The 54,388-nt window shown below is 58.5% G+C and carries 47 protein-coding genes; 23 read left to right on the forward strand and 24 right to left on the reverse strand.

Going from position 1 to position 54,388, the window contains the following annotated elements:
• Both CP49_RS48090 and CP49_RS32280 read right to left on the reverse strand, forming a co-directional pair.
• The coding region (locus tag CP49_RS48090) for a GDP-mannose 4,6-dehydratase (protein WP_245310970.1) at nt 1-612 on the reverse strand (612 nt) is incomplete at its 3' end.
• Between the two features lie 92 nt (nt 613-704).
• A complete protein-coding gene (locus CP49_RS32280) occupies nt 705-1,379 on the reverse strand; it encodes a Crp/Fnr family transcriptional regulator (protein ID WP_057854171.1) in 675 nt (224 codons plus the stop codon).
• 305 nt (nt 1,380-1,684) lie between these two features.
• Here CP49_RS32280 and CP49_RS32285 point away from each other — a divergent pair, with 305 nt between their 5' ends.
• The 6 genes from CP49_RS32285 (at nt 1,685) to CP49_RS32310 (ending at nt 9,040) form a co-directional block, all read left to right on the forward strand.
• The gene (locus CP49_RS32285) at nt 1,685-2,506 is read left to right on the forward strand and encodes an ABC transporter ATP-binding protein (RefSeq protein WP_057854172.1); all 822 of its coding nucleotides are present in this window, start codon (nt 1,685-1,687) and stop codon (nt 2,504-2,506) included.
• The gene (locus tag CP49_RS32290) at nt 2,503-4,434 is read left to right on the forward strand and encodes a long-chain fatty acid--CoA ligase (RefSeq protein WP_057854173.1); all 1,932 of its coding nucleotides are present in this window, start codon (nt 2,503-2,505) and stop codon (nt 4,432-4,434) included. Before CP49_RS32285 ends, CP49_RS32290 begins: the two co-directional genes overlap by 4 nt.
• A gap of 253 nt (nt 4,435-4,687) precedes the next feature.
• Nucleotides 4,688-5,581, forward strand: coding sequence for a branched-chain amino acid ABC transporter permease (locus CP49_RS32295; RefSeq protein WP_057847915.1), 894 nt, complete (start codon nt 4,688-4,690; stop codon nt 5,579-5,581).
• A gap of 6 nt (nt 5,582-5,587) precedes the next feature.
• On the forward strand, nt 5,588-6,661 hold the full coding sequence (locus tag CP49_RS32300; RefSeq protein WP_057854174.1) for a branched-chain amino acid ABC transporter permease: 1,074 nt from the start codon (nt 5,588-5,590) through the stop codon (nt 6,659-6,661).
• Between the two features lie 58 nt (nt 6,662-6,719).
• Nucleotides 6,720-8,000: an ABC transporter substrate-binding protein gene (locus CP49_RS32305; protein ID WP_057854175.1), complete on the forward strand. Its 1,281-nt coding sequence runs from the start codon at nt 6,720-6,722 to the stop codon at nt 7,998-8,000.
• A gap of 197 nt (nt 8,001-8,197) precedes the next feature.
• Nucleotides 8,198-9,040: an ABC transporter ATP-binding protein gene (locus CP49_RS32310; RefSeq protein ID WP_057854176.1), complete on the forward strand. Its 843-nt coding sequence runs from the start codon at nt 8,198-8,200 to the stop codon at nt 9,038-9,040.
• Between the two features lie 74 nt (nt 9,041-9,114).
• On the opposite strand, the gene CP49_RS32315 is transcribed toward CP49_RS32310, so the two are convergent.
• Nucleotides 9,115-10,275, reverse strand: coding sequence for an AGE family epimerase/isomerase (locus CP49_RS32315; protein WP_057854177.1), 1,161 nt, complete (start codon nt 10,273-10,275; stop codon nt 9,115-9,117).
• 95 nt (nt 10,276-10,370) lie between these two features.
• On the opposite strand from CP49_RS32315, the gene CP49_RS32320 reads away from it, so the two are divergent.
• Complete coding sequence (locus CP49_RS32320) at nt 10,371-11,594, forward strand: phenylacetate--CoA ligase family protein (RefSeq protein WP_057854178.1); 1,224 nt, start codon at nt 10,371-10,373, stop codon at nt 11,592-11,594.
• A 320-nt stretch (nt 11,595-11,914) separates the two neighbouring features.
• Nucleotides 11,915-12,871, forward strand: a complete 957-nt coding sequence (locus tag CP49_RS32325) for an NAD-dependent epimerase/dehydratase family protein (protein WP_338060426.1) — start codon at nt 11,915-11,917, stop codon at nt 12,869-12,871.
• 18 nt (nt 12,872-12,889) lie between these two features.
• Here the strand turns inward: CP49_RS32325 and CP49_RS32330 are convergent, their stop codons facing one another.
• The 13 genes from CP49_RS32330 to CP49_RS32390 form a co-directional block, all read right to left on the reverse strand.
• Nucleotides 12,890-14,068, reverse strand: coding sequence for a glycosyltransferase family 4 protein (locus tag CP49_RS32330; RefSeq protein ID WP_057854179.1), 1,179 nt, complete (start codon nt 14,066-14,068; stop codon nt 12,890-12,892).
• Nucleotides 14,065-14,994 carry an NAD-dependent epimerase/dehydratase family protein gene (locus tag CP49_RS32335; RefSeq protein ID WP_057854180.1) on the reverse strand — a complete coding sequence of 310 codons (930 nt, stop codon included), beginning with the start codon at nt 14,992-14,994 and terminating at the stop codon, nt 14,065-14,067. The genes CP49_RS32330 and CP49_RS32335 overlap by 4 nt, the downstream gene beginning before the upstream one ends.
• Nucleotides 14,991-15,848 carry a class I SAM-dependent methyltransferase gene (locus tag CP49_RS32340; RefSeq protein ID WP_057854181.1) on the reverse strand — a complete coding sequence of 286 codons (858 nt, stop codon included), beginning with the start codon at nt 15,846-15,848 and terminating at the stop codon, nt 14,991-14,993. The genes CP49_RS32335 and CP49_RS32340 overlap by 4 nt, the downstream gene beginning before the upstream one ends.
• Nucleotides 15,838-16,407 (reverse strand): acyltransferase, encoded by a 570-nt coding sequence (locus CP49_RS32345; RefSeq protein WP_057854182.1) that lies wholly within the window; start codon nt 16,405-16,407, stop codon nt 15,838-15,840. The genes CP49_RS32340 and CP49_RS32345 overlap by 11 nt, the downstream gene beginning before the upstream one ends.
• A complete protein-coding gene (locus CP49_RS32350; RefSeq protein WP_082646344.1) occupies nt 16,404-17,243 on the reverse strand; it encodes a methyltransferase domain-containing protein in 840 nt (279 codons plus the stop codon). The genes CP49_RS32345 and CP49_RS32350 overlap by 4 nt, the downstream gene beginning before the upstream one ends.
• 58 nt (nt 17,244-17,301) lie before the next feature.
• Complete coding sequence (locus tag CP49_RS32355; RefSeq protein WP_057854184.1) at nt 17,302-18,390, reverse strand: glycosyltransferase family protein; 1,089 nt, start codon at nt 18,388-18,390, stop codon at nt 17,302-17,304.
• A gap of 144 nt (nt 18,391-18,534) precedes the next feature.
• On the reverse strand, nt 18,535-19,149 hold the full coding sequence (locus CP49_RS32360) for an SGNH/GDSL hydrolase family protein (RefSeq protein WP_156438771.1): 615 nt from the start codon (nt 19,147-19,149) through the stop codon (nt 18,535-18,537).
• 55 nt (nt 19,150-19,204) lie between these two features.
• Nucleotides 19,205-19,945 carry a class I SAM-dependent methyltransferase gene (locus CP49_RS32365; RefSeq protein WP_057854186.1) on the reverse strand — a complete coding sequence of 247 codons (741 nt, stop codon included), beginning with the start codon at nt 19,943-19,945 and terminating at the stop codon, nt 19,205-19,207.
• A gap of 178 nt (nt 19,946-20,123) precedes the next feature.
• Nucleotides 20,124-21,968, reverse strand: coding sequence for an asparagine synthase (glutamine-hydrolyzing) (gene asnB, locus CP49_RS32370; RefSeq protein ID WP_057854187.1), 1,845 nt, complete (start codon nt 21,966-21,968; stop codon nt 20,124-20,126).
• A gap of 2 nt (nt 21,969-21,970) precedes the next feature.
• Nucleotides 21,971-23,524, reverse strand: coding sequence for a lipopolysaccharide biosynthesis protein (locus CP49_RS32375; RefSeq protein ID WP_057854188.1), 1,554 nt, complete (start codon nt 23,522-23,524; stop codon nt 21,971-21,973).
• 5 nt (nt 23,525-23,529) lie between these two features.
• Entirely contained in the window at nt 23,530-24,630 is a 1,101-nt protein-coding gene (locus tag CP49_RS32380; protein WP_057854189.1) for a DegT/DnrJ/EryC1/StrS family aminotransferase, read from the reverse strand.
• Between the two features lie 12 nt (nt 24,631-24,642).
• Nucleotides 24,643-25,107: an acyltransferase gene (locus CP49_RS32385; protein WP_057854190.1), complete on the reverse strand. Its 465-nt coding sequence runs from the start codon at nt 25,105-25,107 to the stop codon at nt 24,643-24,645.
• A complete protein-coding gene (locus CP49_RS32390) occupies nt 25,104-26,165 on the reverse strand; it encodes a Gfo/Idh/MocA family protein (protein ID WP_057854191.1) in 1,062 nt (353 codons plus the stop codon). Before CP49_RS32390 ends, CP49_RS32385 begins: the two co-directional genes overlap by 4 nt.
• Before the next feature lie 271 nt (nt 26,166-26,436).
• Here CP49_RS32390 and CP49_RS32395 point away from each other — a divergent pair, with 271 nt between their 5' ends.
• Nucleotides 26,437-27,828: a hypothetical protein gene (locus tag CP49_RS32395; protein ID WP_156438772.1), complete on the forward strand. Its 1,392-nt coding sequence runs from the start codon at nt 26,437-26,439 to the stop codon at nt 27,826-27,828.
• 10 nt (nt 27,829-27,838) lie between these two features.
• Nucleotides 27,839-28,858: an ABC transporter substrate-binding protein gene (locus CP49_RS32400; RefSeq protein WP_057854193.1), complete on the forward strand. Its 1,020-nt coding sequence runs from the start codon at nt 27,839-27,841 to the stop codon at nt 28,856-28,858.
• 13 nt (nt 28,859-28,871) lie between these two features.
• Here the strand turns inward: CP49_RS32400 and CP49_RS32405 are convergent, their stop codons facing one another.
• Entirely contained in the window at nt 28,872-30,185 is a 1,314-nt protein-coding gene (locus tag CP49_RS32405; RefSeq protein ID WP_057854194.1) for an O-antigen ligase family protein, read from the reverse strand.
• A gap of 690 nt (nt 30,186-30,875) precedes the next feature.
• Between CP49_RS32405 and rfbB the strand changes: the two genes are divergently transcribed.
• The 3 genes from rfbB to rffA are packed head-to-tail and all read left to right on the forward strand — an operon-like array spanning nt 30,876 to nt 34,023.
• On the forward strand, nt 30,876-31,949 hold the full coding sequence (gene rfbB, locus CP49_RS32410; protein WP_057854195.1) for a dTDP-glucose 4,6-dehydratase: 1,074 nt from the start codon (nt 30,876-30,878) through the stop codon (nt 31,947-31,949).
• Nucleotides 31,949-32,842, forward strand: coding sequence for a glucose-1-phosphate thymidylyltransferase RfbA (gene rfbA, locus CP49_RS32415; protein ID WP_057854247.1), 894 nt, complete (start codon nt 31,949-31,951; stop codon nt 32,840-32,842). Before rfbB ends, rfbA begins: the two co-directional genes overlap by 1 nt.
• A gap of 38 nt (nt 32,843-32,880) precedes the next feature.
• Entirely contained in the window at nt 32,881-34,023 is a 1,143-nt protein-coding gene (rffA, locus tag CP49_RS32420) for a dTDP-4-amino-4,6-dideoxygalactose transaminase (RefSeq protein ID WP_082646345.1), read from the forward strand.
• Nucleotides 34,024-34,083: 60 nt separating this feature from the next.
• Here rffA and CP49_RS32425 read toward each other — a convergent pair whose 3' ends face one another.
• A complete protein-coding gene (locus CP49_RS32425; protein ID WP_156438773.1) occupies nt 34,084-35,853 on the reverse strand; it encodes a hypothetical protein in 1,770 nt (589 codons plus the stop codon).
• A gap of 1,253 nt (nt 35,854-37,106) precedes the next feature.
• Here CP49_RS32425 and CP49_RS32430 point away from each other — a divergent pair.
• From CP49_RS32430 to CP49_RS32445, 4 genes are all read left to right on the forward strand, one after another.
• Nucleotides 37,107-37,796 (forward strand): WbqC family protein, encoded by a 690-nt coding sequence (locus CP49_RS32430; protein ID WP_057854197.1) that lies wholly within the window; start codon nt 37,107-37,109, stop codon nt 37,794-37,796.
• Between the two features lie 156 nt (nt 37,797-37,952).
• Nucleotides 37,953-39,614 (forward strand): hypothetical protein, encoded by a 1,662-nt coding sequence (locus tag CP49_RS32435; RefSeq protein ID WP_156438774.1) that lies wholly within the window; start codon nt 37,953-37,955, stop codon nt 39,612-39,614.
• 44 nt (nt 39,615-39,658) lie between these two features.
• Nucleotides 39,659-40,321, forward strand: coding sequence for an acetyltransferase (locus CP49_RS32440; RefSeq protein ID WP_057854199.1), 663 nt, complete (start codon nt 39,659-39,661; stop codon nt 40,319-40,321).
• A gap of 10 nt (nt 40,322-40,331) precedes the next feature.
• Nucleotides 40,332-41,258, forward strand: coding sequence for a glycoside hydrolase family protein (locus CP49_RS32445; protein WP_057854200.1), 927 nt, complete (start codon nt 40,332-40,334; stop codon nt 41,256-41,258).
• Between the two features lie 8 nt (nt 41,259-41,266).
• Here the strand turns inward: CP49_RS32445 and CP49_RS32450 are convergent, their stop codons facing one another.
• The 5 genes from CP49_RS32450 to CP49_RS48770 form a co-directional block, all read right to left on the reverse strand.
• Nucleotides 41,267-41,896, reverse strand: a complete 630-nt coding sequence (locus CP49_RS32450; RefSeq protein WP_057854201.1) for a class I SAM-dependent methyltransferase — start codon at nt 41,894-41,896, stop codon at nt 41,267-41,269.
• A gap of 23 nt (nt 41,897-41,919) precedes the next feature.
• Nucleotides 41,920-42,618 (reverse strand): FkbM family methyltransferase, encoded by a 699-nt coding sequence (locus tag CP49_RS32455; protein WP_057854202.1) that lies wholly within the window; start codon nt 42,616-42,618, stop codon nt 41,920-41,922.
• Entirely contained in the window at nt 42,615-43,385 is a 771-nt protein-coding gene (locus CP49_RS32460) for a hypothetical protein (RefSeq protein ID WP_057854203.1), read from the reverse strand. The genes CP49_RS32455 and CP49_RS32460 overlap by 4 nt, the downstream gene beginning before the upstream one ends.
• An 18-nt stretch (nt 43,386-43,403) precedes the next feature.
• Complete coding sequence (locus CP49_RS32465; RefSeq protein WP_063791811.1) at nt 43,404-44,417, reverse strand: glycosyltransferase family 2 protein; 1,014 nt, start codon at nt 44,415-44,417, stop codon at nt 43,404-43,406.
• A gap of 262 nt (nt 44,418-44,679) precedes the next feature.
• The gene (locus CP49_RS48770; protein ID WP_276326863.1) at nt 44,680-47,829 is read right to left on the reverse strand and encodes a M10 family metallopeptidase C-terminal domain-containing protein; all 3,150 of its coding nucleotides are present in this window, start codon (nt 47,827-47,829) and stop codon (nt 44,680-44,682) included.
• 359 nt (nt 47,830-48,188) lie between these two features.
• Here CP49_RS48770 and CP49_RS32475 point away from each other — a divergent pair, with 359 nt between their 5' ends.
• On the forward strand, nt 48,189-49,382 hold the full coding sequence (locus tag CP49_RS32475; protein ID WP_057854205.1) for a CaiB/BaiF CoA transferase family protein: 1,194 nt from the start codon (nt 48,189-48,191) through the stop codon (nt 49,380-49,382).
• Nucleotides 49,383-49,499: 117 nt separating this feature from the next.
• Here CP49_RS32475 and CP49_RS32480 read toward each other — a convergent pair whose 3' ends face one another.
• On the reverse strand, nt 49,500-50,174 hold the full coding sequence (locus CP49_RS32480) for a GntR family transcriptional regulator (protein WP_057854206.1): 675 nt from the start codon (nt 50,172-50,174) through the stop codon (nt 49,500-49,502).
• A gap of 193 nt (nt 50,175-50,367) precedes the next feature.
• On the opposite strand from CP49_RS32480, the gene CP49_RS32485 reads away from it, so the two are divergent.
• The 5 genes from CP49_RS32485 to CP49_RS46415 form a co-directional block, all read left to right on the forward strand.
• Nucleotides 50,368-51,381, forward strand: coding sequence for a TRAP transporter substrate-binding protein (locus CP49_RS32485; protein WP_057854207.1), 1,014 nt, complete (start codon nt 50,368-50,370; stop codon nt 51,379-51,381).
• A gap of 14 nt (nt 51,382-51,395) precedes the next feature.
• Complete coding sequence (locus tag CP49_RS32490; protein WP_057854249.1) at nt 51,396-51,911, forward strand: TRAP transporter small permease; 516 nt, start codon at nt 51,396-51,398, stop codon at nt 51,909-51,911.
• A gap of 27 nt (nt 51,912-51,938) precedes the next feature.
• Nucleotides 51,939-53,219, forward strand: a complete 1,281-nt coding sequence (locus tag CP49_RS32495) for a TRAP transporter large permease subunit (RefSeq protein ID WP_057854208.1) — start codon at nt 51,939-51,941, stop codon at nt 53,217-53,219.
• Between the two features lie 54 nt (nt 53,220-53,273).
• Nucleotides 53,274-53,750 carry a type II 3-dehydroquinate dehydratase gene (locus CP49_RS32500; RefSeq protein ID WP_057854209.1) on the forward strand — a complete coding sequence of 159 codons (477 nt, stop codon included), beginning with the start codon at nt 53,274-53,276 and terminating at the stop codon, nt 53,748-53,750.
• Between the two features lie 10 nt (nt 53,751-53,760).
• The coding region (locus tag CP49_RS46415) for a hypothetical protein (RefSeq protein WP_063791812.1) at nt 53,761-54,388 on the forward strand (628 nt) is incomplete at its 3' end.

The following is a 54,388-nucleotide window of genomic DNA, read 5'->3' on the forward strand; positions in this document are numbered from 1 at the left end:
CGTCACAAAAGTCTCGCCGCGGATCGGGCTCTCATGGTTGAACAGGATGCCGTTCGAGGCAAACATGCCGTAGGCCTCGCGGTAATTGACCGTGATCCAGTAGCCGTACAGCTTGGCGACGCCGTAAGGCGAGCGCGGGTAGAACGGCGTGGTTTCCCGCTGCGGCACCTCTTGCACGAGGCCGTAGAGTTCGGAGGTCGAGGCCTGATAGAACCGCGTCTCCTTTTCCATGCGGAGGATCCGGATCGCTTCCAAAAGCCGCAGCACGCCGATGCCATCGGCATTGGCGGTATATTCCGGGCTCTCAAAACTTACGCCGACATGGCTCTGGGCGGCGAGGTTATAGATCTCGGTCGGCCTGATCTGCTGCATCAGCCGGATCAGGTTGGTCGAGTCGGTCATGTCGCCGTAGTGCAGCAGGAACGGCACATTGCGGGAATGCGGATCCTGATAGAGGTGATCGATGCGCGCGGTGTTGAACGAGGACGACCGCCGCTTGATGCCGTGGACCTCATAGCCGAGGCCGAGCAGATACTCGGCAAGATAGGCGCCGTCCTGGCCGGTGACGCCGGTGATCAGCGCCACGCGCCGCTGTGAATCCTGAGCCGCCATGTCTTCTCCAAACGCGAAGGTCGCGGAGGCCATAGCATTCGACCCGCGCTAAGTCTATCGCCAAAGCCGTTTGAAATCAGGTCCTTAGGAGCCTAATCGCCATGGTGGCGCAAACGTTCGAGTTCGATGATGGTGACGCCGCCATATTCGAGCCGCAGCAAGCCTTCCTTCTCCAGCCGCTTCAGGCACTGGTTGGCATTCTGCCGCGAAATGCCGGAAAGCGCACCGATTTCTTCCTGCGTGATCTCAAGATGGCGCGTCATGTCCGGATAGAGAATCGGGTTGAACAGCGAGGAGATGGAACGCGCGACGCGGCTGGTCGCGTCGAGCGTGCGGCCATGTTCCACCGCGCCGATGAACTGGCCGAGCCGCTCGTTGAGCTGCCGGACCAGAAAGCGGTTGAACGCGACGCTGTTCTCGAACATCCAGAAGAAGGTGTTGCGGTCCATCAGCGCCAGTCTTGTATCCCGCAACGCCACCACGTCGTAACGGCGCGGCTCGCTCTTCAGCACCGAGCCCTCGCCAAACCAGGCGCCCGCCGTGAGGCCGGCAAAAGTCGCAGCCTTGCCGCCGCTCGATACCGTACTCATACGGGCAAGACCGGTGACGATGCCGGTCCAGTAGTCGAAGGCATCGCCACGCATGAAAATATGCTCGTTGGCGCGGTAGGATTTCTCCACGATGCCGGCGCGGGCGACCTCGATTTCCCGTTCGTTCAGTTCGCGCGACCAGGCCGCGATGCGCTTGAGGTAATCCGCAGCAATCATGATCGCATCGACCGTTGCGTCCCCATCCATTCTCGTGCTGCACTGCAACAAGAGTGCCGCCCAGCAAAATTTCCTGACGAATTGTCAGGCAAAAGACATTTCAGACTATCGCATTGCCCTAAGGAGAGCCACCTCGGTGCACGCGGTCTATGGCGCGGTGGCGGGGTGCGACGCTACCACGCGCGACGCGGGGCATCGGCCGGTACCGATAGTCGGATGGCTTGCCCGTCAGCGCCGATGTAGGATCGCGCATTGCAAACGATAGATAAAGAGCGCTGCTCAAGCGCCGTATCTGGAGGGAACGAGTGGCTTACACGTTGGAAGTGCGCGGGGTGTCTCTGCGCTTCGGTGGCGTTCGTGCGCTGACCGAAGTCTCCTTCGGCGTGAACGAGGGCGAATTGTTCTCGATCATCGGCCCGAACGGCGCCGGCAAGACCTCAATCGTCAATTGCATTTCAGGTCGCTACAAGCCGACCGAAGGCCAGCTTTTCTACCGTGGCAAGGACATCACCGGCCTCAATCCCAACGCGCGGCCCGCGCTCGGCATCGGCCGCACCTTCCAGAACCTGGCGCTGTTCCATCATATGAGCGTGCTCGACAACATCATGGTCGGGCGGCACCACCTCCTGAAGAACAACTTCATCACGGGCTCGCTGTACTGGCTGACCGGCGCAAGGCGCGAGGAACTCGAGCACCGCCGCAAGGTGGAGGAGATCATCGACTTCCTCGACCTGCAGTCGGTGCGCAAGGCCACCGCCGGCACCCTGCCCTACGGCCTGCGCAAGCGCGTCGAACTCGCCCGCGCCATGGCGCTGGAGCCGCAACTGATCCTGCTCGACGAGCCGATGGCCGGCATGAACTTCGAGGAAAAGGAGGACATGGCGCGCTACATCGTCGATCTCAACGAAGAGTTCGGCATGACCGTCATGATGATCGAGCACGACATGGGCGTGGTGATGGACATCTCCCACCGCGTCATGGTGCTGGATTTCGGCCGCAAGATCGCCGAGGGCGACCCGGCTTCGGTTCTCGCCGATCCCCACGTGAAACGCGCCTATCTCGGCGAAGAGGACGAGGTCCTGGTCGATCCCGACGATACGCCGGCACCTCGGGAGAGCGCGGCATGATGGATTACGCCGGACGCGCCGCCCAGGCCGATACCTTCCCGAAGCTGCTGCGCCTCAATGCGAAAGAGCATGGCGACGAGATCGCGCTGCGCGAAAAGGATCTCGGGCTGTGGCGCGTCTTCACCTGGAACGACTACCAGACCCGTGTGCACGATTTCGCGCTCGGGCTGGTCGAACTCGGTCTTGGGCGCGGAGACGTCATCGGCATCATCGGCGACAATCGTCCGGACTGGGTGGCGGCGGAAATCGCAACGCATGCCATCGGCGCCATGAGCCTCGGCCTTTATCGCGACGTGCTGGACGAGGAAGCCGCCTATCTGCTCAGCTACGGCGAGGCAAAACTGGTATTCGCCGAGGACGAGGAGCAGGTCGACAAGCTGCTGGCGCTCGCCGATCGCGCGCCCAACCTCAAGTACATCGTCTATTCCGATCCGCGCGGCATGCGGAAATACGACGATCCCCGTCTGATGGAAGCCGAGAAGCTGGCCACGATGGGACGCGACCGCGCCACGCGTGAGCCGGGCGTTTACGACCGGCTGGTCGACGCCACCCGCGGTGAGGATGTCGCGATCCTCTGCACGACATCGGGCACCACGGCCAATCCCAAGCTCGCGATGCTGGCGGCCGGGCGCGTCCTCAAGCATTGCGCGACCTATCTAGCCTTCGATCCGAAGGGACCGGACGACGAATACGTCTCGGTGCTGCCGCTGCCCTGGATCATGGAGCAGGTCTATGCGCTCGGCAAAGGGCTGCTGTGCCGGATGAAGGTCAACTTCGTCGAAGAGCCCGAGACCATGATGCACGATTTCCGCGAGATCGCGCCGACTTTCGTGCTGTTCGCACCGCGGCTCTGGGAATCGATTGCCGCCGATGTCCGCGCCGGCGTGATGGATTCCTCCCCGCTGAAGCAAAAGCTGTTCGATATCGGCATGAAGGCAGGGCTTTCGGCGCTCACGCAGGGCAAGCATTCGATGTTCGCCGATCAGCTCCTGTTCCGCGCACTACGCGACCGGCTCGGCTTCACGCGGCTGCGCTCGGCCGCGACCGGCGGCGCGGCGCTCGGGCCGGATACGTTCAAGTTCTTCCAGGCCATGGGTGTGCCGCTGCGCACGCTCTACGGCCAGACCGAATTGCTGGGGGCCTACACGCTGCATCCCTTTGGCAAGGTCGATCCTGATACCACCGGCGTGCCGATGGCAGCCGACATCGAGATCCGCGTCGATAACCCTGATGTCAACGGCGTCGGCGAGATTGTCGTGCGCCACCCCAACATGTTCCTCGGCTACTACAAAAATCCGGAAGCCTCGGCCGCCGACATGAAGGAGGGCTGGATGCACTCCGGCGACGCCGGCTATTTCAACGATCACGGCCAGCTCGTGGTCATCGATCGCATCAAGGATCTCGCCGAGACCTCCCGCGGCGAGCGCTTCTCGCCGCAATACCTGGAAAACAAGCTGAAGTTCTCTCCCTATATCGCTGAGACGGTCGTACTCGGCGCCGGCCGCGATACGCTGGCAGCGATGATCTGCATCCGCTACTCGATCATCTCGAAATGGGCGGAGAAGAACCGCATCTCGTTCACGACCTATACCGACCTCTCCTCGCGCCCCGAAGTCTATGCGCTGCTCCGCAAGGAAGTCGAAGGCGTCAACGCCACGCTGCCGCCGGCGCAGCGCATCTCGCGCTTCCTGTTGCTCTACAAGGAGCTCGACGCCGATGACGGCGAGTTGACCCGTACCCGAAAGGTCCGCCGCAGCGTCATCAACGAGAAATACGCTGATATCATCGACGCGATTTACGGCGGCAAGAGCGATATTCCGGTTGATACCATGATCCGCTTCCAGGACGGCACCACCCAGCGCATTCGCACTACCCTCCGCGTGGTCGATCTCGGCCATGAAGCGCCGATGGCGGAGGCCGCGGAATGATGACGCGGGAGAAATTCATTGCGCTGCCAGTTAATGAGCCCTCTCCCCTTGTGGGAGAGGGCATCGCCGCGGGTCGACGCGAACTCGGTTGGGTGAGAGGTTTCTCTCCACATGCGCGAACGCGGAGACAACCCCTCACCCGTCTTCGCGGAGCTTGTCATCGGGCGGCGCTTCGCGCCGACCCGTTGGCGAAGCCACACTCTCCCACAAGGGGAGAGGGAAACGGCAGCGCAATCCAACGGCATCAAGCAGCATGAACACCCAGCTCCTGATCCAGCTTCTGGTTAACGGCCTCGTGGTCGGCACGCTCTATGGCGTGGTCGCGATGTCATTCGTGCTGATCTACAAGGCGACGCAGGTCGTGAACTTCGCGCAGGGCGAATTGCTGCTGGTCGGCGCCTGGGTGTGCTGGTGGCTGCTCACCAAATATCAGGTGCCGTTCTACCTGGGCATGCCGATCACGCTGGTGTTCATGTTCCTGTTCGGCATCGCCATCCAGATCGTGATCCTGCGCCCGATGATCGGCGAGCCGATCATTTCCGTGATCATGGTGACGATCGCGCTGTCGACGGTGTTTTCCGCGCTGATGAAATGGATGTTCGGCGTTAACCTGCAGCCGTTCCCGCGCATCTTCCAGACCCAGAACGTCAATATCCTCGGACTTCAGGTGCAGACCGTCTATCTGATGAGCCTAGCGGTCTCGGTGGCGATGATGGTCGGAATGGCATGGTTCTTCCGCCTCTCCAAATATGGTCTGGCGATGCGCGCCACCGCCTTCAATCAGCAGGTGGCGCAATCGCTCGGCATTTCCGTGAAAAGCGTGTTCGCGATGGCCTGGGCGATCTCGGCGACCGTTTCCGCCGTCGCGGGCGTGGTGGTAGCCGTCGTCAACGGCGTCTCGGCTGGCTTGTCTGCCTATGGCGTCAAGGTGTTTCCGGCGGCGATCCTCGGCGGTCTCGACAGCGTCGGCGGCGCGGTGCTCGGCGGCATCATCATCGGGCTTCTGGAGAACGTCGCGCACTTTCTCGACAGCGAATATCTGCACTGGGGCAATCTCTACGAGATCGCGCCGTTCTATGCGCTCATCATCATCCTGATGATCAAGCCATACGGTCTGTTCGGCACCAAAGACATCGAGCGGGTGTAATCAATCATGGCAGGCCAGACCCTCATTCCCGCCGGCGATTTCCGCACCAGCTATGCGGCGGATACCACCGTGTTTCCGACCACGACCAGCCGCAACGCGATGATCGCAGGCATCGTGCTGGTCTGCTTTGCGCCCCACGTCGTCAACGAATATATTCTCAGCCTGCTGATCCAGATCGGCATTTTCGGCATCGCCGCGCTCGGCCTCAACATCGTCGTCGGCTTCACCGGCCAGATCTCGATCGGCCACGCCGCCTTCTTCGGCTTCGGCGCCTTCACCTCGGCCTATCTCTCGAACCGGTTCGGCATTCCCGTCTTCTTCTGCATTCCGCTCGCGGGCGTCGTGACGGCCGCCGTCGGCCTGGTCTTCGGCCTGCCAGCCGCACGGCTAAAGGGGCTCTATCTCGCGATCGCGACGCTGGCGGCGCAGTACATCCTGCTCGACTTCTTTGCGCGGGCCGAATGGTTCACCGGCGGCAGTGTTCCCGCCAGCGCCGAGCCGTTCTCGATCTTCGGCTACATGCTGCGCGGCGATAAGCAGTATTTCTATGTCGTGCTGGCCTACGTCATCGTCTGCTATCTGCTGGTCACCAACCTGATCCGTTCGCGCGACGGGCGCGCGCTGGTCGCGGTGCGCGACCATTATCTTTCCGCCGAGATCATGGGCATCAACCTGACCAAATACCGGACGCTGTCGTTCGGTCTCGCCGCCTTCTTTGCCGGCGTCGGCGGCGCGCTCTACGCGCATTACAATCAGGTGGTCTCCAACGAAGGCTTTGGTATCGATCGCTCGATCATCTTCCTTGCGATGATCATCATCGGCGGGCTCGGCTCGATCATGGGCACGCTGATGGGCACGGCGTTCATGGTGCTGCTGCCGGAATCAATGGAATGGCTCAGCGTCGCGCTGCGCGACAGCCCGATCGACCAATTTCTGGGACTAAAGAACAACATCGCTTTCTTGCGTGAGATGGCCATCGGCGTGATCATCATCGTGTTTCTGGTATTCGAGCCGGATGGACTTGCGCATCGATGGCGGCAGATCAAGGCGTACTGGAAACTCTACCCGTTCTCGCATTGAGGTCGGAACGGGACGGACAACGAGAAGACCTCGAGAAGTAACCGGGAGGACTATGTCTATGACGACGAAGACTCTGTTGAGCACAGCCTCGCTCGCTTTGCTTTTGGGTAGTACCGCAGCATCAGCCCAGGCGCCGATCTCGCTGGGGCATCTCGCCGACTATTCGGGTCCGACCTCGGATGTCGGAACACCGTTCGGACAGGGTGTCGCGGACACCTATGCGTGGATCAACAAGAGCGGCGGCATCAACGGCGCCAAGGTCAATGTCGATACCGTCGATTACGGCTATCAGGTGCCGCGCGCCATCGCCCAGTACAAGAAATGGTCGGGCGCCGACAAGGTCGCCGCCATTCTCGGCTGGGGCACGGCCGACACCGAAGCGCTGACAGGATTCCTGGCCCAGGACAAGATCCCCGATATTTCGGCATCCTATGCCGCAGCGCTCTCCGATCCGACCGGCGCCGGCGGCAAGGCCAAGCCTGCGCCCTACAACTTCTTCTATGGCCCGAGCTATTCGGACGCGGTTCGCGGCATGCTGACCTGGGCAGCCGAGGACTGGAAAGCCAAGGGCAAGCCCGGCAAGCCGAAGTTCGTTCATATGGGCGCCAACCATCCCTATCCGAACGCGCCGAAAGCGGCGGGTGAAGCCATCGCCGCCGAACTCGGCTTCGAGCTGCTGCCGCCGATCGTCTTCGCGTTGACCCCCGGCGATTACAGCGCGCAGTGCCTGACCCTGAAGAGCTCGGGCGCCAACTACGCCTATCTCGGCAATACCGCAGGCTCGAACATCTCCGTGCTCAACGCCTGCAAGGCAGCCGGAGTCGATGTGCAGTTCCTCGGCAACGTCTGGGGCATGGACGAGAACGCCGCCAAGGCCGCAGGCGCCGCCGCCGACGGCGTGGTGTTCCCGCTCCGCACCGCGGTGGCATGGGGCGGCAGCGCGCCCGGCATGACGACTTTCATGGAAATCTCCAAGATGTCGGACGCGGCCGGCACCGCCTACCGTCCCGTGCACTACGTCGCCGGCGTCTGCACCGCGCTCTACATGAAGGAAGCCGTCGAATGGGCTGCCAAGAACGGCGGCGCCACCGGCGAGAACGTCAAGAAGGGCTTCTATCAGAAGAAAGATTGGGTGCCCGCAGGTGGCGAAGGCATCTGCAACCCCTCAACCTTCACCGAGAAGGATCACCGCGGCACGCTCAAGGTCGATCTCTATCGCATGAAGGTCGCAGGTGCGACCGACGCCCCGCTCGGCGATCTCGTCAAGAACGGCGGCATCAAGATGGAGAAAGTGAAGACGATCGACCTGCCGCGCAAGCCCGAGTGGCTCGGCTGGTAAGCTAGGCGCGCCTGCAGGCGCCTCTAGTCGCCTCAACACTCACCTGTCATCCCCGCGAAAGCGGGGATCCAGTACGCCGCGGCTTCTCGATTGATCGCAGGCGCCTCTGGAATACTGGATCACCCGCATACGCGGGTGATGACGGCGATGGGAGGAGCGGAAGACCCGCTCCCCTAACAACGCCAGGATCAAGAAACATGACCGAAGCAACCGAAATCGACCGCCCTCCGAAGGCCACGGCCCCTACCGCCGCGCCGCTGCTCAGCGTCCGCAACATCGAGGTGGTCTACGACAAGGTCATCCTGGTGCTGCGCGGCCTCAGCCTCGAGGTGCCAAAGGGCGCGATCGTGGCGCTGCTCGGCGCCAACGGCGCCGGCAAGTCGACGACGCTGAAGGCGATCTCCGGTCTGCTCAAGACCGAGGACGGCGAAGTCATTCGCGGCGAGATCCTGTTCGACGGCGAGCGCATCAACGGCATCGATCCCGACAAGATCGTCCGCCGCGGCATCTTCCAGGTGATGGAAGGCCGCCGCATCATTGCGGACATGACGTCGATCGAAAATCTCAAGCTCGGCGCCTTCACCCGCACCGACAATGAGATCGCCGCCGACATCGACATGGTCTTCAGATATTTCCCGCGGCTCAAGGAACGGACCGGGCTCGCCGGCTATCTCTCCGGCGGCGAACAGCAGATGCTGGCGATCGGCCGCGCGCTGATGGCCCGCCCGAAGATGATCCTGATGGACGAGCCGTCGATGGGTCTGTCGCCGCTTCTGGTCAAAGAAGTGTTCTCCATCATCAAGGAGATCAACCGCGACCTTGGCGTCACTATCCTGCTGGTGGAGCAGAACGCGCGCGCGGCGCTGTCGGTCGCAAGCCACGGCTACATCATGGAACAGGGCAAGGTGGTGCTCGATGGCACAGCCGATGAGTTGCGCGACAATGAGGACGTCAAGGAATTCTACCTTGGCGGCGCCGGCGACCAACGCAAGAGTTTCAAGAACCTGAAAAGCTTCAAGCGGCGGAAGCGGTGGCTGTGAGCGAAGCATAGCGTTTTCGAGCGAAGTGGAGACCGGTTCGCGTGAAGAAAGCGCGTCAAAACAAGAATCAAGCGCTAGCCGAGCACCTGCTCCGCTTCCGTGACCGCGCAAAGAACATGATAGAACGAAGACGCAGGGATCGTGGCGACCAGCGAATTGCCGTCGCGATCGAATTGGTCGTGCCAGCCGCCCGCGACGGAATGGCTGAGATAATGCCGTTCGAGCCGCGCCAGCGCCGCGCGCGCTTCATCCGCGGCTCCTGCCTCGCCCGCTTCTGCCTGCGCGATCCACGCCTTGGCGATTTCAGTTTGCGGCCACAGCCGGCGCGTATGCCGCCTGATATTGCCGTTGGCGTCGCCCTCATCGACCAGGCAGCCGGTCGCCTCGTCGCGATAGCGCAGCGCGGTCGCCAGCAATTCGCCGCGGTAGCGCCCCGTCGGGCAGCCGGTGATGCGTTCAAAGCCCTTCAGCAGCCAAGCCCACTCCGCCTGATGTCCCGGCTCGACGCTGACGGGCTCGATCTTCGACCAGTCCTCCTCGAAATACTCGCCAAGCACCTGCCGCTGCTTGTCATAGAGGTTGGCCAGAAACAGACTGAAGAAATTCCCGGCCTGGTTCTGGAACACCGTGTCGTGCGTCGCGTCGAAGGCCGCGATCATCGCTTCGAACAGATGCATCTGCGGGTTCTGTCGCCGCGGCATCGATACCGGCAGTCCTTCGTGAACCCCGCCATGCGGCGAGCGCAGTTGCGTATCGATGAAATGACACATCGCGTCGATCTCAGCGCGGATCTGAGCATCGCGATCGAGTCCGTAGACGGTCGCAAGGGCCAGCAGGACAAAGGCGTGGTCGTAGGAATCGCGCAGCGGGTCCAGCACGGCGCCGTCCGGCGTCAGCGTGTGGACGAAGCCCGGTCTGCCGTCGGGGGCTTTCGCCTTGGCCAGCAGATGCTCCAGCCCCTTCAGCGCGATCGCGCGGCCCTCGGGATACCAGCCCATTTGCGCGGCCTTGGCATAGCAATAGATCTGCCGCGCCTGCACGAACACCCGACGCGGTGCCAGGCGGTCTGCACGGCCGTCGCGGTCGAGCTGATCGATAAAGCCGCCCGCCTTGTCGTCCCAGCCTTCGGCCGACCACAGCGGCAAGCAGTGGTCGATCATGCGAAGCTTCAGCCTCGCGACGATATAGGCCGAAGCGGCACCGTCTCCTGCCGCAGCGGTATGTCCTTCAGCCATTGCGTCCTCTGGAACACGAGCAACACCGGTAGCCGCCGCCTGATAGCACGCCGGCGGCGGCACGCAATCGGCCCTAATCTGCGGGATCATCAGCCATGACCGATCACTATGACGCCCTTGAAACCCGTGAGCCGGCCACGCGCGAGGCAGAGCTGTTCTCTCGCCTGCCGGACGTCCTGCGCAAGGCGCTGGCCGCGCCGGCCTATGCCGAGCGCCTGAAGGGCACAGATCCCGCTTCCGTGACCAGCCGGGCCGCGCTGGCGCGCCTGCCGGTGCTACGCAAATCGGAACTCCCTGCCCTGCATAAGGCCGTGCCGCCGTTCGGTGGGTTCGTGGCCGGGCCTTTGGGGTCGTTCGGGCGGCTGTTCACCTCGCCGGGGCCGATCTTCGAGCCCGAGCCCGTTCGCGCCGACCCTTGGCGCGGCGCGCGGGCGCTGTTTGCGGCGGGCTTTCGACCCGGCGACGTCGTGCTCAACACCTTCAGCTACCATCTGACGCCCGGCGGCTTCATTTTCGACGCCTCAGCGCGGGCGCTGGGTTGCGCGGTGATCCCGGCCGGGCCCGGCAATGCCGAGCAGCAGTTCGAGCTGATCGAGGCCTACCGGCCGGTCGGCTATAGCGGCACGCCCGACTTCCTCAAGATCCTGCTCGACGCCGCCGCGAATGCCAGGCGCGACATTTCCTCGATCAAGCGTGCGCTGGTTTCGGGCGCGGCCTTTCCGAAATCATTGCAGGACGAAGTCAAGTCGCGGGGCATCGATGCCTATCAGGCGTTCGGCACCGCCGACCTCGGTCTGGTCGCCTTCGAGACGGCGGCGCGCGACGGCATGGTCGTCAACGAGGACCTGATCATGGAGATCGTGCGCCCCGGCACCGGCGATCCCGTGGCGCCCGGCGACGTCGGCGAAATCGTCGTCACCTCGCTCGACCCGCAGCATCCGTGGATCCGCCTCGCGCTCGGCGATCTCACTGCCGCTCTGCCCGGGACAAGCCCATGCGGACGCACGAATATGCGCATCAAAGGCTGGATGGGCCGCGCCGACCAGACCACCAAGGTCAAGGGCATGTTCGTCCGCCCCGAGCAGATCGCCGAGATCGGCAAGCGCCATCCCGAACTCGGACGGCTGCGCCTCGTCGTCACGCGGTCCGGCGAGAGCGACATGATGACGCTGAGGGCGGAAACGGCGGCGCCGAGCGAGGGCCTTCAAGGCGAACTCGCCGCGAGCCTGCGCGGGGTGACGAAGCTCGGCGGCAATGTCGAACTGGTCGGGGCCGGCGCGCTGCCGAATGACGGCAAGGTGATTGCCGACGAGCGATAAATAAACGTCACCATTCGGTAATGCCTAACGCGAAGACTTCAGAAGCATTCAACAGACCTTTTTCCTGCTAACAGGGAAGAAAACAGGCACGCGTGTCACCACGTCAAAATGGCCAAGAGACCGGGGAAAACGATCTTGCAAATCCAGCAGGGAATTCCAAATTGAAAGATCAGGGGAAACCGTCGTGCGCTGTCCGAGAGACGGCTCGGAGCGGAGCGTCCGGTCGTTTGTTGCGCCCTTAAACGCCTTTGGTGATGGACGGGTGCAAATAGCAGATGATGGCACGCCAGTGTGCACACGCTCTTTCAGAAAGAGGCGATATGAGAATGGAGGATAATCGACGCGTTGTCCTGTTAACGGGTGCGAATGGCTTCGTCGGCCAAAACGTTGCGCCAGCATTAGAAGCTAACGGCATGATCGTTAGACAAGCCACGCGAAAGGTCTCGCCCAACGGCAACACGGTAACGATAGGTACTATCGGCGCTCACACTGATTGGACCGAAGCGCTCGTCGGTGTCGATACGGTCGTGCATCTGGCCGCCCGAGTCCACCATCCACGCGAAGAACATGCTGCCGACATTTACCGATCTATAAATACCGATGGAACGTTGCAACTTGCCCGGTGCGCCGCCAAGGCGGGCGTTAGCCATTTTGTTTACGTGAGCACAGTCCTTGTTCATGGGAGCAGCACTGACGGTCGCCCTCCTCTTCGCGAGAATGACCTTTTGATGCCTCGTGGAGTATACGGAGCTTCGAAGGCTGCGGCAGAGGTGGGCCTTGAAGCCATGGTGAAGGACACAAGCATGAATATGACCGTGATTCGCCCGCCTCTAATTTATGGTGGCGGCGCGCGCGGTAATTTTAGATTGCTGACTGCGGCGATAAACCGAGGGATTCCACTACCGTTCGGTTGTATCCACAATCGGCGGGCCTTTCTAAGTGTCGCGAACTTGGTGTCGTTCATAGTGTACCGACTTACCCATCAGCCCGGCAAGTTCGACATCTTTCTGGTCGCCGATGAGGAGCAAGTCTCAACACCAGAATTCGTTCGTCGGATCGAAAAAGTGCTGGCCAAGAAATCGCGTATGGTACCTCTTCCGCTATTTGCGCTGAAGGCGTTGCTCAAAATAAGCGGCCGTTCTGAAGCATACGATAGTGTAGCCGGATCCCTGGAGATTGACATGTCCAAAGCTCTGAAGACCGGCTGGCGGCCACCGCTCACCCTTGACGAAGGCCTTCGGAATGCTCTTACGCTACCTCAGTTTCAAGCGCGATGATCTCCTGCGGGGTAGCGACTAAGTCGCCGCGCCATGGTGTTGTTTTGCGCGTTGGACTGTTTTTACGAATTCCGAGGCAAACGCAGCCACCCGAGTATTAACATCCGGCAGCAGATTTCTGATCAATGCAGGTTCAGAATTCTGCAATACTTTGGCGAGATGATTGGCCAGGGATGAAGGGTCATTGACATCGAAATAGACTGCATTGCTATCTGCCTGTTCGCGATGCACGTCGATGTCCGACAAAACCATTGGCACGCCAAACGACTTCGCCTCCTCTACTGTAGTGCTCCAGCCTTCAAATCGGGATGGGTTGATCAGAGCCGCGCTGGTCCGAAGGAGCGCATAGACCTCAGCCAACGGAATCATTCCTACGTACCTGAATGCTCGATCAAGGCCACGCTCGACCACTTGTTTCATAATCTTGTCAACATATTGGGGCTCGTTTGGATTGGGAGCTCCGGACGCCACTACAACGGTCCGCTTCCCGCTTTCCAAGAGAAGCGCAAGAGCATCAATGACCACCTGATGATTCTTATGACGCCAGAACTGATTTGGAAGGTAGAAATAATTTGGCGGCAGAGCATATTTGCGGGCAACCTCAGCCGGATCTGCTCGCAAGAGCTCGGGAGCAGGCTCGCTCGCGAACTTCACAACGGCGGTTCTTCCTTTTGCATTTGGATAGCTTTTTAGGCAATCTCGCTCTGCGCTCTCGCTGCTGAGCATGATCGTCCGGCCTGAGATAATCTGCAACCGAAAGCCAATGTCCCGGCGCCACCGAGCGCGCGCGGAAAACAGATGTGGAAGTGCCAGATGCTGCATGTCCGGAATCCACGCGATGCTCGGGTAATTGGTAGACCAGCCAAAGAAGCGTGCCGACTCGAAAACCGCATCAATTTGTTTCCGTCGAAATGCCGATGCCGCCGCAAAGTCCTGCCCAAAGCATATCGGCGCGATAGACCGGAATGCTCCTCGATCGAATGCACTTGATTGCAGGATTTCGACGTCTGGAATTCGCCCAAGCGCTTCGAGATCAGAGAAGTCGTCGCGCTCACCGGCGAACACTACTGGCGTGATCGCCCCCGGACAGTGCTGGCGCAGGGCGGCAAATAGATTGCGCTGATAGTTATATCCTCCGGCCCAGCTTTGGCGGGAAATCATGGTGAAGGCGAGACGAATTGGGCTCCCCTTGCTCAACGAGTGTCTTCCTTAAACCAATGGACGTAATCGGCGATGCCTCGCGGCAGCGGAATTTCCCACGTAAAAGGCAAAGCTCGAACCTTCCCACCATCTGCAACGAGGCTGAACGGATCGCCGGGACGAACCACACCGGAGAAACGTACGCTCGCCTGCCCACCCCAGCTTTTTGTCAGGATATCAGCAATCTCCGCGACCGTTGTACCCGCACCGCAACCCCCGTTGATCACCTGGAACTTTTCTCCTTGCTGCCGTTCAGCTAGATTCGCGAGTAGCTTCACGACGTCGCGGATGTCGACCCAATCGCGCACCTCGCCGCCAGTTCCGCCCAATACAAGCTCGCGTTCGCCTCTCTGCAGCCGCAAGCACATATCCCACAGCAGCTGCTTTCGAAGGAACGCCCCATAGACCGAAAAGAGGCGAACCACCGTGGTGTGCAGTCCGAAACCAACGGCATAGCTTCTACAGAGCTGCTCCATCATCAGCTTATGGTGGCCGTAGGGCGAAACGGGCCGTGGTTCGGCTTCTTCGGGTATGCTTCCGGAATAGCTCGCACCGTAGATGGCCGCGCTCGAGGCGACAATCAACCGGCAATTTGGAGCGGAGCGGCGTACCCACTCAAGCAGACGCGCCGTACTGTTGACGGTGCGCGAAAAATCCTCGTACGGCTGCTGGATCGACAGGCCGACCGACGATCCGCCGGCCAGATGAAGAATCGTCGACGGCAGTCCACCGCGCTCTGCAAGCGCGCTGAGGTTCGACGCGTCAATCTCTCCGTTGATCCATTCGGCCAATTTGAGTTGCCGCCGCTCCGCCTCATCGATAGCTCCATGACCGAGGCCATGGACGGAACGCCCCCTATCTGCAAGCAGGCGAACTAGATTGCGGCCAATGAAGCCGTTGCCACCTGTAACCCAGAAGGTCATATGCGTGCCTTATGACAAACAAAGGAATAGAGCCGACCAGCCCGATTATCGAAGGGCTCAGCAACGGAGAGCAACGACTGGAAAATGTGCCTTGAACTGAACATGAATCTCCAAAAGGGGCCCGCGGGAATCCGCCGCGAAAGCTTTTCCACGAGAGCGACGCGCAGGGTCTCTGTGGTGTACGGAAACAAGTTGATCGGGCTCTTCAGCGGAGAGAGCACGTCAACGGTTGAAAAACCCGCGCCCTTGAGCGCATCGATATAGCGCTGAAGGAGAAACGCGTGCTCGCCGCCGTACAGGCGATGCAGAGGGTGCTGGTCCAGAAAGCGCGCGAGGTCAGCTTCTTTGCTGATAACATGCTCACGCAACCCAATGAAGATTCCGCCCGGTCTCAGGACACGACACATTTCGCGGCAGGCATCATCGAGGTTACGGGTATGGTGCAGCACGGCGCGCGCAAATACGACATCAAATGTAGCGTCGGCAAACGGCAGCCGCTCGGAAAAATCCTCGACCACATTGATCGGCAGCGCCGCCTCCATCGCCAGCGCCCGGATCGCCGCGGCTCCCACGATAGGGCTGGGGTCGGGCTCGAGCGCGGTCACGGTGAAGCTTTCCCGAGCAAGCGCGAAGCTAGCGATCCCCCGCCCAGCGCCGATGTCGAGCGCCGTCCCGCTGCGGCCCAAAAGGAGCTTCGAGACCTCCTGCCATTCGCTGCTGGCGAAGTAGCGCTCGGCCGCGGCGATGAGCGGATCGTCATAGAAGGCGTCGATTACGAGTTGACGTTGATCCGGCTGCCGGCGCAACCAGCTTACGGCGTCTTCCCAGGTTGCAAGCTCAGGCCTATCTGACATCGGGAGGCAATTCTTTGATAAGGACGGCGGGATTCCCAGCGACGATCGAAAACGGCGGGACATCCTTGGTAACGACGGCTCCTGCCGCAACTACGCCGCCTTCCCCGATCGTGACGCCCCGCAAGACCATGGCGTTTGCACCTACCCAGGCATCATTGCAAATCCTGACCGGACTTTCATCAAGGGAGATCTGGTAGGGGTGGCCCGTCTTGAAGATCTGCTTGATTTGCTCGTGACGGGCTTTCGCCCCCAATGGATGGGTCAGGCTATCGAAGATATTGGCGGAGTGCGAAATGAGCACGCGATCGCCGATGATAATGGATGCGGCGGACCAGATTCGAGTGCCCTCCCCCACATAGCACCAGGAACCGATCTGAATCTGACCGCCGTGCCCGAAGGTCAAAAGTTCACCCATGATATGGGAGTGGCGCCCGATCTGAATCCTGTCCGTGTCGCCATAGATGTTCCGTATCCGAGCGCTCGGGGCGAGCGCTGCGCCTTCCTCGAGCCGGCATGTGGCGCGCCCGATGAGGCGCTGAATGAGATAGTCGATGTTCATGCGTTCAACTGCAGACACGCGATGGCGCGCGATGACGCGGCGAGATCATCGCTCCATCCCGTCCCGGTATGCACGTCATAAACGGTCGCTTCCGACAAGGAAGTAGCGGACCCGCAAGACCAGCCATTCTTCGAATATCCAAAATAATCGATCTGATACGAAGTGGGCGCGAAGGCCTCCACAATCGCTTCGATCTTGGCGAGGTCGAAGACCTGGTACCAACCGAGATTGTTCCGCTTTCCAAATGGCACCGAGATGAAGCAAGTTCCTCCCGGTTTGAGGATCCGCTTAAATTCCTTGACCGCCGGCACGAAACCGTTCTCATCCGATTCCGCGTCGTTGGGGTCGGCCGTGTAGAGCATCGTATTGTCGAGCCCGATGTGCTCGATCGTCGAGATGCTTGCGACTGTGTCGAATGACCCATCCGCAAAAAGCGTCTTCCTCAGGTCGCCGAAGACGTAGGAATACCCCTCGTACCAGTAACAACGTTTCTCTGGCGCCAAAGTCATGATGGTAAGATCGGCGCCCTTCAAGGGAGACCGCTGAAGAAGGAAGTCATGATTGAATGTGGACCCGGCATCGAGCATTTTGCCGACTTTGCCCAACCGACCGAACAGCCAGGGATACTCCACCACGCGCTCGTCCATCGCGATCCCATACCCAAGCGGTAGCTCCAGCTTGTTCCGCAGGACGCCGCTATCAATCGCGGATGCGATAAGCTGACGCTTGGCCGCCTGATAGCCGGGACCGAAGGGTCGAGGCCGGGCCTTGAAGAGGGGTACTGCAGCTCCATCCAGCCATGATTTTACCGCGTGGGCTAATCCGTCTGTGCGCATCAACGATACCTAGATGATCCGCTTCCGCGGCTTTCCGTGAGGGCGAAGTTTAGCATGGCTACTGGCGCTCGACGATACCGAGAAAATCGCGCCATTGCCGGGATTTACTATATATCTCCGACAATTGCGCTCGCCCCTGAGCCGCGATCCCAGCTGAATGCGGCCAATGCTCAAGACAATGAGAGATCACTTCGACCGCGTGCTGCGGTGAAGCGTAGGTCTTCATAGTGGTATCAGCCTTCATTCCTTCTGGATAGTCGCCTGCGTCGGAGACTAGAAGGGCGCCGCATCCCATGGCCTCGAAACAGCGCATATTGCCCCTACCCGAGCCCGCCATGTCGATCGCCCCATTGAGCACGATTTTTGATTTGCCGATCAGTTCGTAGAATTGTTTTCCGAATATGGGCGGCTTAGCGATCCTGGAAATGGCGCTCGGGCGTTTATGCTTGCCTAGTGGAACAAGACTGCCGAGCCACGACTCGGCTAGCAACGTCAGTCGCGAAGAGTCCAGGTGAAAAGCAACCTCGTGGGTGCCCGCCAACTTTGCGACCTCCTCCAGGGTTTTTGCCCGCTCCGAATGATGCCGCGAGTAACCGCCGACAAAGAGCACGTCGATTGGCCGGTCGCCGTGACCGAATTCCAACATGTCCGGATCGAGAGCGGGAAAGAAAAGCTCGGCGCGGCAACCTTTGCTGCGCCAGGATTCCAGGATCGAAGGAAAATTTCCCAGCACCGCGCCATAGGCAGTTAAATCGGCGTTTCCCGAGGGAGCCGCCCTCCAGCACAGCGTCTTGCGGACGCAACCAGGAAGCTTGCGCACGAACGAGCTTGGATAGCGCACAGGATCCAGATTATAGAATACTTCCGTTTGATGATGCTCGATCTGTGCGAGCAGGATGCTTTCCAGCGACGGCTTACCCCGCATACCGTTCTTGCGCGCCCAAGACCGCTGCAAGACCTCGTCATCGCCGTTGGTGAAGAACGCTTCGGCATCGCCGTCCAGAACCGGCTGCAGAAAATGCAAAGCACCGAACCGGTCGGCCAGGAAAATGCGAAGTCTCTCCTCGAAAGAACATGCATCGCAAGCAAGCCGGTCCAGGCGAGCCAGATAGGTGGGGTAGAGACCGCTGTTTTGAAACAACCGCATCGCTTACGCTTACCTTGCCAGTGAGGGAATTGCTCCAGCATTCCGCCCGAGATTGCGGCTTCAAACCGGACCGCCTGGTCGACAGACTTGAAGCACGATCAGCAACTACAAGCGCGGATGCCAGAGCTCCGCCAATTCTTCTTTTCAATTTGCCGTATCCAGCGATCGCTCGATTGCTGAAATGAGGGCTGGTCGCCAAATCTCGTATCCAGTCCTACTAAAATGAACCCCGTCAATGGACATACCCGCCATCAGTTCTAGATTTTCGTTCGTCATAGCTCCAGCGAGGTCGAAGAAGTCCGCGCCGTTCCTCTTGGCCGAAGAAGCGATCTCATCGTTGAACCTGCAAATAAGATCTCCGTCATAGTATCGAGGTCCTAGAGGTTTCCCATTCTCAACCGGAGGGATGGATGTGAGTAGAATTTTTCTGGCATTTTGGGCAAGTTTCCTGATCGCCGCTTCTATGTTACTTCTAAACTCAGAAACGCTGTTTGTTGTACGGTTTTCTATTTTCGCGTCATTTACACCGGCAGACAGAACCAAGAGATGAAGTTTGTAATCTCCGATTATCATGGGCACTTCGCTGCCAATGAGAGAAATGGTCGCGCCGCCAATTCCAGCGTTAACAAGCGGCACTCCTGCGACACTTGATGGCAAAAGCGCCGCCTCTACGCGGCTGTCTCCGCAGACGACGATCGATTCAGCGCCCGCCTGTTCAAGGTGGTACCCGATCATTTGTCGTCGAATATCAACGTGCAAGTGACCTCGCCACCCGATCGATCTTAGCTTTCTGATGAGTTCTTGGTGCAACGCCTTACCCACTTGAGTTTGTTGGCTGCGATGGCACGCAGCGAACCGTCAACAAATAAGACAAGACCCAGGACGCAACGTTAGGAGCGATTTTCAACGCGCTCCGTCTCACGGCGCTTTTGATCGTTCCTTTTAGGTTTCCGTACAGATGCCTCTCATACGCCGCTGACGAGGTCGTGATCATGTGCTCGACAGGTTCGATTCCCGCCGTGCGCAGCAAATAGAGAAACCCGGGCACCGTATAGTGATTTAAGTGTCCGTACTTGGCGGTTTCCCTAATACTTTTTGAAAGCGTTAGTCCGCCTTCAAGGGGGACCTCGATCACAATTTCCTTTGCAACTCTGGCAAGCTCTCGGAGAAAAATTCGCTCATGCTCAACATGCTCCAAGACGTGGATGCAAATCGCCAGTTCGAAAAACTTGTCAGGATACGGTATGGTATAGCCATCGAACACGCGCGCCTCTTTGAGCCGCGATAAGCCCAATTCACGAATCGAGCTGACTCCACTTTCTGATATCTCGACAGCATAAAGTTCATCCGCCAGCCCAACACTGTCTAGCTTGGCAAGAACCGAGCCGTTTCCTGCACCCACATCCAATAGGCTCTTCCATTTGCGGGACTTTGTTACGGCTTTGATGTGCTCTACCGTCGCATCAGCCGAGAGATTGCGCTTGTGTTCAAGCGAACTGTCCGGGCGATAGTAGTCAGAATATAGCTTCTTATATTCCTCATCGAGAAGTGACATTAATAACCTCCGATCCTCTTGTGATGTTGCGCTGATCTTAAAGGCCCAAGCAAGCGCCCATCTCAGCACTCATCGTTGACCTGTGGGCCGCCAGTTTCGGGCCGTGCGTATCCCGTGGGGCTGATCATTGATCATAACGACAAATACAGCGCAATGTTGGGCACTATCTCCTCGCAAACTAGGCTATAGCACGTTGGCCCAACAGCCATTTCATGTGCAGGTAAGGCCATATCCGCTGCGCGGATCCCCAGTCCCACTTCTTTGAAGCTGTCAGTTGCTTGACCGTCTCTCGCAACGCAACCTCATTCACGAGTTCGGTAAAGACCGGGACCTTCTTCTCGAGCAACTCGGCCGTCCAACCGGAGAGAGGCCCGTTCAGCCATTGCGGCATCGGCGAACCGAAGCCAATCTTCCGTCGGCCCATGCGGATCGACTCGGGCATGTGATTGGCCATGGCCCGCCGCGCGATCATTTTAGTGTAGCCGTCCGAGGATTTGCTCGCATCCGGAAGGGCCATTGTATAAGTGACTAGGCGCCAATCCATGAAGGGCATTCTTACCTCGATGCCGTGGGCCATCGACAGGCGGTCGAAATTTCGCAGGATGGTTGGCAAGATGGTGCTATGGAACATCCGGTAGAGGCGCTTGTTCAAGGTACCCCATTCCTTGGGTAGAACGTCTCCTTCGCCAACCAGTGGAAGGGGGGCAGGAATGCCGCGAAGCCCTCCGCGCAGGAAATACTGACCCTGGTAGTTGATGATCAATGTGCGCAGCCAATCCACGCCGCGTCCGCCGACGGTCGAATTCGAAGCAATCCCTGCAAGCGCATTCCTCATGTGGAAGGTGGCGGATTGGCCTTCCTTGCGGTAGGCTCCCATCAGCTCGTCGGCGCCGTGGCCATCAAGCGACACAGTCACGTTTTGTCTGCTCAGCTCCCGATAGGTCTGCCACACCGCACTCTCCAGCCCGATATAGACATCGTCATTGTCGTCGAGGATGCGGTCAAGGTCTGTCAGCGCGTCATTCTGGCCGATGTCCACGAAAGTCGGATTGACCTCTGCCCATCGCGCTGCCTCCTCCGCCATTGGACGCTCGTCAAACCACACGCCTGGAAAGCTCGCAACAAAGGCGTGCCGCCATGCCGTGCTGTCCCTCGGACCCATCCCGGCTTTTTCGTGCGCCGCCATGGTACAGATCACTGCGGTTGAATCAAATCCTCCCGACAAGCAAGTTCCGATTGGCACATCGCTGCGCATGCGCAACGCGACGGAATCCTGGAAGAGCTCATAGAAGCGCTCCACGCGCTCGGCTTCGGTCTTGGGCAACGCCGGCAGATGATCGATCGTACGCCACCACCGACGGATTTCCTGGCGTCCATGGCGGAGCCATATGAAATGCCCGCCCTGCAAACGCCGGACGCTTTGCCACAGCGTGCGCTCGCTTCCCTCTACCCCGAACGGGTCGAGCATGAGGCGCCTGGCGACCTCCACGTCGAGGGGGGCGTCCATCAGACCGCTTCGCACCAGCGCGCGCTGCTCGGAAGCGAACACGAACCGCTCAGGCGAGACCGCATACAGCATCGGCTTGATGCCGAAGCGGTCGCGCGCCAGAAACAATTCTTTTGTGAGCGTATCAAAGATGGCCAGCGCCCACATGCCGTTAAAGCGCGGCAACATCTCTTCCCGCCAGGCCCGCCACGCTGCAAGGATGACTTCCGTGTCGGATTGCGTACGGAACACCTCTCCCTGCTCCTCGAGTTCGCGGCGAAGCTCGAGGAAATTGTAGATCTCGCCGTTGAAGACGATCACATAGCGCCCGTCAGCGGACAACATTGGCTGATAGCCGCCCGCCCCGGGATCGATAATGGCGAGCCGCCGGTGACCGAACGCCACGTCACGTTCCACGTTGAACCAGATTCCCGCGCCACTCGGGCCGCGGTGCGCCACGAGATTGGTTAAACGCTCAATCTCAGCCGGCTCGACCGCGTTGCCGCGGATGTTCACGATGCCTGCAATACCGCACATGTTTATGCAACCTTCACCGGCAGGAAACGACTTGCGATCAGGCGCAAGTCGCGCCTGCACGTCGCACCGTGTGGCCCTGCTCCCGAAACAGCTACAACGACCACAAAGATGATTCCGGCGGCCAGACCATACGAACCCCCGACATACCACCAGTACGGGAACAACTCAGAAAGGAACCCGGCAATACAATATCGCAAGCCAAGCGCGGTCATGATCCCCGCACCCAAGGGTAGCAGCACAAAGTGAGCCAGCCGCGACCACATCCCGGCGAGGCCGAAGCTTTGCCGCAGCAGTTTCATGGTTACGATGATCTGAGCGATCATGCCAATGCAGGAACTCCAGCCCGCAGCCTGCCAACCGAAATATGGCAATGCCAGTGCGCTCGTCGCCAATGTGAATGCGGCCGTAACCATCGCAATCAGCGCATTGGAACGGGACGCGCCGATCGCCAGCAGATAGAACGCAAACACGTTCGCGCTACATCCCAGGACGCCGGCAATTGAGAGCACGACCAGCACTTGCTCAGCCTGAACAGCCACCTCCGCCCCCGTCCATAGATGGAGCAGCGGCCCAGCAATTGGAATAATCCCACCTAGGACGCTCGCGGCCAACAAGTTCAACACCCAGGATGACCGAAATAGCAAATCGGCCTTGCGGCTGGACGTTTCGTTTTGCAGCACGCTGAAGAACGGGAACAGGATTTCGCCGACTTTCAGGATGCCGATATAGATGGCCTCTTCGAGTCGTTGAGCGATCACATAAAATCCGACGAACTGCGGCGGAAGCAACGCACCAAGCAGGTAGCGGTCCGCCTGTCCCGCAATGAGCGCGCCGCCCTGCGCCATGAATTGCCAAACGCCGAACCTCACGAGCTGGCCAACAGGTGCACGATGGAACGCCGGAACTCCGAGCCACCCGTCCAACAGCCGGCGTGAGAGAACAAACGCAGCAATGAGGGTCGCCATAAATCCCAACGCCTGGCAGGCAAGAAAGGTCGATGCCGTTGGCCAAATCGGAATCAAAATCAATATAGCCACAGTCGCAACGATCGTGCCAAAAACGGTGATTGACGAAAGCCGCGCGTAGTCCTGGCGCGCGGTGAACAGGGAAAGGAGAACTGCCGAAAGGCACTGGCAAAACCAGCCCGCCGACCCGAACGCAAAGGCTAGATCGAGATCCCGCGCTGTCTCGCCGGTGAAATTGAACGCAAGGCGCGCAAGCGGCGGGCCGGCCAAAGCCAGGACCGAGACGATAAAGCCGCCGATCACGAGCGCCAGTATCATGGCCGAGGCAAAGAAGTGTCGCGCGTCGTTACGCTGCTCCGCCGATAAGCGCTGGGCAAGCTCCCGCGAGGCCGACAGCCCGAGCGCGTTGCTGAAAATCAGACCGGGGGCAACGCAGGCGGTGACCAGGCCCGACATCCCGAAAGCTGCAACCCCGAGACGGTACACGACGAATGGCAGCACTAACAGATTCAATCCTGCCCCAATCAGAAACGCCGCGGCATTCCAACCGGAGTTTCCGAGGAGACGAGAGCCGGTGCTTGCTGCTGGCATATCAATTACTGGAATTCTCTAATCAGGGCGATGACTTTCGATTGCTGGGCTGTTGTCATTTCAGCAAACATCGGCAGCGATAGGATCCGGCCCTGATCAGCAAAGGCATTCGGAAATTGCTCGGGGCGATGCCTAAGGCGGCCGTAGGCGGGAAGGAACGGCAGCGCGGTGGGATAATTGATTGCACTCTGAACGCCATTTGCCTTCAGGTGCTCCGCCAGCGCGTCTCGCCGCGGGTGCTTTATGGTGTAGAGATGATAAACGTGGGTGCGTCCGGGTGCGACCTCGGGCACGACGACGTCTTCGATCTGGTTGAGAGCAGCATCATAAACTTCTGCTGCTTGCTGGCGCGCTTTGGTCCAAGCCGGCAGATGCGGCAATTTGGCCGACAGGATCGCCGCCTGCATGCCGTCGAGACGGCTGTTGATGCCCTCGATGCGATGCTGATGCTTCACCAGCCCACCGTGGCGCGCCAGCATCGTCATGTGCTCGGCCAGCGCGCTGTCGTTGGTGACGACTGCGCCAGCATCGCCCATCGCGCCAAGATTCTTGCCTGGATAGAACGAATACGTTGCAGCGGCTCCAAACGTGCCGATCTGCTGACCCTTGTAGCGGGCGAGATGCGCCTGCGCGCAATCCTCAATGACCCATAGATTGTGCTTGCGCGCGATGGCCATGATCGCGTCCATATCAGCGGGCTGTCCGTACAAGTGAACCGGAATAATTCCGACAGTCCGCGGCGTGATCGCAGCCTCGATCGCGGCGGGGTCGATCGTGAACGTGGTTCCATCGGTATCCGCGAACACCACCGTCGCTCCGGCATGGGTGATCATGGCCGAGGTACTGATCCATGAATGCGCCGTGGTGACGACCTCATCGCCCGGCTCAACCTTCAGCGCGGCCATGGCGAGGTAGAGCGCATCGGTGCCATTGGCGCAGGACACGCAGTGCTTAACGTCGACGGCCTCGGCGAAATCCCGCTCGAATGCGTCTACATAGGGGCCGCGAATGAACGCGCTGTCGCGAATGACTGCCGCGATCGCGCCGTCGATCTCGCTCTTGATGGTTTGGTATTGTAGCTGCAAATCGGCAAACGGTACCGGCATTGATTGTCTTCCTCATCTTCGCTCAAGCCGGCGCGCTGGATTGCCGGCATAGGTCCCCGCCACGGCAATATCCTTGGTCACCACCGAACCGGCTCCGATTACGACATCATCTGCAATGCGCACCGGCATGATCGTTGCGTTCGAACCGATCGAAACCCGACTGCCGATCTTCGTCTCGCGCCACAATTCCCTGCGTCCGCGGGCGGGACCACCGGTTGTGAAGGTATCATTGATGAACATCACACCATGCCCGATAAAGCAATCATCTCCGATCGTCACCAATTCGCAGACAAACGCATGTGACTGCACGCGGGTGCGAGCGCCGATGCGGGCGCCCTTCTGGATCTCGGTAAAGGGACCAATAAAGCAATCGTCGGCGATGCGGCATCCATAGAGATTGCAGGGCTCGACGATCTTGACCCGAGCGCCGAATTCGACGTCGCGGACGCCAGCCTGATACCGGTCCGGCTGGTTCACGATGCGATGCCAAGCCGGCTCAGGCGCGGCGTGAACCGCAGCGCCACCTCCTGACCTGTTTCGATCGATTCATAAAGTGCCGAAATCAGCTCCAGACTCTTCCGCCCTTCCAATCCGTCCACGAGCGCCGCGCGTTGATTGGTCAGGCAATCGACCACATGCTGATAGTAGGCCTGGTGACCAAAGCCATACACGTTCGGCGGATTAACCGAAAACCTTTCGATCACGTCCCTATCCGAAGGAAGCTCCTCGGCAAACCGCCAGTGCCTGATCTGGTTGACGGCGAAGCCCGCGATCTCAACGGTGCCCCTCTCGCCCAGGATGGAAAGCGAACCTTCGAGGTCCGTCGGGCGCGCCGCCGTCGTTGCCTCGATGACCCCAAGCGCGCCGTTTCGGAATTTCAGCGTCGCCACGGCGGTGTCCTCCGTTTCGATTTTCGCCAGCGCGGTGACCGCGCGTGCATGCGCGCTGACGACATCGCCGAAGAACCACTCCAGCATATCAATGTGATGGCTAGCCTGATTGGTCAGCACGCCGCCGTCATAGGCCCACGTGCCCCGCCAGCCGTCCTGGTCATAATAGGCCTGGTCTCGACACCAACGAACGCGCACGGTCCCCAGAACAAGCCTTCCGAACCGGCCGGCGTCCAGCGCCTCGCGCGCCTTGACGACGGGGACGTTGAAGCGGTTTTGCTTAACCACGAACAGCTTAATGCCGGCTTCGTCACAGGCCCGGATCATGTCATCGGCGTCCTGCAGGCGGAGCGCCATCGGCTTCTCGACAACGACATGTTTTCCCGCTCTTGCGCAGGCGATCGCGTGCTGTGGGTGTAACCCGCTGGGCGTCAGCACCGCGACGGCATCGATATCTTTCCGCGCAAGAAAATCGTCGATATCGTAGTGCGCCGGAACGCCGAATTTCGACGCGACCGCGTCGGCACGCGCGCGGACGGGATCACAAACCGCCGCGAGACAGGCGCGGTCGATATGGTTGCCGCCCAAGAGGTCGGAATGACGCTTGGCGATGCGTCCGCAACCGAGCAAGCCAAATCTAATCATGAGAGCTATCCTATGAGCCCAAAGGCCTGCCCCTTGGACGCCGCGCGCATCCGGCCGAGTTCCTAGTTTCGGCAATCTGCAATACTAGGAAAAGCCCAAAACAATCAAGAGGGGTTGAGTTCCCGCGACGTGTATCGGAAACTGCACTCCTCAAGGGAGCCAGCACGTCTCATGAAAAACCCCATGTGCCAGCGCCCGAATCGGGCGGATTTTAGGTGCGGCAATTGCAGCGACCTTTCGGATCGGCACCGTGGCAAGATGACTTCAACTGTTGGAACTTCCAGCCTCACCACAACCTGCGGCTTTTGATTCCATGATTGCGGCCACCTTCCTATTGGCCACCTCGTCCATGTTCGGCGCCGCCTTATATCTCTTTTATAAGTGCCGCGGCCGCATCTCGGCCGCCTCAATGCTGCTCAGTTTCCTGCTGGTGCTTTATGGTCCAGCGTACCTCGTTTACATGCTCTATTACAATCAAAGCTCCCTCATCTATCGAGAGCTGATGCAAGCACCTTATTTTGATGACGCCGTAATATCTCTGAACCTTGCGGTCACGATTTTATATCTGTGCTGCATCTTTGGGATCGAAGTGATCGATCGCTTGGCAGGGCGGAGAACAAAGAAGCTGACCGAAGCACTGGACAACTGGACCGCTCGTCCACCTCGGAGCGCATTCGGGTTTAGCGGTTGGTTGATTGCGGTCAATATCGGCTTGATTGCATTGATGATCTGGACCTCCATGCGAGAACATCATCTCGCAGTAATATTGGGGTACTTTGAGACAGCGAGTTCGCAAGCGGCTAAGGCAGATTATCGCCTATCGTATGCCGGCAGTGATTCCTATTTCTACCGAATCGCCCTGATGTCGGTCGCGCCTTTTTTCCTGATTTGGGGATATCTCGAAGGTCTGATCAAGCGCAACTGGCTGTTGCTCGGAAGCTCCTGCGTGCTGTTCGCCCTCACTTTACTTGGCCGGGTGGAAACGCTCAGCAAAGCGCCCATAGCTCTGCTTGGAATGCAAATTGCCTTGGCTGCGCTGCTCTCCTTCCGGAACCGAATTGGCTTGCCCGTTATCGTCGGCGCCGTTGTTGCGGCTCCCCTCCTGTTTTATCCTCTGATCGAACTGTCGATACCCGAGGCCTCGCGCCCGATATCAGCCACAGAGTTTTTCTTTTGGCGTACGTTCTTCATCTCGAACGAAGTGCTGCTGGAATACTTCAACGCAATTCCATATTACATCTCTCACACCTGGGGCTCCAACATCCGCATTGTGGCCACTCTCTTTGGCAAGGAATTCAGGCCGGCTTACGAAGAGGTTTCATTGTTGTGGCGGGGCCAACCTGGCTCGACTAGCAACGCAATGTTCATTGCCGACGCCTGGGCGGATTTCTCTTTCTTCGGGGTCGCTGCAGCCAGCGTTCTGGCGGGAGCGATATGTAGAACGATTGACGTTATCTTTGTTGCCGAAGGCAAGTCACCTATGACAATTGCGCTCCTTGCGTGTTCATTCATCGGCATTATCCATCTCATGCTCAGCTCGATACAATCGGCAATGCTCAGCGGCGGATTGGCTAGCATTCCGTTGATGCTATTTGTTTTCGTCAAGGCACGGAACCTTCTGCGCCTCCGCAAGCTGCGATGGCACAGAATGGTCGCACCCTAAGTGAGGACAAATGGCTGTGCTTAAGTCACTTGCGCTTATCTTCGTCCCGCTGTTCGGGATTATTGGCCTGCCTGCAATTGGGAGCGGCCAGTCCGTCAGTAACAACGAAATCAGACTAGGAACGATCTTCAGCCGCGATGGACGACCCGATGACCGACAGATACACATGCGAGTGCTCACCGAATACTTGAGGGAAATCAACAACGAAGGTGGAATTAACGGCCGGCCGATCGAGATCTTCTCATATGACGACGAGGGAGATTCAAAGAAGACACTGGATTTGGCACGGCGGCTCGTGGAGCAGGATCGCGTAGCGTGCCTGTTCGATTTAAGCGCCCGAGCGAACGAAGTAATCCGCCCCTATGTGCGCTTCAAGAAGATACCCGTTCTGTTCCCCTCCCCACCGGCTTTTCGAGAGGCGGAAATACTGGGAAGCTACATATCCCAACATCTTCCAGATGCCACTGTGGCCGTGCTTGGACCAGCTGGCGGCTCTGGCACGGAATACCTCAACGGATTTTACGAAGGTTTGGGAAGGGAGCACGCGAGGGCCGCAATTACGAATGCCCAAGAGATCAAGGATCTCGATGAAAGCGTGAATCAGGTCGAGCCAGTAAGTAGAGGCCGTGCGGGGTTGCTGGTCATGTTCGGCCCAGCCGACCAGCTACTAAAGCTGACACGCGATCTTGCAAAGTTGGAATGGAGCCCCCTTCTTATCATGAATAGTGCCGCATTGTCGCTCGACCTGCAACAATTCACCTCTTCTGCAGGCATGATCTCCATATCGACTCCGCACCATGTCGCCGCGGTCAATTCAGCAGGATGGAACGCATTTAAGAACCTGAGGCGTGAAGATTGGAACTCCACCGCTGCTGCTTATGGCTATGTTCTGGCAAAATCTATCGTCTCTACGTTACGAAGCTCCAGCGAGATGAATCGTTGCGAACTGAATGTTGTGCGTTCCAAGGGCCATAATTGGGAAGTTGTTGATTCGAGCATCCCTTGCGAGCGCAGTCCAAGACCGAAATGAGCTGGCGCAGGCACTATTTTGGCCCACGGCCCCAATTCAGGATGTGAAATCGCACACGACTAGCTGCCGAACCATCGTTCGAGGACAACACGCTGACCGCCAAACCCAATACCAAGAACAGCGGCAGATCTCTTCCGATCTGGCCGTAAACCATGCTGAGCATAATCATAAAGGCACTGAGTAAGAACACGAAACGCAGGTCGCCATCCAAACGAGCCGGCTTGAGGAGCAACAGGGGTATCAGGGCGATCAATGTCAGAAATGCTACTCCCCCCATCCAACCGAACTCAACAAATGCTTGCAAGAGATCATTATGAGGTGACGCACCTTCGAAACATCCCAGTCGGCCAAACGACATAAATCCAAAACCAAAAAGACCGGCGCGGGGAATGAGATTGACAGCGTCCGAGATCAGTTGCTTTCGAATAGCGATTGAGTTTCGCGTATTCACGCTCTCGCAATCAGCCGTCGTCGCTTCTGGATTTCTCTGTGCAGCGTAAGATGGAGGAAGGATCGTCGCCGAGCTGAGGCCGCCGGAGCCCACCTCTCCCCTTGCTCCCTCGATCGCGTACCGCACATAGAGATTTGCATTGTCGAAACGAGCAAGCAATCCGAAAGCAGTTGACGCAACTAGGATAGCTAACAGGCTCAGCGCAAAGCGGCGCTGCTGCTTCAACAACAATGCAGAGAGAGCCGTGCAAACCATGATAGCGAGCAAAGAGAACCGAACCATTGAAGCGGCAAAAATCGCCATCGAGAACGCGATCAGTGCGACTAGCGCATTCCGGACCCAAGTAGGGCTCCGATATTCCGATGACAATAGCAGGATAACAAGGATGCCGAGCGAGACCGAAAAAGCTGTTGTCGCGTTATCAAATCCCAACACAAACGGCCGCCCCAATTCGCCATGTAAAACTAGATACGGGACCGTTAGCGCCGTTCCTACCGAAAGAATCGCGAGCGAGATCCAAAAGGAAACCGCTCTCAATACAGGCACGTCCTCTTTCACAAGCGATCGCCCGGCGAAATATGCCGATATTGTCAGGCCCAGCAAGGCAACTTCCCGGAAGTCGATCTGCTGAGGATTCCTGGAAACTGATATGCCCGCGCAAGCAATCAGAGTGAGCACGGGAATATCCAGGCTGGAGAAGCGAAAATCGCCCAACGAGCCAAAAACCGCAATCACTATCACGGTCAAGCTCAGATACGACGCGGTAAATGCGCCGTAACCGCTCAGCCCCAATGATCCGTATATCAGGGCAAATATAGATGACGCAGAGATAGCCAAAGCGAAGGCAAAACTCGCTGCCTTTGGCACTCTCATCATTGTCCCGCCCCCTCCATCCGTCGATTCCTGATGATATCTCCAAGCGCGCAAAACGCAAACTAAGGCCCCATACTCTGGGCCCCCAAAAGCATTGAGACCTTATCATCCCTTCTTGCCGCGGCCGTTAGGGCACGACTCCGTTTGATTGGCGCCTCTCATCAAATTGGCGAGCGGATATGCTTCTACTAGCTCGTTCGGAGAGGTCGCCTGAATCTGGGTTCCTCTCAGTCCCATCCACACTCACGAGTTCAACGCGAGCTTCGGATCGAAGCGCTCAACCGCCATCCGAGGGTCGCCAGCGGCGCGTACGAGGGTCTGCTAAACCGGCTTACCCGCTATTTCCGCTTGACAAAACAGGAGGAAGACATACCCATTGCGCGCAATCTTTGCCTCTCTGTTCCGGTATGCGCGCGCGATCGCACGAGCCGTACGCTATGTCCGCAAATGAATTCAAAGTTAGCGATCGCACGTCCCAAACTTGATATAAGTGAGCAAGTGGCAAAGAAGTACCAACTGACGTCGTTCTTGCAATGGAGGACTTACGAGTAGAACCGTAATAGAACCAATATCTATGACAGCAAAGGATCGTACGCGCATCGGAAACATGCTCTCAGCTGATCTTCCACTTTGCTTCGTTCTGCTCCGAGTGCCATTTTCCCCAAAGTAACGTCAACAGCCGGTAGATCGCAGATGAGGTTTCTGATTACAGGAGGCTGCGGGTTTATCGGCTCGGCGGCGGTGAGACATCTGGTGCAAGCGGGCCATCAGGTTCTAAATGTCGACAAGCTGACCTATGCTGGCGATTCCAGAACTGTGGCCGCTGTTGCCAACTTTCCCAGCTACCGCTTTGAGAGGCGCGATATACTGGACCGCGATGACATCGCTGCGTTGTTTCAGAGGTTTGCGCCGCAGGCGGTTTGGCATTTTGCTGCCGAGACCCACGTCGACCGCTCAATTGAGGATCCCGGTAAGTTCATAGACACGAATGTGACTGGCACGTTTGCGATGCTGCAATGCGCTCTTCAGTTTTGGAGCAATTTGAATTTGGTGGAGCAGAGTGTCTTCCGATTCATTCACATTTCCACAGATGAAGTTTACGGCAGCCTTGGCGATCAGGGACTTTTCAAAGAAACGACTGCCTACCGCCCTAATTCACCTTACGCAGCGAGTAAGGCGGGAGCCGACCACTTGGTCCGAGCGTGGCATACGACCTTCGGCTTGCCGACAATAATTTCGAACTGTTCAAACAACTACGGTCCATTCCAAAACCGAGAGAAACTGATTCCCACGATTATCCGAAAAGCGATCGCCGGCCAACCCATTCCAATCTATGGCCAAGGTCAGAACGTCCGCGATTGGCTCTACGTGAATGACCATGTGGCAGCAATCGCGGCCATTTGCACCAAGGGTACGGTGGGCAGCAGTTACAATATTGGGGGCCTCTGCCAAGTTAGCAACATAGCGCTGGCAACAGAAATTTGTAAGCTTTTGGACGAACGACGGCCACGCCGAGACGGTCAAGGCTATGCGCAGTTGATTCAGTTTGTCGCTGATCGGCCGGGGCATGACTATCGCTATGCGATAGATTCAACGAAAGCTCGGCAAGAACTTGGCTGGCTACCTCGCGAAAGCCTGCAAAGCGGCCTATCCAAGACGGTGGATTGGTATCTCGATAACATTGATTGGACATTAGATGACTTGAATGCCGATGACCGCCTTGGCTTAAAATTGTCGACCCCACAATCGACGCAGGACGGCCAATGATGAGAAAATGGAAAGGCATTATAGTCGCTGGAGGGAGCGGGAGCCGTTTGTTTCCGCTCACCCACGTCGTAAATAAGCATCTGCTCCCAGTCTACGACAAGCCAATGATTTACTATCCGCTCACCACCCTTATGCTCGGGGGGGTACGGAATTTTATCATCATCTCCAATCCCCAGGCTCTCGATCAAATGAGGACGTTGCTTGGCGACGGAAAACGTTGGGGTATTACTATTGTCTATCGTGCCCAAGATCGACCAGGCGGAATAGCAGAATGCTTTCGTATAGCGGCAGATGACATCAGGGGGTGCAATGTCGCGCTCGCACTTGGTGACAACATTTTTTTCGGCGCCGGCCTCCCCCGCCTGTTGTACGAAGCGATGGCTCAAGAAGGTGGGGCGACCGTATTTGGCTACGAGGTGGCGGATCCGTCAGCTTATGGAGTGGTGATCCTCGACGAAAGCGGCCGCCCAATCGACATAGTAGAGAAGCCAAAGAATTCTCGATCTCGCCTAGCCATTCCGGGCCTTTACTTTTATGACGAGCGCGTTCTTGAGATTTCGAATGAGATCAAGCCCTCAGCGCGTGGAGAGCTCGAGATCACAGACGTGAATCGCCGGTATTTGGAAATGGGTGATTTGAGAGTGAGGCTTTTCGGGCGGGGCGTCGCTTGGCTGGACGGCGGAACACATCGCGACCTCTTCGAAGCGGCTCAGTTTGTGAAGGTAGTGGAAGAACGTACAGGACTCAAAATCGCCTGTCCTGAGGAAGTTGCCCTTCGCATGAAATTCATTGATCAGGCCGCATTTGAACTTCTGATTGATCCGCATCCCAAGACTGACTACCAACTTTACCTGCGTTCACTTCTGGGATCCTCTCCACTGATCGATAGGTAGAGAAATCGAAGAATCCGACAGCAGCTGGTTTAGAAGCAGTGCCTACTGAATTCATCCCATTCAATCGCCCCTACACCACGGGCAACGAAATCGGCTACGCGTCCGAAGCGCGGCTTGCCAGGCACCTTTCCGGCGATGGTCAATTCACCAAACGCTGTCATATCTGGATCGAAGAACGCACTGGTTGCGCCAAGGCGCTACTAACGCATTCATGCACGTCGGCACTGGATTTGGCGGCATTGCTACTCGACATCAAGAGCGGGGATGAAGTCATCCTTCCTTCCTATACCTTCGTGTCGACTGCTAACGCCTTCGTGCTGCGCGGCGCAGTGCCGGTCTTTGTTGACATCAGGGCAGATACGCTCAACCTCGATGAACGGCTGGTCGAGGCAGCGATCACGTCAAGAACGCGCGCTATCGTGCCGGTGCACTATGCTGGTGTGTCCTGCGAAATGGGCTCCATTATTGAAATCGCGGAACGGCACAATCTAAAGATCGTGGAGGATGCCGCCCAAGGCATAATGGCAAGCTACAAGGGGCGCGCACTGGGCGCGCTCGGTGATCTCGGTAGCTTCAGCTTTCATGAAACCAAAAATATCATTTCGGGCGAAGGCGGCAGCCTCCTGGTGAATGATCCCGAATTGGTGCAGCGCGCCGAGATCATGCGAGAGAAAGGCACTGACCGCGGCAGATTCTTTCGCGGTGAGGTCGACAAGTATACTTGGCAGGATGTGGGCTCCTCCTTTTTACCGAACGAGATCACGGCAGCCTTTCTGTGGGCTCAGCTCGAGCATGCGGAGCGAATTACCGCGGGGCGGCTTGCGAACTGGAACCGCTACGATGAAATGTTAGCCCCGCTCGAACAACGCGGGGTTCTGCGCCGGCCGATCGTCCCGCCCGAATGTCAACATAACGGTCACCTTTACTACGTGCTGCTGCAGTCAGATGCGGACCGTTCGCGGGTTCTCAGCGAGCTCAAGCAGCACGGGATCGGCGCAACGTTTCACTACGTTCCGCTGCATTCATCACCGGCCGGCCTGCGGTTCGGACGCACACATGGCGAACTTTCAGTGACAACAGCACTCTCGGAGCGACTAGTCCGGCTGCCGATGTGGTTCGATTTGAGTGAAGCACAGCAGCAGCGGGTCTGCGACGCGCTACGTGCTATTCTTCTGAGTTAGCTCGATATTTGCCGGCGGCCTGGACAAGGGATGGCAAATATATTGTACTGCGATAATTGGCTATCGACCGATTAGTCGAGCACGTTCACAAGCCTGACGCGCAACATCGTGATCACGAGACGGCTTGAGTAGAAACTGTTCGAATTCGGTCCGCGAGGCACCTCGCACGGACCGAACCGATCCAGCTTCTTGGTAATCTCGTAAAATGTCGATCCCATATGGCTGAAGCAAACTTGCTGAAAACGACGCAGGTAAACTTGGCTCCGTGAGTATCCACATAGCACCAAGAACATCACAGCTTTCGTTCGCGAGAGCAGCTCTGAGGAAGTCATTGCTGCCCGCATATCCCGCCAGTATCCAGCTGGCTCCAGGTGCGCGCCCGCTCATTGCATAAACCGATCCGGGACTTCGGCCACTAAGGTCGAGCAAGGGATCGCCGGTCTTGAGTCCGTGATCTGCGGCGAGTCTTCTTAGGTCCCGAATATAGGTCGCCGCATCATCTGCCAGGAAAAGAGTGGCGTTGTCGGGTCCGATTTCAAACTTGCTCGTCTGCAGCCGCAACGGTTGTGTTTGCCGGTAAGGATGTTCCACCGCAGCCAAAACGACGCTAGTCGTGACTAGGAGGGCCGCAGCAGCAATGGGAGTGAGGATACGCCATTCCGCATTTGTCGCCACCAGCTCCACAGTGATAACAATGCCGGCCAAAAACCAGAAAAAACCCGCGCGCCCGCCCTGCTCCCAATAGTTGTTACCCGTCCCGAATGCATACACGTAAGGCAAGGTAATAAAAAATGCCGCGAGTGCAACGGCGTTGCGAGAGGGGAGTGGAGAACTGCGCCGCGAAGCGAAGAGGAAAGATAATGCGACTGCGAAGTTGATCGCCCAAAATTGCATAGGCTGAAAGGGATAATAGGGAATGTTCGGCAACAGCGCGCCAGTGCTCACAGCGATACTCAATCCCGTCAGAACGATCGTGACGACCGCCACGCCGATTCTTGCAGCAGCACCGGCCCGCGTGGCAAGAAACGCCGCAGCGAAGGTTACCGCTAGCAGCAAGGCAAAAATGGCTCGCTGTACGCTGCCGAAAGAGAAGGAGTCCACGCGAAACAGACGTGCGATAGGTTGGTCAGGCGTAAGCAGGCTGCCGATTCGAGCACCATTCAGGACACGATCCACGAATTTGCCGAGCGACCCGTCAATTACCAGCGCTGAAACCCCTAGGAGCACGGCCGCGGCAATAACGGAAATCAGCAATCCCCGGATCCATACCTTGCCCGCGATAATGAGATACACAACGACTGCGCCTCCGAGCACTGCGGCTGATGTCGGCTTCGCCAAAAATGAAAACGCGCCGGCTGTTCCGATCAAGACCCAACCGCATAGGCTGAGCGTCGACGCTTCGCGAGAGGTTATCAGCACGCCAACGGCTGCGAACATCAGGGACATGAAGGTCAATGAATTGTAATTGGGGGTCGGAAGCCAAAGGTCAAAGAACGTCAGTGAGCTGGCTGCGATGCCGAGTGCTAATGATACGATCTTGATACGCGGTCCTGATTTGCCATCGTTGCGTTCTGCAAAGATCGAGTGAAGCAAAGACGCGCAAAGGACGAAGGCTGATACGAAGATAACCAGAACGTTTCCTTGCCTAAGGAAAGCGATGTCACCGCCGACGAGCCGGTAAAGGGGATGGTAGACGAATCCGAACTGCGTAACCGAGTCGCGGTAATCCCACGGCGATGAAATCCAATTCAGGTAGAACCCTTCATCGGTAAAATCAAAGCCAGACCGGCAGCGTGAAAGAACCCAAATGAGCAACAGCATGGCCGCCACGACGCAAGCGCCGAGCGCAAACCGCTCTGTCAAACCCACAAGAGCGGATGTCTTAGTATCGCCTACTGTTGGACGTGCACCATTTCTCACACAATAACCAAGCCTTCTGATTGTAACGGGAGGGACGGAGAGCGCCATCGGCAAAGTCTCGCGAGCAACTCCAGTCGCCGTGAACGTTTGCCCTCTCCGGTCAAAATTCGCAACAAGCTAATGACCGTCTTGCCCAGCGGAGCTTGTGCCATCCAGCGCCCTTTACCCTTCGCTGGAGTACAAGAACGTTGAAGAACGCACGCCAAGATTCACGGGAGTATTACCGCAAACTGTTGCCCAATAGACACACTCGGCCGAAAAGAACGCTCGATGACAACTATTTTTGGAAAGGATCATACTCAGACAAAAAGCTCCACCGCTCTAGCGTCCAGCTGATCTGAAGTCGTCCGGCTCGCCATTCTTCGGCGTCGATTGGGGCGTGAACGGCGGTAGGACGTACCGCTGCCCACAGCTGGCGTGACTGCTTCAGCATATTATCAACATAACTCCGCGCCCTTGGGCGGACGGCAGAGGACTGCCATCTGATCCACCCTCGGCAACCACAGCCTTCTGCAGGCCGAGAAGGTCGGCGCTTTTGATCCGCTGAGCGGCACAAGCCACAGCGGGTTTCCGCTGGGCACTGTTCCCGGTTCGGCCGCGCGATCGGTTTGACGCTGCCGATATCCTCTGTATCCGCGCCATCCCCTGCCAGGTCATTCAGCAAGATATCCGACGTGGACGAGGTCGCAGCTATTGTTCCAGCGACATGCCAAGTGTCGGCGCTCCGCCACATGGCAAAATCAGAGCGAGAATCGGTGGCCATCTGGCCACGCTTGCCTGCCAGCCGGTCGTTGCCCAGACGGTGCGACCGGATCAGTGGCCACCAGCCCAGACACAAGAACACGCGCCATCTGCACCGAGATGTAACGGGCCGCCGCCGGATGCATAAATTGCACAGAGGCATATCTTCCGGGAGCCCAGACTAAAGCACGGCCGGCAAAACGTTGCCGATCGGTCACGTCGGCCGACATACGAAGCTCTTGGCGGCTCGATCAATGGAAAAGGGCCAGGTTCGTTGCATGTCAGCTACCGTGAGAATATAGGGAAACTGGGTATCGAGTGCCGATTTTTCCGCACGCGTTGACTCGGCAGACCCCTCGAAACGAGCCAAAAAAACTTGGTGAATCCCCCAATTGAATCATCCTGGCTATCGGAAGCCCTCTATGCGCGTCGCCATCATTCAATCATGCTATATTCCGTGGAAGGGTTTCTTTGACCTGATTGGGCGCTGTGACGAATATGTCGTGTTCGACAGTGCGCAGTATGTGAAGCGCCACTGGCATAACCGCAACCGCATCAAGACTGCTAACGGAGTCGAGTGGCTCACCATTCCGGTAGTCGTCAAAGGCAGGTTCGAACAGACGATCGAACAGGTCGAGATCGAGAAGCCGTGGGCGGAAAAACACTGGCGCGCGATCGAACTTGCCTATAGGCGTGCCGCATTCTTCGAGCAATTTGCGCCGGTGGTGAAGAGCTGGTACGAAGCCGCAGACAAGCTACATCGCCTGAGTGACGTCAACGCGGTCTTCCTGCGCGAGATTTCCAAGTTGCTGGGCTTGAAGACCCGGATCGTCAGTGACGCCACTTATCCCTCGCGCGGTTCCAAAACCGAACGACTGTTGGAAATCGCCCGCGCAGCCGGGGCCGATTGCTATCTCAGCGGCCCCTCGGCGCGCTCCTATTTCGACGAACAATTGTTCACGTCGGCCGGAATTACGACGGAGTGGATGAGCTACGAAGGATACCCCGAATACCCGCAGCTTCATGGAAACTTCGAACACGCTGTGACCGTGCTTGATTTACTTTTCCATGCGGGGCCCGAGGCGCCTCAGTATCTCAGCAGAAAGGCCTAAGATACGATGCAGTCGGCGGAGGGAAACTCGACGAGGCTAAAGCTTTGCTTCGGACTCTTTTCCAATGTTAGCTACTTGCGTACAATCGTCACGGCGACCGCAAGTGCTGCCAAGTCCGTCTTTAGCGGAAAACGACGTCTCGCGAGAAGAATGATTATGTCTTTTGCCCGCTCTGGTTCCATTTCGGAACAGCAGCGGTACGCGATTTGTGTCGGACTGCCGCTCGTCGCAATATTCGGGGTGCTGGCTTTCGGCAAGCCGCTTTTCGATGGAAATGATGATGCCGGCCTCGCCATGTTGGGCTCCGGTTTCGGACTTGCTGTTGAGCCTGAGCCGCATCTCATCTTTTCTCATTTCGGTTATGGCATTCTCCTAAGACTAGTCAGCCAATTCGCGGGACCTTGTGCGCACGGTTGGACCACGCTGGCGGCGCTTGGTCTCAGCATGGGACTGTATGCGCGAGCCCTGTGCGCGCAATCGCGGCCCAACGGGTATCTCGTGGGAGCCGCAGTGATCATAGCCGTTGGTTGCATGTTTACGCGAGCGCTCCTACTCCAGCAGTTTACCAGCACTGCAGCAGTCCTATTTGGAGCAGCCATTGGCTGCTGGTTGGCCGTGTTGCGATGCGGAGCGCGGTCGCCATGGCTGCGCACGGTGATTTACACGGCGATCGTCCTGAGCTTCCTGATCCGACCGTTAGCGGTAACGCTGGGGATCGTCGTTGCCGTCCCTACCCTGATTTGGCTCGCATGGCTCGGGCCGGTGAGTAGTCGGAGACCAACGTTGCGTCTCATGGCTGTGATCGCAGTGATGGCGGCCGCGATATACGTGACGGACAATGCGGCTTATGCGCTTTCGCCGGACTGGCGTGACGCCTTGACGTACAATCAGGTACGGAGCCTGTTCAACGACTATTTCCGCATTCCATGGATTCCCGGAGCTCCCGAATATGCCAAGGTAGGGTGGTCGGAAAATGACTACGCCATGTTCATGAACTGGTATTTCCTTCATCCCATTTTCGATTACGACAACGTCAATTATCTCGCGCGAACACTCCTGACGCAGGCACCACTTTTTGTGCCGTCAGGAGTGCGCGACTGGCTATGGACGCTTCTGGATTCTCCGCTTTTGATTGCAATCTGCGTGGGTCAGCTTTTGTTGCTCGCTCTACTTCCATCATGCCGCGTCATCATAGTGCTGCTGATGATTGGCACATTTTTCGCGCTGGCGATCTCTGGCTTGACGGGGCGGCCACCGCTTTTCCGCGTTCAGTTTTCCGCCCTCAGCGTCTCGTTTCTTTGCATGCTCCCCTTTCTGCTCGCGAAGGAATCAGGCGCATGGCCTCTTCGCAGCCTGGCAGCCGTTCTGCTTCTTGGTATTGCGCTCTACGCGGGGTGGACAGCGGTTCGGGCCCACAGGGAGTTGTCAATTCAAGCGACGGCCTATCGCGCCAAGCTTCTCGAGGCACATTCTTATTTCACCGGAACGGTGATCTCCTGGGGATCCGCCTTCGTATGGGAATGGTTGATTACGCCAACAAAGGTGTATGCACCCGTTAATCATGCTATCATTCCCTCCATTGGCGTGGCCACCAGGATGCCTGTCACGCAATCTACCTTGGAGCGACTCGGCATAAGGGACCTCGGAACGACACTTTGCACCAAGTCGGACATTCGCGTGATCGCGAGCACAGTAAATATCAAACGGCTCCAAAAATTTTGCGAAGAGCACTACCAAACGCGCCCAACGTACAATCTGGTGTTCAGTCATCCAATGACCGAAATTCATCTTTCTGGAATCCCCGAGCAGCTACAATGATTTCGGACCCACCTACACTAACCTCGATCTGACAGAGCGACCAAATGCGGGAAATTGTCATATTTGGCACTGGCGAGATTGCTGAGCTTGCCGACTACTACTTCACCCGCGATTCAGGATTCAAGGTTGCGGGTTTCACGGTTGATGCGGGGTATTTGAAAGAGACAACCTTTAACGGGCGCCCCATTGTGCCGTTTGAGGAAGTAGCAAACACATTCCCGCAGCAACAATACGGGCTGTTCGTCGCCGTCAGTTACTCCAAAATCAACGACCTCCGGGCGAGTAAAGTCGCTGCGGCGCGCGCCCTTGGCTATGAGCTGGTATCCTATGTGAGCAGTCGGGCGACCGTATTCCCCGAACTGCAAATCAACGAAAACTGCTTCATTCTTGAGGATAATACCATCCAGCCTTTTGCCCGAATCGGAGCCAACGTGACGCTGTGGAGCGGCAATCATATTGGTCACCACTCGGTGATAGAGGACGATGCTTTCTTGGCCTCTCACGTTGTGGTGTCCGGCGGCGTCAGGATCGGCCGAGGCAGCTTTGTAGGCGTCAACGTTACTTTGCGTGACCACGTCACGATTGGAAAAAAATGCGTCATAGGCGCCGGTGCGCTGGTGCTTGAGGACCAGCCTGACTTTTCTGTCGTTGCCCCACGTGGCACCGAGCGCTCGCCCGTGCCGAGCACGCGCTTGCGGCGCATCTGAGGAATCGTCCATGCGATGGAAGAAACTTGGACGTATTTTCGTGGCTGACAGGCATTCGGAATGGTTGCACAGCCATGGTACTGTCCCTTTCGCCCGACCGCTCGGAAACTATCGCTACCGCGTCTATTTCAGCGCGCGGGATCGACAATCACGTTCCAACGTGAACTGGCTCGACATCGACATCCGCGAGCCTACGAAGGTCTTGAGCTTGTCGAAACAGCCGTTGCTGGCGCCGGGCGCCCTGGGTTGCTTTGACGACAACGGCGCGATGGCATGCTGGATCGTAGAGCGCGATGGTGTCGAGCGCCTCTACTATCAAGGCTGGAATCTTGGCGTGACCGTGAGCTTCTACGTCGCGGTCGGAGTTGCCGAGCGGCTGGCGGGCGATCCTGATCATCCCTTTGAACGTATCAGCGCGGGACCAATCCTTGACCGTTGTATGGCGGAGCCACTCTTCATCACCAATCCGGCAGTAGTGGTCGAGAATAACAAGTGGCGCATGTGGTATCTGTCCGGACGTTCCTGGACCCGGCACGCCGATAAAGTGCTTCCGTCTTATGACGTTCACTATGCCGATTCGCCCGACGGAGTGCAGTGGAACCTCACCGGCCAACAAGTCCTGACCTTCGAGCACCCTGGCGAAATCGCGATCGCGCGGTTCTGTCCGCTACGCGAAGCCGATGGAAGCTACAAAGCCTGGTACTCGTATCGCGGCAATGACTGGGGCTACAATATTGGCTTTGCCGTCTCTGCGGACGGCTTAAACTGGACTCGCCGCGACGATAAAGCCGGGATCGACCGCAACCCAGACAGTTGGGAGGGTTCGATGATCTGCTATCCATTCGTGTTCGACACCGAGATCGGACGGATGATGCTGTATAACGGCGGACGATATGGCGACGCCGGTTTCGGGATAGCGGTGCTGGAACAGGAATAACCTGAGCGCTAAGGGTGCCGAACGATCACTGTAAATTCGTAGAGACCATAGTCCTGCAAGAGTGCGACCGAGCGGCCGTAACGACCCAAGCAGTACGAGAGCATCTTGCTTGCATCAGCGTAATACAAATTGGCGGCTCGACGCTCGGGATCGCTCGATAAGCTAAGTACATTAAAGGCGAAACCGCGGCGCCCGACATGTGCCAGGATATCGATGGTTTCGTGCACGTAGCGCTCCCACACTTCGACCGGAGCATCACCTTTGACATTCAAGATGCCGCTTGCGATCGCAAATTCTACTCTCTCTTCTGGCTCAGCTCCAACTCGCCATTGGCGATCTGCTCCCTGTCCATGGAGTCGCAACGCTTCCGCGATCATGTCCGGCGCAATGTCATAGCCAATGTACCGACCCCGGTGGCCTTCCGCGCGAAGAAACCGGAAGAAGTCTCCAAAACCACAGCCGAGATCCAAGAGAGAGGCGTCAGGAATCCCGTCAAGCAAACGAAGAAACTGCCGATGGCGCAACTCGTGTGAGGCAACGCCATTCCAATCGACCCCTTGTGGGGTCGGACCGTGTGCCGCCAGCTTCGACGCATAGTAAGTCGCGACGCTGCTGCGGATGGAATCCGATTCGTTCATCTATTGTCCTGGCACCGCTGCAATCACCGCTTCACGAACAGGCATTCGCCCCATGCCGGAAAAGTTGCGTCCTCGTCATAGAGCGTGTGATAGATAGCGTGCTTCCTCTCAAATCCATTTTGTTCAAGCAACGCGACGATATCGCCCTCAAGTGCGCCATTCTCATACATCTCGACAAGATTGACCTCCGAGACGATGACGTCGGTAGAGGAAAGCAACTTTGTGGCGCCCTTAAACGCGAGCAATTCGGCTCCCTGAATGTCGATATTGATAAAATTGTAATCGGTGTACGCAATTTGATACTTCTCAAAAAGCGCATCAAGGGTGATAGCCGGTACTCGGATCGTTTTTGGAGTATGGAGCGTCTTCACGATCTGCTTAAATCGCTTCATCGGCAGAATGCTTGCCGGCTCGGTACTTCCAGAGCGGCTCGTATGGATATGAAAGTCGATCGCGCCCAACCTGTCGCAAATCGCATAGTTGAAAATTTTGACTCTGGGATCGTCGCCGAATTTCGAAAGCAGAACGTTGCAACATTCGGGATTCGCCTCAATCAGAATGATGTTTTGAAATCCGTAGCTGAAATACTGCGCGACTTCCTGGCCGACGTCGGCGCCCACATGCACGATGCCGGTTTTGGCGAAGCGGCAAAGCTCCTCGCGCTCGAAGATATTCTTCAGATCGTGAAAGTGATCTTGCGCGGCAATGGCTGGCGGCTTCACGTTGCAGCCCCGACCTGCACGGGCTTCGTGGCTTTCGTATCGTAATCCGAGCTCACAATGATCGGCAGGATCATCCAACGTCCGTCGTTGCTACGCCAATCATAGGACAGGTCGGGATCGACCGACTCTACCCCATGCTGAATTCCCGGCGACATCACCAGCAAATCGCCGGGCTTCATGTAGGGATCGAGATATCCCTTTTCGGCTCCCGCGTTCGATCGCGCAAAGACGCCACCCTTTGAATAGTCCTTACCAAATTCTGACGCGGCAATGAGCGTCTGGATTTGGGCGTGCTTGCCGACGGGGTCGATGTGTTCCGCTTGGTATCCACCGCCCCTGGGGTAGTGATGAATGTTGATACGCGCAATGAAACCGTCCGACGGCACATTGCCGAGAAATTCCGTTTCGGGAAACCCCGCCAGAAAATTTTTCATCAAGAATATCTCGGAGAAGAAGTCGAACTTGTCCTTATTATGCGGGTACCAGCCATGGTAATAAAATGCATGCAGCTTCTGCTTGACGTGGGCCTTCGGATAATTGTCGTGCAGACGATGATAATCCGGACAATCATTGTGCAGCGGATGCCAGCTCGCCTCTGATGTCAGCCCGACTTGAAACGCGGTATCTCGAAGTTGAAGAATGTGACGAGCGTCGTAAAACGCCGTTACAACGAACGCTTCTGGCGAGTTGATACGTTCCATGAACTCGTTCGTTCGCGAATAAACGAGATCCATGAAGTCTTGCCGCGAAATCTCATTGACGCGCATAGATGCTTCTCCTTCTCATCAGCCGCGTTCTTGGCCGGCGACAAATCTGGAATGTTGATGGGATTCGGCCTTGCCGCTCACGGGGTATATCGGATCCTGCTTGTTAGCCGTCAGTTCGGGCGTGATTGGCTCTGCCCGATGGATGCGACGGACCAAAGTGTAAGGCCGTCGCTTGGTCTCGGACAGAATGTTAGCAATGTAAATCCCGAGAACGCCCAAGATGAGCGTAATCAACCCGCCAAGGAACCAGATTGAAACAATCTGCGACGTAAAACCATCGACGCCAATACCGGAGGTGAAATACCGGGCGACGAAATAGACGATTACGATGATCGACAAACTGAAGATTGAAATGCCGATGTACAAGATCAGGTAGAGCAGCCTCGTTGAAGTGGTCGTCAGAAATTTGATAGCCATTTCAATACGCATGCGGAGCGAGTATGTAGTCGGCGAAAGCGTATGCTTTTGGATCGTAACGGGGACCTGGCGATAACCGGTCAGTTGCATCAAATGAATCATCATGAACTCGTGGTCGAGATGACGAATGAGCGAACGAACATAGTCACGCGTCATCAGGCGAGCTACAACGGTATTTCGCGGAATTTTTTGATCGCTGATCGCATCGACGAAAGAGAAAAATATGGTGCCGGTAACTCGCTCGATGAAACCGCCACGCCGCGCCTCCTGGACGCCAAACACTACGTCGCAATCCTCCTTGATCAGTCGATCATAAAACGGGGTCACAAGTTCGGGCTCCTCCTCGAGATCGCTGTCGACCAGAAATACGAGGTCGCCAGTCGCATGAGCCAGACCCGTCATTAGTGCCTTGTGATGGCCAAAATTGCGCGCAAGATCAATCACCACCACCCGCGGGTCCGCCTTATGCAGCGCAAGCGCGCGAGCGAGACTGTCATCTGGCGAGCCATCGTTGACCATAATGAGTTCGATGTCGTCGGTGATGAGTTCGGCTGCCGCCAGCGCACGACGGCAAAATTCGTCGATCGTCGGCGCCGAATGATACAGCGTTGTCACGATTGAAAGTCTCACGCAGCGTCCTTGTCAGATATCGCGAGCGGTGGGGATGTGGTCGAAACTCACGGGCTGCGTGATGTAACGCCGATTTCGAGGCGTCCGACCGACGTATCAAAGAACAGACGGCCGCGCCCCAACGGATGCCGGTGCATCCGTTGCATGGCTAGTTTAGGCGACCTCGGCCGGATGAATCAAGGGTTCCTCGCGGCAATCCGCATGCCGAAAGCCACACCACGCAGCGCCAATCCGTGCTACTTGGCGATCAGGGAAAGATGAAGCCCTTGGCGTGCAAATTGGCTATTTCAATGCTGGTCGGAACTACGTTGACAAAGCCGCCCGTACCATCAAATCCATATTCGCCGATCCATTGGCTTTGCGCCTCTTGAACCAGCATCGCCAATTCGCCGCCATTCGCCCGAAGATCATCCAGCACCGTTGCCCCCAAGGCATTTGTGATCGCGCTGTGATTTGGCGCGAATACGAACGTATCGTTGCCGGCAGCGAGGCCCGCATCAGCCGGCGCCCCGAGGCTTGGACCCAAAGTGATTTGTCCGATTGCCGGAAGCGGCGCGGAGTTCCTTGCGCCGTCGCCGTTCAGGTCCTGCTGGAAGGTCGTTTCGGCTGATTTCAGCACCGAGCTCGAGCCCGACATTGCCGGAATGAAAGACATGAAATTGCCGCTGCTATCGGTGGTCCACAGCGTATACAGATCAGCCCCGTTCGCTTTCCAGACGACTTGGTAACCACCCGAAATTTGTTCGCCCGCGATCGGCGCCCAGCCGGGGATCTGGCCCACAACGACAGCCGTGCCGCCATACTTCAACTGCGGGCCTGCGCCGGAGTTATAGAGATAATAATTGTCTCCGACCTGGGTCAGGCTGGTGGACCCGGCCGAATCGATCACGACGTTGGGGATTCCGATCAGGCCATCGCCGTTCAGATCCTGCTGGAAGGTAGTCTCGGCTGCCTTCAGCACCGAGCTCGAGCCCGACATTGCCGGAATGAAAGACATGAAATTGCCGCTGCTATCGGTGGTCCACAGCGTATACAGATCAGCCCCGTTCGCTTTCCAGACGACTTGGTAACCACCCGAAATTTGTTCGCCCGCGATCGGCGCCCAGCCGGGGATCTGGCCCACAACGACAGCCGCGCCGCCATACTTCAACTGCGGGCCCGCGCCAGAGTTGTAAAGATAATAGTTGTCTCCGACCTGGGTCAGGCTGGTGGACCCGGCCGAATCGATCACGACGTTGGGGATTCCGATCAGGCCATCGCCGTTTAGATCCTGCTGGAAGGTAGTCTCGGCTGCCTTCAGCACCGAGCTGGATCCCGACATCGCCGGAATGAATGAGACGAAATTGCCGCCGCTGTCGGCGGTCCACAGCGTATACAGATCAGCCCCGTTCGCCTTCCAGACGACCTGGTAACCACCCGAGATTTGTTCTCCCGCGATCGGAGCCCAGCCGGAGATCTGGCCCACAACAACAGCGGTGCCGCCATACTTCAACTGCGGAGCCGCGCCAGAGTTATAGAGATAATAGTTGCTGCCGACCTGGGTCAGACTGGTCACACCGGCCGACTCGATCACGACGCTGGGGATTCCGATCACGCCGTCGCTGTTCAAGTCTTGCTGGAAGGTCGTTTCGGCGGATTCCAGCACCGAGTTCGATCCCGACATCGCGGAAATGAACGAGACGAAGTTGCCGCTGCTATCGGTGGTCCAGATCGTGTACTGATCGGCGCCGTTGGCCTTCCAGATAACCTGATAACCGCCGGAAATCTGCTCTGCCGCAATCGGCGCCCAGCCAGGAATCTGGCCCGCAACAACCACCGTTCCGTTATATTTCAGTTGCGGGCCCGCGCCAGAGTTGTAGAGGAAATAGTTGCTTCCAACCTGTGTCAGGCTGGTCACACCGGCCGACTCGATCACGATCGGGCCGACAATGATCCCGAGCAGATCGGCGGCATTGATCGTGACGTTGCCCAAAATATCGATCGCAAAATCGGCGACCATGTCTCCGTTGGTATCGCCCTGAAGCGTGGTGACGCCGAGCGAACTGTTGTAGAAGTAGTTGAGCTGTCCGGCGGAGCCGTTGAAGCCCGCAGTCGCGATGAAGCTGAAGAGGTCAACTCCGACCGTACCACTGATCGCATCGATGCCGCTGAGGTCGATGTCGTCGGTGCCCGTCGTGAAATCTGCAATCCAGTCATGCTGGCTGCTCGCAGCCGAGCTGTCGCCAAATGCAAACGCGAATGTGTCGGCGCCGGCGCCGCCAGTCAGATTGTCCTTGCCGGTGCCACCGATCAGCCTGTCGATTCCACCGCCGCCAGTCAGCGTATCGGCGCCGCCGCCGCCGGACAGTGTGCAACTTGAATCGTTTGCGATCAGCTTGTCATTGCCGCTGCCGCCAATGGCTTTCTCGATGACCGCGCTGAGTGCGATCCCGATATTGTTGGCGAGGCTGCCGACCGAGGAAAAGGCGCCCGCGTGCAGGTCGATGGTCTGCGCCCCCGAATAGCCGGAGCAATCGAGCGTGTCGTTGCCGCCGCTGTCATAGATGGTCAGCGCCGGCGCCGAGGTGTAGTTGCCGAAATTGAAGACCGCGCCGGCATTGCTGTTGAAGCCATAGACGGTGTCGCCGGTTCGCGTCGAGGTCGCCGCGCCGTACATCGAAGCCACGGCGTAGATGTCCGCCATCTGCGGCGTGACCACGTAGCGGTACGAACTCCCGGAATAATTGGGCTCCGAGAAATACGACATGATGGAGTATTGCCAAGTGTCGTTGGCATAGGTCGCATTGGTCGAATACGACGCGCTGCCGTTGTACGGCCCTTGGTGGCCGAGGCCGAGCGCATGTCCGATTTCGTGGATGTAGGTCTGGTAGGCGTAGCTATCGATGCCGGTCTTGCCGTCGTTCGCGCCGCCGTCGGTGGTGACCCAGTCGGAGCTGATGACGATGTTCATCGACGCGATTGCGCCCGAGCCGTACCAGCTCCCGCTCGCATAGGCCTGCATCGAACCGGAATTGCTGAACGTGATATTCGCCGTGCCGGACGTTTGGACGAAAGTGATGTTGGCGACGTCAGACCACGCCTGCAGCGCCGACTGCGCAAGGAACTTCTCGGCCGCGTTCAGCGCATTGATGTTGTAGGTGATGGTATTGGAAGCCCAATGATGGGCGACGGTGTTGTTGTATTGCCAAAAGCCGTTGACGAGGTAGTCGGCCAGCGTTGCGATCGACGCAACCGGCTTCGCAGCGCTCGTAACCACCGTGGTCACGGTATCGGCCGCCAGGGCGTAAGGTTCGCCTTCATCGACGAAGAGCGTTTCGTTCATCCCCTCGTGCGCCTCAACAGGCGCGCCGCTGCCGGCGTCCGGCGCCGCAAATGCCCAGGCGTCATCGAATTGCAAATCGTTCTTCCTCATCGATCGGGGCCTATCAGCAGGTCGCTCGGTTGCGAGAGAATCGTAAAAGCACACGGGAAACTAGAATCGCGCCTATTAACGCTTGTTTACCAGCCGCGCTAATTGCGCACTTGCTTTACGGCGCATTACGGCGAAAAGCAGAATCCTCAGCGCCAGTGCGTAGTCTTGCGGGGTCGGATTTCGGCCGCGCCGGGCTTCCGATCCAAACGGCACCTCGCCTTGCCGCCCATGCGAACCGACGCCGTACGCAGAACGAGGAGTTGGAAATCGGCGCCAGATCGTTATTGTTTCAGGTCAGATCGGTCTGCCGTCCCACGCGAAAATCCAAAAAACAAGGTCTTTCAATGCCTTTCCCCCCCGCTTCGCAGGCCCTGTCCCGCTTCACAGTGCTCGATCTGACCCGCGTTCGCTCCGGGCCCACCTGTGTGCGGCAACTGGCGGATTGGGGCGCCAACGTCATCAAGATCGACGCGCTACTGGAAGACGGTGGCGGCGAGCAGCCGGGCGGACCGCGCCAGGGCTCGGATTTCCAGAATTTGCATCGCAACAAACGGGCGATGACGCTGAACCTGAAGGATCCGAAGGGCCTGGAAGTGTTCAAGCGCCTCGCCGAGCAGGCCGACGTCGTGGTCGAGAATTTTCGTCCCGACGTGAAAGCAAAACTCGGCATCGACTATGAGAGCCTGCGCAAGATCAACCCGCGCATCGTCTATGGCAGCATCTCCGGCTTCGGCCAAGACGGCCCCTATCACAAGCGGCCGGGCTTCGATCAGATCGCGCAGGGTATGGGCGGGCTGATGTCGATCACCGGCGCGCCCGGCCAGGGCCCGATGCGGGTCGGCATCCCTGTCGCCGACCTCACCGCCGGGCTGTTCTGCGCGCTTGGCATCCTCACCGCGCTGCTGGAGCGCGACGTCTCCGGCGAGGGCCAATGGGTGCAGACCTCGCTATTGCAGGCGCAGATCTTCATGCTGGATTTCCAGGCCTCGCGCTGGCTGATGGAAAAGGACGTCGCCAAGCAGGCCGGCAACAACCATCCGACCTCGATCCCGACCGGCGTGTTCAAGACCTCCGACGGCTACATCAACGTCGCCACGACGGGCGGGCGGATCTGGGAGCGTTGCGCGCAGGCGATCGGCGCGCCCGAACTCGTCACCAACCCCGATTACGCCACCGCGCCCGCGCGCTCGAAGAACCGCGACGCGCTGAACGAAGCGATCGGCAAGCTCACCGAAAAGAAATCGACGGAAACCTGGGTCAGGGAATTGAACGAGGCCGGCGTGCCCTGCGGCCCGATCTATTCGATCGACCAGATGTTCGACGACGCCCAGGTCAAGCATCTCGGCATCGCGCAACACGTGCCGAATGACGAGAACCGCCACATCCAGCTCGTCGGACAGCCGGTGACGCTATCGCGCACGCCGAGCAGCATGGCCGCACGCCCGCCGGAATTTGGCGAGCAGACCGAAGAGGTGCTGGCCGAGTTCGGCTTCGGCAAGGACGAGATCGCGGAGTTGCGCCAGCGCAAGGTGGTATGATTCCATAGCGCCGTCATTGCGAGGAGCGAAAGCGACGAAGCAATCCATCTTTCTTTGTGCCGTACGATGGATTGCTTCGCTTCGCTCGCAATGACGCCGTGAGAGCTACGATCGCCCCTACTTCTGCGCCGCCGTTGCGAGCGCGTGCTCGACACAATTATTCAAATGCGCGCGCAGCGTTTCGGTTGCGGTCGCGGCGTCGCGCTTCAATGCGCTGTCGAGCAGCGCCTTGTGCTGGGCAGCGGGCTCGCTGCCGCGGTAGCTGAAGGCGATCATCTGGTAACGGAAATATTTGTCGAACACCAAGGCATGGGTCTCCATCAGCGTGCGCGAACCGCAATTGGAGATCAGGGCCTGATGGAATTCGCCGTCATAGCGCTTCCACTGCTCGAGCTCACCGAGGCCGGTTTCCATCAGCCGCTCGGTTGACGCCAGCTTGTGATGGGCGGAGACGACGCGCCCTTCCCACTCGACATCGGCATTGGCGAACGACACGCCCATCGCGTGCGCCTCCAGCAGCAGCCGCAGCTCAGCAAGCTCCCGGAGGTTTTCGGCCGAGATCGATGCCACCTCGAAGCCCCGCCTGCCCTCGGCCAGCACAAAACCCTCCGCGGCGAGCCGGTTGAGGATTTCGCGCAGCGTCGAGACGCTGACGCCGTAATCCTCCTTGAGGCCTTCAAGCCTAAGCTTCTGTCCCGGGCGGAGCCGGCCGAACACGATGTCGGTGCGGATGCGGCGATAGCCGTCATCGCCGACCGCCTCCTGCTCTTCCGTTCGCTCGACCAGTGTCATTGCCCATCCATGCGCGAGGCATCGATCCGACGTGCCATGCCGGTCGATTCCCCTCAAGTCACATCTTTCATCCTATAGAATATATTTTCCTATGATGATTCATAAATTATACTTTGACTTTGGTTTCGTCATATGAATACTCCGCCCCACCGCGACGTCCAGAAGATCGCGAACCAACGGGGGAGAAACCGCCATGCGGATCGGATTGCTGTGCGCTGCTGCTGCTGTAAGCCTTTGCGCACTTGTGGGGACACCGGCTGCCGCCCAGGTCCACGAACGCACCATCCGCTGGGGCCACCTCAACAACACCGACCACCCGATCAGCTTTGGCGTGAAAAAATTCGCAGAGGTGCTGGCGGCCAAGAGCGGCGGCAAGCTGAAGATCCGCGAATTTCCGGCTTCCCAGCTCGGCAACGAGATGCAGCAGCAATCGGCGGTGCGTGGCGGCACGCAGGAAATCCTGTCGGCGTCGACGACATCGCTCGCGAGCGTCGTCAAGGATCTCGGCCTGTTCGACTTCCCCTTCATCGTCAGCACGTTCGAGCAGGCCGAGGCGCTGGCCCAGGGCGCGTTCGGCAAGGCAATGCTCGAGACGCTGCCGGAGAAGGAGCTGATCGGTCTCGGCTACTGGGGGCTCGGCTTCCGCAACGCCACCAACAGCAGCCGCCCGATCGCAAAGGTCGAGGATTTCTCCGGCCTCAAGCTGCGCGTGATCCCAAACCCGGTCTATCTCGAAACCTTCAAGGCCTTGAAGGCGAACCCGGTGCCGATGGCGTTCGGCGAATTGTACACGGCGCTGGAAAACAAGACGGTCGACGGCCAGGAAAATCCCTACAGCGTCATCCTGTCCAACAAGTTCTACGAGGTGCAGAAGTACGTCTCGGCCACCAACCACACCTTCACCCAGAACGTCATCATCGTCAGCAAGAAGTTCTGGGACGGCCTGTCGGCGGAAGAGCAGAAGATGCTGCGCGACAGTTTTGCCGAGACGCGCGAATACCAGCGCGACCAGACCAAGCTCGCCGCGGACAAAGCGCTAGGTGAACTGAAAGCCAAGGGCATGCAGTTCAACGAGATCGCGCCAGCCGAATACGCCCGCATGCAGGACGCCACCAAGCCGGTCGTCGAAAAATTCTCGGCCGAATATGATCCTGCGCGCGTAAAACTCTTCACCAGCGAGCTGGCGCGCATCCGCGGCGCCAAGTAAGCGTCATGGACGCGATCGAGCGGCTGATCGATCTCTACTGCCGGCTGCTCAGGGTCGCGATCGCGATCTGCCTCGCCGCGATGGTGTTGCTGGTCTTCACCAACGTGGTGCTGCGCTATCTCTTCAATTCGGGGATCGCGACCTCGGAGGAACTATCGCGCTGGCTATTGGTCTGGCTGACCTTTCTCGGCGCCATCGTGGCGTTGCGCCAGCATGCCCATCTCGGCGTCGATACCTTGGTCCGCGCGCTCCCGCCGCGCGGCAAGTTGATCTGCTTCGTGCTGAGCTATCTCCTGATGCTTTACGTCGATGCGCTCCTGACGCTCGGAAGCTGGAAACAGGCGGTGCTGACCTTCGGCGACAGCGCGCCCGCCTCCGGCATTTCGGTCGGGCTGTTCTTCTATTCCTCCGGCCTCGTGTTCGGTGTCTCGGCGGCCGTGATCCTGCTCGTCGATCTCGTGCGGGTGCTGAGTGGATCGGCATCAGAGGAAGACCTGATCCCGGTGAAGGAAAGCGATGAGCACACCTGATCATCCCTTGACGGCGCGGAGCCAGGCGTGACGCTCGCGGTCTTCACCTTCTCGCTGCTCGGCGCGATGGCACTGGGCATGCCGATTGCCTTCGCGCTGATCGTCTGCGGCGTCGCGCTGATGCATTCGCTCGATATTTTCGATTCCCAGATCGTCGCCCAGAACATCATCAACGGCGCCGACAGTTTTCCCCTGATGGCCGTGCCGTTCTTCATGCTGGCCGGCGAGGTCATGAACCGCGGCGGACTGGCCAAGCGGATCGTCAACGTGGCGCTTGCGCTGGTCGGCCACATCAGGGGCGGCCTCGGCTACGTCACCATCCTTGCCTCCTGCGTGCTCGCGTCGCTGTCCGGCTCTGCGGCGGCGGACGCCGCGGCGCTGGCAGCGCTGCTCGTTCCCATGATGGTCGCGGCCGGCCACCGCAAAATGTATGCGGCTGGCCTCGTCGCCGCCGGCGGCATCATCGCGCCCGTGATCCCGCCGAGCATCGGCTTCGTGCTGTTCGGCGTGGCCGGCGGCGTCTCGATCTCAAAGCTGTTCCTTGCCGGCATCTTCCCGGGCCTGATGCTCGGCGTCGGACTGTGCTTCGCCTGGTGGTGGGTCGCGCGTCAGGAGAACGTCGAAAGCCCGCCGCGCAAATCGCTCCGCGAGATCGTCTGGGCCTTCGTCGATGGCTTCTGGGCCTTGATGCTGCCCGCGATCATCATCGTGGGCTTGCGGTTCGGCGTGTTCACGCCGACCGAAGCCGCCGTCGTCGTCGCCGTGTACGCGCTGTTTGTCGCGACCTGCATCTACCGCGAACTCAAGATCGGCCAACTCTACGAGGTCTTCGTCTCGGCCGCGCTCAGCACCAGCGTCGTCATGTTCCTGGTGGCGGCGGCGCTGGTGTCGTCCTGGCTCATCACGGTGTCGGAGATCGCCACCCAGATCGTCGACCTCGTTCGTCCCTTCATGGGTAACCAGACGCTGCTGATGATGGCGATCATGCTGCTGGTCGTCATCGTCGGCACCGCGCTGGACATGGCTCCGACCATCCTGATCCTCACCCCGATCCTGATGCCGATCGTCAAGCAGGCCGGCATCGACCCGGTCTATTTCGGCGTGCTCTTCATCATCAACTGCGCAATCGGCCTGATCACCCCGCCGGTCGGCATCGTCCTCAATGTCGTCGGCGGCGTGTCGCGCATCAGCATGGAGGAGATCATCAAGGGTGTCTGGCCCTTCATGATCGCCCAGCTGGTCGTGCTGTTCCTGATGGTGCTGTTTCCGTCCATCGTCACCGTGCCGGCGAAATGGTTCGGCGGCTGACATGTGGCCGCGATCGGCTACACTGCCCCGTCATTATCCCGTGAAAGGCATTCCATGCGCATCATGATCCTCAATGGCCCGAACCTGAACATGCTCGGCGTCCGCGAGCCGCACATCTACGGCTCGACTACGCTCGATGCCATCAAGGCCTCCTGCGAGGAGTTTGCCGCCTTCACCGGCACGCAACTGGCGTTTCACCAGTCGAACCACGAGGGCGAGCTGGTCGACCTGATCCAGTCCGCGCGCACCTCGGCCGACGCCCTCATCATCAACCCCGCCGCCTACTCCTTCACCTCGATCGCGATGTTCGACGCCATGAAGATTTTTGACGGCCCAATCTATGAAGTGCACATCTCCAACATCCATGCCCGCGACGAGCTGCACCGGCACTCAAAACTCTCGGCCGCGGTGAAAGGCGTGATCGCGGGCCTCGGGCCGTACGGCTACATCGTCGCCATGCAGGCCGCGCTGCAGGGCGCCGGCCAGTTGCCCGCGGCGCTGCCCGCCGCCATACGCGTCGGCCCGAAGTAAGGAGTGCAACATGCAAGGAGCCGGTTATCTCGCGATCTGGAGCGATCTCGCAGCCCAGGACGAAACCGACTGGGCGCACTGGATCACGCGCGAACATGCCGCCGAGCGTGTCGGCATCAACGGCTTCTTGGCGTGCCGCATCTTCCGTGCGCTGGGCGTCTCGGTGAACCGCTACTTCATCCTCTACGAGCTCGAGGACGAGCGCGTCGTTGGCGGTGCAGATTATCTGGCGCGGCTGAACGCGCCGACGCCCTGGTCGCAGCGCATCATGCCCCAGCTCGGCAACTTCGCGCGGGGCGGCGGCCGCATTGCAGCTTCAGCCGGGACCGGCCAGGGCGGCATCGTCGCTCCCTTGCGCCTCGACGCCGCGCCGTCCTGGGACGCTGCCACGCTTGTCGCTGAGGTCGTCCGTCTCGACCGGATCATCGCCACGCGGGTCCTGCTCACCGACGTGGCACAGACCTCGATCAAGACCCGCGAGAAGGGCATGCGAAGCAATGACGGCTCCTTCGCCGCTTTGTTGCTGATCGAGGGACTGGACGAAGCCGCGGTCCGCGACGCCCTCCGTCATGCGCGCAAGACGTTGCCTGCCGAGGATCACGACGCTATCGGCAGCCTGCCGCTCTACCGGCTCCCCC

The sequence above is a fragment of the Bradyrhizobium valentinum genome, from assembly GCF_001440405.1.
GTDB lineage: Bacteria > Pseudomonadota > Alphaproteobacteria > Rhizobiales > Xanthobacteraceae > Bradyrhizobium > Bradyrhizobium valentinum.

Excerpts from the sequence above, each read along its gene's own strand:
- CP49_RS32280 (WP_057854171.1), bottom strand. The coding sequence starts at position 1,379 with ATGATTGCTGCGGATTACCTCAAGCGCATCGCGGCCTGGTCGCGCGAA.
- CP49_RS32290 (WP_057854173.1), top strand. The coding sequence starts at position 2,503 with ATGATGGATTACGCCGGACGCGCCGCCCAGGCCGATACCTTCCCGAAG.
- CP49_RS32295 (WP_057847915.1), top strand. The coding sequence starts at position 4,688 with ATGAACACCCAGCTCCTGATCCAGCTTCTGGTTAACGGCCTCGTGGTC.
- CP49_RS32300 (WP_057854174.1), top strand. The coding sequence starts at position 5,588 with ATGGCAGGCCAGACCCTCATTCCCGCCGGCGATTTCCGCACCAGCTAT.
- CP49_RS32305 (WP_057854175.1), top strand. The coding sequence starts at position 6,720 with ATGACGACGAAGACTCTGTTGAGCACAGCCTCGCTCGCTTTGCTTTTG.
- CP49_RS32310 (WP_057854176.1), top strand. The coding sequence starts at position 8,198 with ATGACCGAAGCAACCGAAATCGACCGCCCTCCGAAGGCCACGGCCCCT.
- CP49_RS32315 (WP_057854177.1), bottom strand. The coding sequence starts at position 10,275 with ATGGCTGAAGGACATACCGCTGCGGCAGGAGACGGTGCCGCTTCGGCC.
- CP49_RS32320 (WP_057854178.1), top strand. The coding sequence starts at position 10,371 with ATGACCGATCACTATGACGCCCTTGAAACCCGTGAGCCGGCCACGCGC.
- CP49_RS32325 (WP_338060426.1), top strand. The coding sequence starts at position 11,915 with ATGAGAATGGAGGATAATCGACGCGTTGTCCTGTTAACGGGTGCGAAT.
- CP49_RS32335 (WP_057854180.1), bottom strand. The coding sequence starts at position 14,994 with ATGACCTTCTGGGTTACAGGTGGCAACGGCTTCATTGGCCGCAATCTA.
- CP49_RS32340 (WP_057854181.1), bottom strand. The coding sequence starts at position 15,848 with ATGTCAGATAGGCCTGAGCTTGCAACCTGGGAAGACGCCGTAAGCTGG.
- CP49_RS32345 (WP_057854182.1), bottom strand. The coding sequence starts at position 16,407 with ATGAACATCGACTATCTCATTCAGCGCCTCATCGGGCGCGCCACATGC.
- CP49_RS32350 (WP_082646344.1), bottom strand. The coding sequence starts at position 17,243 with ATGCGCACAGACGGATTAGCCCACGCGGTAAAATCATGGCTGGATGGA.
- CP49_RS32355 (WP_057854184.1), bottom strand. The coding sequence starts at position 18,390 with ATGCGGTTGTTTCAAAACAGCGGTCTCTACCCCACCTATCTGGCTCGC.
- CP49_RS32365 (WP_057854186.1), bottom strand. The coding sequence starts at position 19,945 with ATGTCACTTCTCGATGAGGAATATAAGAAGCTATATTCTGACTACTAT.
- asnB (WP_057854187.1), bottom strand. The coding sequence starts at position 21,968 with ATGTGCGGTATTGCAGGCATCGTGAACATCCGCGGCAACGCGGTCGAG.
- CP49_RS32375 (WP_057854188.1), bottom strand. The coding sequence starts at position 23,524 with ATGCCAGCAGCAAGCACCGGCTCTCGTCTCCTCGGAAACTCCGGTTGG.
- CP49_RS32380 (WP_057854189.1), bottom strand. The coding sequence starts at position 24,630 with ATGCCGGTACCGTTTGCCGATTTGCAGCTACAATACCAAACCATCAAG.
- CP49_RS32390 (WP_057854191.1), bottom strand. The coding sequence starts at position 26,165 with ATGATTAGATTTGGCTTGCTCGGTTGCGGACGCATCGCCAAGCGTCAT.
- CP49_RS32400 (WP_057854193.1), top strand. The coding sequence starts at position 27,839 with ATGGCTGTGCTTAAGTCACTTGCGCTTATCTTCGTCCCGCTGTTCGGG.
- CP49_RS32405 (WP_057854194.1), bottom strand. The coding sequence starts at position 30,185 with ATGATGAGAGTGCCAAAGGCAGCGAGTTTTGCCTTCGCTTTGGCTATC.
- rfbB (WP_057854195.1), top strand. The coding sequence starts at position 30,876 with ATGAGGTTTCTGATTACAGGAGGCTGCGGGTTTATCGGCTCGGCGGCG.
- rfbA (WP_057854247.1), top strand. The coding sequence starts at position 31,949 with ATGAGAAAATGGAAAGGCATTATAGTCGCTGGAGGGAGCGGGAGCCGT.
- CP49_RS32430 (WP_057854197.1), top strand. The coding sequence starts at position 37,107 with ATGCGCGTCGCCATCATTCAATCATGCTATATTCCGTGGAAGGGTTTC.
- CP49_RS32435 (WP_156438774.1), top strand. The coding sequence starts at position 37,953 with ATGTCTTTTGCCCGCTCTGGTTCCATTTCGGAACAGCAGCGGTACGCG.
- CP49_RS32440 (WP_057854199.1), top strand. The coding sequence starts at position 39,659 with ATGCGGGAAATTGTCATATTTGGCACTGGCGAGATTGCTGAGCTTGCC.
- CP49_RS32445 (WP_057854200.1), top strand. The coding sequence starts at position 40,332 with ATGCGATGGAAGAAACTTGGACGTATTTTCGTGGCTGACAGGCATTCG.
- CP49_RS32450 (WP_057854201.1), bottom strand. The coding sequence starts at position 41,896 with ATGAACGAATCGGATTCCATCCGCAGCAGCGTCGCGACTTACTATGCG.
- CP49_RS32460 (WP_057854203.1), bottom strand. The coding sequence starts at position 43,385 with ATGCGCGTCAATGAGATTTCGCGGCAAGACTTCATGGATCTCGTTTAT.
- CP49_RS32475 (WP_057854205.1), top strand. The coding sequence starts at position 48,189 with ATGCCTTTCCCCCCCGCTTCGCAGGCCCTGTCCCGCTTCACAGTGCTC.
- CP49_RS32480 (WP_057854206.1), bottom strand. The coding sequence starts at position 50,174 with ATGACACTGGTCGAGCGAACGGAAGAGCAGGAGGCGGTCGGCGATGAC.
- CP49_RS32485 (WP_057854207.1), top strand. The coding sequence starts at position 50,368 with ATGCGGATCGGATTGCTGTGCGCTGCTGCTGCTGTAAGCCTTTGCGCA.
- CP49_RS32500 (WP_057854209.1), top strand. The coding sequence starts at position 53,274 with ATGCGCATCATGATCCTCAATGGCCCGAACCTGAACATGCTCGGCGTC.